General features: G+C 61.7%; 52 protein-coding genes and 5 pseudogenes (1 of these 57 cut by a window edge). 25 read left to right on the top strand and 32 right to left on the bottom strand.

Annotated features, from left to right (window positions below):
* Positions 1-1,020: pseudogene (locus tag AX756_RS20700) on the bottom strand (IS256 family transposase) (it extends 242 nt beyond the left edge of the window).
* Positions 1,021-1,416: 396 nt separating this feature from the next.
* Between AX756_RS20700 and AX756_RS20695 the strand changes: the two are divergent.
* A pseudogene (locus tag AX756_RS20695) lies at positions 1,417-1,632 on the top strand (IS6 family transposase); the annotation flags it as partial.
* An 870-nt stretch (positions 1,633-2,502) separates the two neighbouring features.
* On the opposite strand, the gene AX756_RS20690 reads toward AX756_RS20695, so the two are convergent.
* The 6 genes from AX756_RS20690 to AX756_RS20665 form a co-directional block, all read right to left on the bottom strand.
* Positions 2,503-3,756 carry a carbohydrate porin gene (locus AX756_RS20690; RefSeq protein ID WP_068316513.1) on the bottom strand — a complete coding sequence of 418 codons (1,254 nt, stop codon included), beginning with the start codon at positions 3,754-3,756 and terminating at the stop codon, positions 2,503-2,505.
* A gap of 41 nt (positions 3,757-3,797) precedes the next feature.
* Positions 3,798-4,163 carry a DoxX family protein gene (locus AX756_RS20685; RefSeq protein ID WP_068316511.1) on the bottom strand — a complete coding sequence of 122 codons (366 nt, stop codon included), beginning with the start codon at positions 4,161-4,163 and terminating at the stop codon, positions 3,798-3,800.
* Between the two features lie 79 nt (positions 4,164-4,242).
* On the bottom strand, positions 4,243-4,644 hold the full coding sequence (locus AX756_RS20680; protein WP_068316503.1) for a GYD domain-containing protein: 402 nt from the start codon (positions 4,642-4,644) through the stop codon (positions 4,243-4,245).
* Between the two features lie 170 nt (positions 4,645-4,814).
* On the bottom strand, positions 4,815-7,178 hold the full coding sequence (locus AX756_RS20675) for a zinc-dependent metalloprotease (protein WP_068316502.1): 2,364 nt from the start codon (positions 7,176-7,178) through the stop codon (positions 4,815-4,817).
* 5 nt (positions 7,179-7,183) lie between these two features.
* A complete protein-coding gene (locus tag AX756_RS20670) occupies positions 7,184-8,527 on the bottom strand; it encodes a metal-dependent hydrolase family protein (protein WP_082739230.1) in 1,344 nt (447 codons plus the stop codon).
* A gap of 74 nt (positions 8,528-8,601) precedes the next feature.
* Positions 8,602-10,002 carry a metal-dependent hydrolase family protein gene (locus tag AX756_RS20665; RefSeq protein WP_068316501.1) on the bottom strand — a complete coding sequence of 467 codons (1,401 nt, stop codon included), beginning with the start codon at positions 10,000-10,002 and terminating at the stop codon, positions 8,602-8,604.
* Between the two features lie 191 nt (positions 10,003-10,193).
* On the opposite strand from AX756_RS20665, the gene AX756_RS20660 reads away from it, so the two are divergent.
* Positions 10,194-11,210 carry an AraC family transcriptional regulator gene (locus AX756_RS20660; protein WP_068316498.1) on the top strand — a complete coding sequence of 339 codons (1,017 nt, stop codon included), beginning with the start codon at positions 10,194-10,196 and terminating at the stop codon, positions 11,208-11,210.
* 52 nt (positions 11,211-11,262) lie between these two features.
* Positions 11,263-11,565 (top strand): annotated as a pseudogene (locus tag AX756_RS26460) (IS6 family transposase); the annotation flags it as partial.
* 71 nt (positions 11,566-11,636) lie between these two features.
* On the opposite strand, the gene rhaD reads toward AX756_RS26460, so the two are convergent.
* The 8 genes from rhaD to AX756_RS20620 all read right to left on the bottom strand — a co-directional run bounded on the left by rhaD (position 11,637) and on the right by AX756_RS20620 (position 19,177).
* On the bottom strand, positions 11,637-12,482 hold the full coding sequence (gene rhaD, locus AX756_RS20655) for a rhamnulose-1-phosphate aldolase (RefSeq protein ID WP_068316497.1): 846 nt from the start codon (positions 12,480-12,482) through the stop codon (positions 11,637-11,639).
* Between the two features lie 29 nt (positions 12,483-12,511).
* Positions 12,512-12,940, bottom strand: a complete 429-nt coding sequence (locus tag AX756_RS20650; protein WP_068316496.1) for a hypothetical protein — start codon at positions 12,938-12,940, stop codon at positions 12,512-12,514.
* Between the two features lie 4 nt (positions 12,941-12,944).
* Complete coding sequence (locus tag AX756_RS20645; RefSeq protein ID WP_068316494.1) at positions 12,945-13,628, bottom strand: class II aldolase/adducin family protein; 684 nt, start codon at positions 13,626-13,628, stop codon at positions 12,945-12,947.
* A gap of 15 nt (positions 13,629-13,643) precedes the next feature.
* Complete coding sequence (locus AX756_RS20640; RefSeq protein WP_068316492.1) at positions 13,644-14,762, bottom strand: Tm-1-like ATP-binding domain-containing protein; 1,119 nt, start codon at positions 14,760-14,762, stop codon at positions 13,644-13,646.
* A gap of 4 nt (positions 14,763-14,766) precedes the next feature.
* Positions 14,767-15,708, bottom strand: a complete 942-nt coding sequence (locus AX756_RS20635; RefSeq protein WP_068316488.1) for a carbohydrate ABC transporter permease — start codon at positions 15,706-15,708, stop codon at positions 14,767-14,769.
* 3 nt (positions 15,709-15,711) lie between these two features.
* Positions 15,712-16,623, bottom strand: coding sequence for a carbohydrate ABC transporter permease (locus tag AX756_RS20630; RefSeq protein WP_231701124.1), 912 nt, complete (start codon positions 16,621-16,623; stop codon positions 15,712-15,714).
* A 104-nt stretch (positions 16,624-16,727) separates the two neighbouring features.
* Complete coding sequence (locus AX756_RS20625; RefSeq protein WP_068316485.1) at positions 16,728-18,053, bottom strand: extracellular solute-binding protein; 1,326 nt, start codon at positions 18,051-18,053, stop codon at positions 16,728-16,730.
* Positions 18,054-18,088: 35 nt separating this feature from the next.
* Positions 18,089-19,177, bottom strand: coding sequence for an ABC transporter ATP-binding protein (locus AX756_RS20620; protein ID WP_068316482.1), 1,089 nt, complete (start codon positions 19,175-19,177; stop codon positions 18,089-18,091).
* A 30-nt stretch (positions 19,178-19,207) separates the two neighbouring features.
* On the opposite strand from AX756_RS20620, the gene AX756_RS20615 reads away from it, so the two are divergent.
* The 6 genes from AX756_RS20615 to AX756_RS20590 are packed head-to-tail and all read left to right on the top strand — an operon-like array spanning position 19,208 to position 25,103.
* Positions 19,208-20,002, top strand: a complete 795-nt coding sequence (locus AX756_RS20615) for a GntR family transcriptional regulator (RefSeq protein WP_231701123.1) — start codon at positions 19,208-19,210, stop codon at positions 20,000-20,002.
* A gap of 54 nt (positions 20,003-20,056) precedes the next feature.
* Positions 20,057-21,028 carry an N-acyl homoserine lactonase family protein gene (locus AX756_RS20610; RefSeq protein ID WP_231701122.1) on the top strand — a complete coding sequence of 324 codons (972 nt, stop codon included), beginning with the start codon at positions 20,057-20,059 and terminating at the stop codon, positions 21,026-21,028.
* Positions 21,029-21,043: 15 nt separating this feature from the next.
* Positions 21,044-21,382 carry an HAD family hydrolase gene (locus AX756_RS20605; RefSeq protein WP_068316477.1) on the top strand — a complete coding sequence of 113 codons (339 nt, stop codon included), beginning with the start codon at positions 21,044-21,046 and terminating at the stop codon, positions 21,380-21,382.
* Between the two features lie 53 nt (positions 21,383-21,435).
* Positions 21,436-22,401 (top strand): class II aldolase/adducin family protein, encoded by a 966-nt coding sequence (locus AX756_RS20600; RefSeq protein ID WP_068316475.1) that lies wholly within the window; start codon positions 21,436-21,438, stop codon positions 22,399-22,401.
* A 4-nt stretch (positions 22,402-22,405) separates the two neighbouring features.
* Complete coding sequence (locus AX756_RS20595) at positions 22,406-23,671, top strand: FGGY-family carbohydrate kinase (protein WP_068316546.1); 1,266 nt, start codon at positions 22,406-22,408, stop codon at positions 23,669-23,671.
* Positions 23,672-23,690: 19 nt separating this feature from the next.
* Positions 23,691-25,103: a phosphohexomutase domain-containing protein gene (locus AX756_RS20590; protein ID WP_068316472.1), complete on the top strand. Its 1,413-nt coding sequence runs from the start codon at positions 23,691-23,693 to the stop codon at positions 25,101-25,103.
* 260 nt (positions 25,104-25,363) lie between these two features.
* Here the strand turns inward: AX756_RS20590 and AX756_RS20585 are convergent, their stop codons facing one another.
* Positions 25,364-25,951, bottom strand: a complete 588-nt coding sequence (locus AX756_RS20585) for a DUF995 domain-containing protein (RefSeq protein ID WP_068316469.1) — start codon at positions 25,949-25,951, stop codon at positions 25,364-25,366.
* Between the two features lie 257 nt (positions 25,952-26,208).
* Between AX756_RS20585 and AX756_RS20580 the strand changes: the two genes are divergently transcribed.
* The 4 genes from AX756_RS20580 to AX756_RS20565 are packed head-to-tail and all read left to right on the top strand — an operon-like array spanning position 26,209 to position 30,949.
* Positions 26,209-27,177, top strand: a complete 969-nt coding sequence (locus tag AX756_RS20580; protein ID WP_068316466.1) for a UDP-glucuronic acid decarboxylase family protein — start codon at positions 26,209-26,211, stop codon at positions 27,175-27,177.
* Positions 27,178-27,182: 5 nt separating this feature from the next.
* Positions 27,183-28,181: a UDP-glucose 4-epimerase GalE gene (gene galE / locus AX756_RS20575; RefSeq protein ID WP_068316463.1), complete on the top strand. Its 999-nt coding sequence runs from the start codon at positions 27,183-27,185 to the stop codon at positions 28,179-28,181.
* The gene (locus AX756_RS20570; RefSeq protein ID WP_068316461.1) at positions 28,174-30,039 is read left to right on the top strand and encodes a glycosyltransferase family 2 protein; all 1,866 of its coding nucleotides are present in this window, start codon (positions 28,174-28,176) and stop codon (positions 30,037-30,039) included. Before galE ends, AX756_RS20570 begins: the two co-directional genes overlap by 8 nt.
* Before the next feature lie 40 nt (positions 30,040-30,079).
* A complete protein-coding gene (locus AX756_RS20565) occupies positions 30,080-30,949 on the top strand; it encodes a glycoside hydrolase family 26 protein (RefSeq protein ID WP_156461595.1) in 870 nt (289 codons plus the stop codon).
* A 68-nt stretch (positions 30,950-31,017) separates the two neighbouring features.
* Here AX756_RS20565 and AX756_RS20560 read toward each other — a convergent pair whose 3' ends face one another.
* Complete coding sequence (locus AX756_RS20560; RefSeq protein WP_068316457.1) at positions 31,018-31,269, bottom strand: hypothetical protein; 252 nt, start codon at positions 31,267-31,269, stop codon at positions 31,018-31,020.
* 402 nt (positions 31,270-31,671) lie between these two features.
* Between AX756_RS20560 and AX756_RS20555 the strand changes: the two genes are divergently transcribed.
* Both AX756_RS20555 and AX756_RS20550 read left to right on the top strand, forming a co-directional pair.
* Positions 31,672-31,953, top strand: a complete 282-nt coding sequence (locus tag AX756_RS20555; RefSeq protein ID WP_068316455.1) for a hypothetical protein — start codon at positions 31,672-31,674, stop codon at positions 31,951-31,953.
* Between the two features lie 7 nt (positions 31,954-31,960).
* Entirely contained in the window at positions 31,961-32,809 is an 849-nt protein-coding gene (locus AX756_RS20550) for a glycosyl hydrolase (protein ID WP_068316453.1), read from the top strand.
* 48 nt (positions 32,810-32,857) lie between these two features.
* On the opposite strand, the gene AX756_RS20545 is transcribed toward AX756_RS20550, so the two are convergent.
* Both AX756_RS20545 and AX756_RS20540 read right to left on the bottom strand, forming a co-directional pair.
* Positions 32,858-34,225, bottom strand: a complete 1,368-nt coding sequence (locus AX756_RS20545) for an arylsulfotransferase family protein (protein ID WP_068316441.1) — start codon at positions 34,223-34,225, stop codon at positions 32,858-32,860.
* Positions 34,226-34,505: 280 nt separating this feature from the next.
* Complete coding sequence (locus AX756_RS20540; protein WP_231701121.1) at positions 34,506-34,745, bottom strand: hypothetical protein; 240 nt, start codon at positions 34,743-34,745, stop codon at positions 34,506-34,508.
* Positions 34,746-35,214: 469 nt separating this feature from the next.
* On the opposite strand from AX756_RS20540, the gene AX756_RS20535 reads away from it, so the two are divergent.
* The 4 genes from AX756_RS20535 (at position 35,215) to AX756_RS20515 (ending at position 42,667) form a co-directional block, all read left to right on the top strand.
* Complete coding sequence (locus tag AX756_RS20535) at positions 35,215-36,099, top strand: LysR family transcriptional regulator (RefSeq protein WP_068316439.1); 885 nt, start codon at positions 35,215-35,217, stop codon at positions 36,097-36,099.
* Positions 36,100-36,708: 609 nt separating this feature from the next.
* Entirely contained in the window at positions 36,709-37,953 is a 1,245-nt protein-coding gene (locus AX756_RS20525) for a multidrug effflux MFS transporter (protein ID WP_082739228.1), read from the top strand.
* 234 nt (positions 37,954-38,187) lie between these two features.
* A complete protein-coding gene (locus AX756_RS20520; RefSeq protein WP_068316431.1) occupies positions 38,188-39,528 on the top strand; it encodes an efflux RND transporter periplasmic adaptor subunit in 1,341 nt (446 codons plus the stop codon).
* Position 39,529: 1 nt separating this feature from the next.
* Positions 39,530-42,667 carry an efflux RND transporter permease subunit gene (locus tag AX756_RS20515; RefSeq protein ID WP_068316427.1) on the top strand — a complete coding sequence of 1,046 codons (3,138 nt, stop codon included), beginning with the start codon at positions 39,530-39,532 and terminating at the stop codon, positions 42,665-42,667.
* Positions 42,668-42,788: 121 nt separating this feature from the next.
* Here the strand turns inward: AX756_RS20515 and bhcC are convergent, their stop codons facing one another.
* Both bhcC and bhcA read right to left on the bottom strand, forming a co-directional pair.
* Positions 42,789-43,952, bottom strand: coding sequence for a 3-hydroxy-D-aspartate aldolase BhcC (gene bhcC, locus AX756_RS20510; protein WP_068316424.1), 1,164 nt, complete (start codon positions 43,950-43,952; stop codon positions 42,789-42,791).
* Positions 43,953-44,013: 61 nt separating this feature from the next.
* Entirely contained in the window at positions 44,014-45,195 is a 1,182-nt protein-coding gene (gene bhcA, locus AX756_RS20505; protein ID WP_068316421.1) for an L-aspartate--glyoxylate aminotransferase BhcA, read from the bottom strand.
* A gap of 15 nt (positions 45,196-45,210) precedes the next feature.
* Between bhcA and AX756_RS20500 the strand changes: the two genes are divergently transcribed.
* Genes AX756_RS20500 through AX756_RS20490 form a run of 3 tightly spaced genes read left to right on the top strand, consistent with a single transcriptional unit; the run spans position 45,211 to position 46,862 of the window.
* Positions 45,211-45,651 carry a hypothetical protein gene (locus AX756_RS20500; protein ID WP_068316418.1) on the top strand — a complete coding sequence of 147 codons (441 nt, stop codon included), beginning with the start codon at positions 45,211-45,213 and terminating at the stop codon, positions 45,649-45,651.
* 40 nt (positions 45,652-45,691) lie between these two features.
* Positions 45,692-46,165: a host attachment family protein gene (locus AX756_RS20495; protein ID WP_068316414.1), complete on the top strand. Its 474-nt coding sequence runs from the start codon at positions 45,692-45,694 to the stop codon at positions 46,163-46,165.
* Between the two features lie 34 nt (positions 46,166-46,199).
* Positions 46,200-46,862, top strand: a complete 663-nt coding sequence (locus AX756_RS20490; protein WP_068316411.1) for a phosphoribosyltransferase — start codon at positions 46,200-46,202, stop codon at positions 46,860-46,862.
* 511 nt (positions 46,863-47,373) lie between these two features.
* Here AX756_RS20490 and AX756_RS20480 read toward each other — a convergent pair.
* From AX756_RS20480 to AX756_RS20465, 4 genes are all read right to left on the bottom strand, one after another.
* Positions 47,374-48,654, bottom strand: coding sequence for a TRAP transporter large permease (locus AX756_RS20480; RefSeq protein WP_068316405.1), 1,281 nt, complete (start codon positions 48,652-48,654; stop codon positions 47,374-47,376).
* Positions 48,651-49,214, bottom strand: a complete 564-nt coding sequence (locus AX756_RS20475) for a TRAP transporter small permease (RefSeq protein ID WP_068316401.1) — start codon at positions 49,212-49,214, stop codon at positions 48,651-48,653. The genes AX756_RS20480 and AX756_RS20475 overlap by 4 nt, the downstream gene beginning before the upstream one ends.
* A gap of 57 nt (positions 49,215-49,271) precedes the next feature.
* Positions 49,272-50,255, bottom strand: coding sequence for a TRAP transporter substrate-binding protein (locus AX756_RS20470; RefSeq protein WP_068316398.1), 984 nt, complete (start codon positions 50,253-50,255; stop codon positions 49,272-49,274).
* Positions 50,256-50,409: 154 nt separating this feature from the next.
* Complete coding sequence (locus tag AX756_RS20465) at positions 50,410-51,129, bottom strand: GntR family transcriptional regulator (RefSeq protein ID WP_068316396.1); 720 nt, start codon at positions 51,127-51,129, stop codon at positions 50,410-50,412.
* Positions 51,130-51,479: 350 nt separating this feature from the next.
* Between AX756_RS20465 and AX756_RS20460 the strand changes: the two genes are divergently transcribed.
* Positions 51,480-52,565, top strand: a complete 1,086-nt coding sequence (locus AX756_RS20460) for a 4-hydroxythreonine-4-phosphate dehydrogenase PdxA (RefSeq protein WP_068316394.1) — start codon at positions 51,480-51,482, stop codon at positions 52,563-52,565.
* Positions 52,566-52,625: 60 nt separating this feature from the next.
* Here the strand turns inward: AX756_RS20460 and AX756_RS20455 are convergent, their stop codons facing one another.
* Complete coding sequence (locus AX756_RS20455; protein WP_068316388.1) at positions 52,626-52,823, bottom strand: hypothetical protein; 198 nt, start codon at positions 52,821-52,823, stop codon at positions 52,626-52,628.
* 3 nt (positions 52,824-52,826) lie between these two features.
* Here AX756_RS20455 and AX756_RS20450 point away from each other — a divergent pair, with 3 nt between their 5' ends.
* Positions 52,827-53,114: an ethanolamine ammonia-lyase light chain EutC gene (locus tag AX756_RS20450; RefSeq protein ID WP_331457779.1), complete on the top strand. Its 288-nt coding sequence runs from the start codon at positions 52,827-52,829 to the stop codon at positions 53,112-53,114.
* Between the two features lie 84 nt (positions 53,115-53,198).
* Here the strand turns inward: AX756_RS20450 and AX756_RS20445 are convergent, their stop codons facing one another.
* The 6 genes and pseudogenes from AX756_RS20445 to AX756_RS20430 all read right to left on the bottom strand — a co-directional run.
* Entirely contained in the window at positions 53,199-53,951 is a 753-nt protein-coding gene (locus AX756_RS20445; protein ID WP_068316382.1) for an SDR family NAD(P)-dependent oxidoreductase, read from the bottom strand.
* A gap of 19 nt (positions 53,952-53,970) precedes the next feature.
* Positions 53,971-54,720: pseudogene (locus tag AX756_RS20440) on the bottom strand (SDR family NAD(P)-dependent oxidoreductase).
* Entirely contained in the window at positions 54,713-54,886 is a 174-nt protein-coding gene (locus tag AX756_RS26455; protein WP_231701120.1) for a hypothetical protein, read from the bottom strand. Before AX756_RS26455 ends, AX756_RS20440 begins: the two are co-directional and overlap by 8 nt.
* A gap of 72 nt (positions 54,887-54,958) precedes the next feature.
* Positions 54,959-55,459, bottom strand: coding sequence for an FGGY-family carbohydrate kinase (locus AX756_RS26450; protein ID WP_231701119.1), 501 nt, complete (start codon positions 55,457-55,459; stop codon positions 54,959-54,961).
* A 5-nt stretch (positions 55,460-55,464) separates the two neighbouring features.
* The gene (locus AX756_RS26445) at positions 55,465-56,052 is read right to left on the bottom strand and encodes an FGGY family carbohydrate kinase (RefSeq protein WP_231701118.1); all 588 of its coding nucleotides are present in this window, start codon (positions 56,050-56,052) and stop codon (positions 55,465-55,467) included.
* 274 nt (positions 56,053-56,326) lie between these two features.
* Positions 56,327-56,722: pseudogene (locus AX756_RS20430) on the bottom strand (2-oxo acid dehydrogenase subunit E2); the annotation flags it as partial.
* On the opposite strand from AX756_RS20430, the gene AX756_RS20425 reads away from it, so the two are divergent.
* Entirely contained in the window at positions 56,694-57,182 is a 489-nt protein-coding gene (locus AX756_RS20425) for a sugar-binding domain-containing protein (RefSeq protein ID WP_068316372.1), read from the top strand. The pseudogene AX756_RS20430 and the gene AX756_RS20425 overlap by 29 nt on opposite strands.
* Positions 57,183-57,232: the final 50 nt, after the last annotated feature.

Here is a 57,232-nt window from a genome sequence, read left to right as displayed (position 1 = left end):
GCTGGCGAGGGAATGCCATGTAGGCCAACACGTCGTGCTCGCGCGCGCCATTATCCTCGGACCAATGGCGGACAATGGCTTGCTCCATGAGATCCGCAAGTTTCGGCCATCTTGAGCGGAGCTGATCGGCGACGCGGCGCCAGGTTTCTCCTGCGGATGTGCGGTCTGGCTGGTCGAAAGCCTAGCGGAACGAGCCATTGGAGGCGCCATTGGTTCGAGCCCAATGGCGAGTGCGGCGACCACCGTGCGCTGGCCGCGCGAGGCATGGGCGAGAGCGTTGCGCATCCAATGAACACGGCACCGCTGCCAAGTTGCCTCGAAGACCCGCTCGATGGCCGCCCTGAGGCCGCTGTGGGCGTCGCTGATGACCAGCTTGGTGCCGTCAAGACCACGGGCCTTGAGGCCACGAAGGAAGTCCATCCAGAAGGTCTCCCCCTCCGAGGGACCCAGTTCCAGGCCAATGATCTCGCGTCGCCCATCCGTGTTGGCTGCGACGGAGACGATCCGACCGCCCTGTCGGACTTTGAGATAGGTGGCGTCCAGCCAGACATAGGGCCATTCGCCGGTGAGTGGGCGGTTGAGAAACTCGTTCACCCGCTCATCAATGTCTTTGCACAGCTTCGACACGGTGCTCTTGGAGATGCCGGAAAGGCCCATGGCCTGCGCCAGTTCGTCGACACGTCGGGTTGAGACGCCGCCGATCCACGCTTCCTGGATCACGGCCACGAGCGCCTTCTCGGACGTCTTGCGCGGCTCCAGAAAGCCGGGAAAGTAGCTGCCCTGTCGCAGCTTCGGCACCTTGAGATTGAGCGTGCCCATACGGGTATCGAGAGCGCGCTCTCGATACCCGTTTCGCCAGGTTGTGCGCTGATCGACCCGTTCGTGCTTGCCAGCTCCGATCAGGCCCTCGACATCGGCCTCCATGATCAGCTGAAGAACGGCCTCGGCGACGGACCTGAGAAAGTCGCCGCCATCCTGCTTTGCCAGGAGCTCAGAAAGGTCCATGTTGGTCTTGGTCATCGGGGTCTCCGTGTGGTTCGTGGTTGAAGCGTCGAAACTTCACCCGACCATACTCCTCCGTGGCCACCCGGGATTACACCGTCGAAGGCGCAGAAATTACACCACGTGCGAGGACACTAACTGAATTTGGCTCTTGGATCGCGCTTGTCTGCGGTTCGGCGCAACGCCCACCAGCCAGTCGGTCCGGGGCGGTGTAATGTGAGTATGGCTGCGTTTGCGCAAGGGTTGATTTGAGCAGATGGCGATCTTTGCTGGGTGCGGCCGTGTAGGTAACTCCCTTGACAAACAACGCTCATGCGGTGCCGGCAGTCTTGTTTGCGACGGCCACGGTTGCGAGCCGCGTTGGCTTCTATTCCAGCATGGATCGAACCCAGGCACCTGTTCGTGTGTTGGTGGTTTCCGCTCTCGCTTCGCAACGTTGAGGACCTGCTGCACGAGCGCGGGATCGACATCAACCACGAAGCTGTTCGTCTCTGGGGGCAGCGGTTCGGCCCGATGTTCGCCTCCAAGATCCGTAAGAAACGCGCCGAGCGGTTGCGTTCTGGGCCGCAATGGCAATCGCTCCTCGACGAGATGTTCGTGAAGATCAACGGTGAGCGCCACTACCCCTGGCACGGATCCGCAAATCGCTGACCACGCGCATCACCGCCATGACCGCAGGACCGATCGGCGAGCAGGTCAACGTCGAAGATATGAAAGATGACGGCGATACGAAGGGCGACGATGCATAGAAGAAAACGATAGAATCGATATCAATAGGTTAACAATTGGAGCTAAACTGTTTTAAAATCGACGGCTCGTCCGAGACAAGCGTTGCACCATTGAATGGGTCCTCGGTGCAACCGCGAACATGCGGTGGTGAGGCATGGAGTGCCGTTTAGACCAGGCAAGCCGCAAGGGCTGCGGTTTCCCAAAACGCTCACATCTGCCAAGCCCCGAACGCACCGCTGTCAGGCGAGATCGAGAGGGGCAGGCGAGCCAGAACCTGTATCGCGCAGAGATCACCGACGGCGAAGAGTGGGCGCTCCCTCTGCTGCGACGGTAAAATGCCGAACGCGCCAGATCGAAGAAAGACGGAACCTGCTCTTTCAAGCCGCCGAAATCGCCAGTCACGCCGCCGCCTGCAGGGCAGCGTCAAGCGTTTCAGCCCCTTTGCGCAAAAAGGTACGAAGAAATCAATTTCGTGTCAGGGAGTTGCGTGGTTCGGCGGGCGTGCTCATCGGCCATCCGAACTGCTCGACCGAACGTACGCGAACGGCCCTGAGCGGACTCCTGGGTGACTCACCGGGAAGGGCGACTTTCGAGGTCACAGCAAACCAGAACGTTGAGCTACATACGCTGAAGACGCAGTCTTCTGTTCATAAAGCCGCAGACTACGGCATCCAGGCAGGCCTCATCGCGGCCTGAAGACCTGCCTCTCCGTCGACAGGAACTGGCGAGCTTTTCCGGAAACGGCAACGCCCCGGCGGTTGGAATGGTGGATCAAAGATTGATCCGCAGCCTAAGTCCAAACACGGTTGGGTCCTGATCGTTGAACCCCGGGTTGATCATGTGCTGGACATCCGCCGTCAGGGCGACATTGTCCGACAGGTCCAACCGGTAGAAGGCTTCCATCGTGGTCTGGGTGTCGAGCGTTTCATCCACCGGGTCCGCAACGGTCGCGCCAAACCCGAAGAGGTCGTCATAGAGGCCCGGCCGCCACATAAACCCGGCATTGGCCGCGCGCCGGGCAATTGGTGCGTCGCCTTCCGACCAGCCGAGGCGCCCGTAGATCATGAGTTCCTCGTTGATCGTATGGTTGGCGGACAGGATCGCCCCGTAGCTCTCCGGCACGCCTGTCTCTGTGCGTTCGTCGACGTGAAAGACGCCGAGGTGCACGTTGGTCAAAAAGCGTTTCGAGCGTTCGGGTGTCCATCCGATCTCGGCGTATTTGTAGAACTCGGAGCCGCCGGGGAACCACTCGACGTCCGTTAGCGAGCCGTTCGCGTCCGACAGAACGCCAAGGGCATAGATCTGATCGGTCAGGTAGCCGCCGCCTGCGATTCCGAAACCGGGGTCGGGTATCGGAAGGACCGGGCTGAACAGGATCGAGAAGTTGGAAAAGGTGGTGCGCGGGTTCACGTAGCCGAGGATGTCCGAGTAGTCTCCCGGATCGATCCGTCCCGCGACGAAACCGGCCTTCCCGCCGGCGAGCGTCTGGGACCAGTAGGCGACGGAGAGGGTCGTGTCGGTGTCACTGAAAGTCGTTGCGGTGACGCCCGCATAGCCGATCTCTCCGGCAAGCCCTCCAGGCGCGATGTCTGTGCCAAGCAGGTGGCGGTTCTCCAGGGTGAAGACCAGTTGCCCGGGATTCTCGCCGCCTCGGTTGAGCAGCGTCCACTGGCCCAGAATGCGTGCCTGGCCCAAGGCCGCCTCGTCGATATCGGTCAAGCCCTCGGTCGCGGACTGATAATAGGCCTGGTAGTCGAAAGAGAGGTTCAGGCCGGTGCGTTCGGCAAAGCTCTGCCGTGACGCTTCCAAGGGGTCCAATGCGGCATCCAGCCCCGGCCAGCGAGAGGCCTGCAACCGCCGAACCCGGTCTTGTTCCAGTTGGGCCTGCGTGGAGGCCGGGCCGCCGAGAGAAGCCGTTGCGGCCGCCTCAAGCGGTGCCAGGGATCCGCTATCCTGCGCGATGGCTCCGGTTGAGACACAGAAGCCAGCAAAGATGACCGTACCGAGGAGCCTTGCCTGTCCCATATAAATTCTCTCTTTTTGCTTTTGGTTTTTCTTCGACCTGCTCATGCAAGTGTCGCCAGAACCACATCCCGACCCGACCAGAGAACGAAGGCCGACAACGTGGCGGTGATCATGGCAGGCACACCGTCTTTCCACCTGTCCCAGATCAGGTGGCAGCCGATTGCGCCGAGCGATGTGCCCAGAAGGGCCGCAGCCCCGAGCGGCCCGAGCAAGCTGCCTTGAAACCAGATCGCCACGGCCCCGAACAGCTCGACGACCCCGACAAGCGCCATGATCTGACGGTTCAGCCCGTATTTGACGAACATCGCCAGTTGCGTCTCGAAGATGAACTTCTGCCAGCCAAGGATCTTGATCGAACTGGCAAACAGGAAAAACGCGGACAGCAGGCCAATGGCGATCAACTGCATGGACTGCTCTTGCCGGCATGAACAGCGTAAAAGGTCATCTGGTTGTCCTCCGGTGTTTCGGTCCGCGCCCGGATCGCGGCTATTTCAAATCGTCCTGTGCCTTGATCTCCGGCACCCGCGCGAGGGCTTCGGCCATGTCGGCGCTGCTCATCAACTCGATCATCTGGTACTCCTCCAGCAACCCGTCGCCGAGGCGGCTGACATAGAAGGCCTGGATGAAGGTCGCGTCGTCCGGCAGAGCGACGGTGATGTAGTTCTTCCCGTTCCCCAGCCCCCAGTAGTAGCTCAGAAGCTCGCCACCGAGCGCCTCGATCCCGCCTTTCACCGAGGCCGCGCGGTCCCCGGGATTGGCGATCTGCATCTCCCAGGCGGCGCTGTTGGATGCGCCGATGAACAGGAAGGTGCGCATGTCGTTCGTGTCCTGCGCCGCCGCAACTGTCGCAGAGGCGCAGAGGGATGTCGAAAGGAGGAACCTGTTCATCGTGTCGCCGTTTCTTGTTGGTTCATTCAAGAGACTCTGTTGGGCAAGTCGGGTGATGGCCGAGGCTCCCCATTTCCCGGATGGGCAGATCCCACAGTTTCCGTTGCGAATTGTTCCTCGCCGCCATCTGCATCGCGGCCACCGTCATATTCTGTTTGGGAGTCATGACCTTAGTTCGCCGGCGCTTTTGGTCGCGGCAAGGCTGAAGAAGCTGTTTCGCCGGATATCTCATGTTCCGTTAGTTTGCTCGCCACCAATCTGCGAACCTCGGGGCTTGCACTTTCACTTGCAGAAAGAGCGATCAAAGCTGTCGTAGCTTCGTCTGCCGCAATTGCCTGCAAGAGAGCCAGTGCATCATCCTCGGGCGGTGCTACTGCAATGAGGGAGGCGACGAGCACGTCTATGGTTTCAGCCAGACTCAGTTGTGTTTCATCAAGCGTATGCTGGATCATGAGACGTTGGGCCCGGTCGGGAGCGAACAAGGGACCGACCACAGATGCGACCAATGATCGAGCCGCCGATAGCGTGTCTATCGACTTGCCCGACCTGCCCATGATTTCGTCTGTGCTGGGTGGGCTCCGCTCTGGTTGCGGGCCTATCAATGCTACAAGTTCAGGCGACATGGCCAAGGCTTTGGGCTGCAAGGCGGCCATTAGCCGGTCAAGCACTGCGCGCTGCGTCTCGGCATCAACGTAGGTAAATGGCACGCCATCTTCGCCGCGAGCCGTGAATTCCTCATGGAAACCACCAACGTTCTTGATGCCGCGATCCAATGCGGAGCGATGATAGAAATAGGCAAACTGGACGTTGTCTCGGAGCCGTCCGTAGTAGTCGCCCTCATTCACCGACATCTCACCGAAGCTCGCCAAGAGGATGTCTCGTTGCGCAATGTGGGCATCAAGCTGCTCCACCGGGTCCGCGAAGTCATCATACTCATTCCAGCGTGCGTCAGCCTCCGTCGTCAGGATCAGGCCTTGCGCCTTAATGTCCTCGATTATTTCGGAAAGCCCCGCTGTTTCCTCTGCCTCGGCAAACGGAGTGTAGAGGTATCGGATCATGGCAAGGTCATAAGGCCCGATCCCGCGTGTGTGCCAGTCCGCAAAGCTGAGTTTGCCGACATCTGTAATGTCAAAGCGCGGCGCCATGACATAGTCCATAATGGAGGATTGATTGACGACCGACGCGCTCATGTTGTGACCAAACCCGAGACCATGCCCGATTTCGTGAAGCGACAACATGCGAATGCGGTAAGCTGCATAGTCTTCTTGTGACGGTGTAATCTCACCCGGATTGTCCGGGTCGATTGCGCTGCGCATCATCGCCCACATGTTTGCGTGATAGCGTGGTCGATGAGAATCGATCCGTACCTTGAAGGACAGGATTTCACCAGTTTCCGGATCGAGGAAGGTTTCGCCCTGCGACACCGACCGCTTCAGGTCCTCCGACCAGAACACGTAATTCGTGCGAATATCGAGCGGGTCGACGCTCTCATCTGCGACTGCGACACGAATGGCATTGCTGTATCCGGCCACTTCGAAGGCGCTGCCCCATTCAAGCGCGGCCTCTTTGATCGCGCTCATGTATGGCTCGGGGATACGTGGATCGAGGTAGACCATGATCGGATCGATGGGGTCACTCAATTCGGCCGACGGATCGCTCTTCTCCAGTCGAAAGCGATTTACCAGATGGACACGACGTGGTTCGGAAACCGCCGCAGCAGTATCAAAGTAGGCGATACCGATTGTGCCGTAATTCACGCTGATCGCACCAAAGTTTCCCGAGGCGATCAATGGATGCCCAACGCGCGGGCGCATCCCGTCAGGGGGGCGCACGAAGACGTGACGCACACGAATTGACATGGACTTGGCGTCCGGGATGGCTCTGTTCAAATCTGCATTCGGCGCCGGATTTGCAAAGGTGAGAACCGTTTGAACTTCTGTGTGGTCAACCTGAGCTTCGGAATTCGTTAAGTCCACGAAACTGCGCGCCGGATCGAGAGCGACTGTCTGCCCACCGCCGATCTTTGCTTGCAGTGCATGCCCGCCCGTATCCAAGGCAGCAAGCGGCGCAGTATCAACGAGAAGACACTCTTCTGTGGCATGAACAATGGGCAGCATCGCCAGTATCGAAGTGGATAGCTGTTCTTCCAGCAACTGGCCAAAGAGCGGGTCATTCCTGTTGTCCCGGAACCGCCGGTTGCGCAGTTCCAATGCCACCTGTTGTCCCACGCGCTCGAATCTGACACGCCCGGCTTTGTACCCCCAGAAATCTTCGTCCAATCCCAAAGACCCCCCGCCTGCGACGGACCCTGCGAGGAAAACATCCATCGCAGCAGGTGAACTTGCGCCGTAAGGAAAGTACAGCGCCTCCGAGGAGAGGTCTCGGATTTCCAGCAGAACGCGCCCTGTATCATTGTCTGTGTGAAGCGGCAAAAATGCGTCCGACGCGCCAATTGAACAACTCAACTGGACGTCTGCTGACGCAGTTTGTGTTGCAAGGCCAAAGAGAGACAGCAGAAGAGCATAGCGCATCATCTTGATTACTCCCCAAGCGTGTTCTTGTAGATCACGCCGTCCTTCATGATCAGGTCGAAATTGTTCTCGTAGTCGGTCATGATCATCGCATCCTCGACCGGGTTTCCATCGACCAACAGAATGTCGGCATAGGCGCCCTCTGCGATCACGCCGAGTGGCCCTTCGGGATAGGGGTTCAGCTTGCCAGACAATGCGAGCAACTCGCCGGCCTTGGAGGTCGCCTGCAAGAGCACTTCATAGGAGGACCATTCCTCCAGGCGATACTTGAACTCGTCGTTCTGCTTCGTAAGCGCCGCAGGATCACCGATGATGTCGGTTGAAAAGACGACCTTTTCGATCCCGAACTCCTTCAGGAGCTTCATCTGGTTTCGAGCCCCGGCCTGCACCTCAAGGAATTTCGGGGCGGAGAGCGGGCCGAGAACCTTGATGACGGTCTCCTCGTCCAGACCCAGAAGGGAGTAATATGGCACGACCCAGACATCCGCGTCCTTGATCGCCTGCGCGGACACCTCGGTCATCAATTGCGCATGGTCGATGCTCAGGACGCCGGCTTCGATGGACCGCAGAATGCTCTCGTCATTGTAGACATGGACCAGAACGTAGGTGCCATAATCCGCTGCCGCCTTGACCGCCGCTTCCAGCTCTTCAGGCAGGTACTGCACGGTGTGAAGTGGGTCCACACTGGAGGAGACGCCCCCACCGGCCATCACCTTGATCTGCGACGCGCCCAGCCGTAGCGCTTCCCGCGTCGCGCGCAGGACTTCCGGGACTCCATCGGCCAGGAACTCGAGATGCTGGTTGAAGAAGGAGGGCGAGGCGCCTTGGAAATTCGGGTGGGGTTCCGTGTAGTGCCTGTGCTCGCCATGCCCGGAGGTCTGCGAGATCACCGGGCCGGACGGATAGATGCGCGGACCCACGGCCTTGCCCCGGTCGATGGCTTTCTGAAGCCCCATCGCCGGACCACCCGCATCGCGTACGGAGGTGAAGCCGCGCAATAGCATCTTTTCCGCCTCGACCGTGGACGTCGCGCCCCAGTACATCCAGTCGAAATTGTCCCTGAGATCCGCAATCGGCTCGGTGATCGCCATGTGAACATGGGCGTCGATCAGACCCGGCATGTGCGTGCGTCCGCCGCCATCGATGATCCGGGCGTTGGCGACCGCGAGGGGCTCGGCCGAGACCTCGACGATCAGGTTGTCCTGCACCAGGACGTTTGCGTTTTCGATGCGCTGTTCGTTCACGCCGTCGAAGACATGGACATTGGTAAAGAGGATCGGGAAGCTCTCGTCCTGGGCAAGCGCGAGAGAGCTGCCGGCCAGCCACAAGGCGGCTGCGAGTGCGTGTTTCATTTTGGCTCCATTGGTGAGTGAAGTGGATCAGGTCGGAGCGCGGGACGGACGAGGGAGACCGCCCCGCGTCCGCCTCAGTTCAGCGTGTTCTTGTAGATCACGCCGTCCTTCATGATGACGCGCATTGTTGCGATCTCCTCGCGGTCCGGCGCGGTAATCCATTCGGGGTTCGCTCCGATCACGGTAATGTCTTCGAGCGGGTTTCCGTCAACGACCAGGATATCGGCATAAGCGCCTTCCTCGATCACACCGAGCTTGCCCGGGTAAGGGTTCTGCTTGCCGCTGAGGGCCATCAACTCGCCGGCGGTCGAGGTCATGGCCCGTAGCGCCCGCAGGTTTCCAAGGTAGTCGGTCAACACCCACTTCTCGAAGTCGATCCCGCGGCGCAGATCGTGCCCAAGGGTGAACACCAGATCGGTCTGGAAGACCATCTTGAGATCGGGGTTGTCGTTCACCACCGTCTTGAAATTGGAAGCCCCTGCAAGAAATTGCTTCGTCTTCACAAGGACGGGCGAGCCTTCCACCGAATATGCAGGATGCTGGAGGATCCCCTCCGTCGATCCGGCGAGATTGGAGACGATGAACGCTCCCTTTTCGATGGCGAGCTTGGCGGTCTCGTCGGTCATGAACTGCCCGTGTTCAATCGATTTGACCCCATACTCCAGCGCCCGCTTGATGTCGGAATCGTTGTAGACATGGGTCATGACATAGGTGTCCCACGCCGCCGCCGCGTCGACTGCCGCGCGGATCTCCGCCTCGGTCATCTGCGAAGAGTGAAGTGGATCTTTCACCGATGACACGCCTCCAGAGACCATGATCTTGATCTGGGACGCGCCAAGGGACAGGTTCTTGCGCACGGCTGCCGTTACCTCGTCCGCGCCATCGGCATTGATCGAAAAGCCCAGCCGATAAAGATTATTTTCGGTCTGATCGAACTGGCCGTAGGTGACAAAATCTTGGTGACCGGATGTCTGCCCGATCCAGGCCCCTGACGGGTAAATTCTCGGCCCCTCCAAGTAACCTTCATCGATCGCTTGTTTCAGGCCTGGTCCGACGGCGCCGCCACCGGCCTCACGCACGGTCGTGAAACCGTTATGGAGGTGTTCCTTGGCCGCATAGGTCCCCATTGCACCGAGATACTGCCAATGCATCTGTTCAGCAGCCCCGACACCGCCATTCACGGCGAAAAAGAAATGGGTGTGACCATCGATCAGCCCGGGCATCAGCGTGCGCCCGCCACCATCGATCATGGTTGCGTTTGGCGCATCAATGGACTCGGTCGAGACTTCCTTGATCAGGTTGCCTTCGACCAGAACGCTGGCGTTTTCGATCCGCGCCTCGTTCACGCCGTCAAAGACATGAACGTTGGTGAACAGGGTCTGCGGCAGCGCATCGTCCTGTGCGATCGCTATGGTAGAGAACGATGCTGCGGCAAACGCGGCCGGCAGCAACGCCTTCAGGTTGAGTGATGTCATTCAATGTCCTCCCAAGGGTCGGTCTTCCTGCGGACCGGTCGTCCCACTATGCACATGTGCCCCGAGATTCTTTTGACCCGCTGATCCCGCAGTGCGTTTTTCGGACCTGATCCGGTCAATTTCAGTCAATTTCCACTTGGCCATCGGGTGCTGCGCCTCATAGCGTGGCGGAAAGCGAAAGGGTGACGCGGATGCCGCAAGGAGAGCAGAAAGACGGTTTGTCCCTCGTGCGCGCCACGGTTCTCGGCCCCGTCGTGGCGATGATGCGGCGGTTCGATGCGGACCCCGTCTTCGCGCTTGGGTTGCATGGCTTGAGCGAAGAGCAGGTCCTGAACCCGGCCGCCTTCATTCCGCATGACACGGTTTATGCGGCGCTGGCCTCCATCGCCGATGTCACCCGGCCGGATATCTGTGCCCTGGCAGGGCAACAGACAGACCTGTTAAAATTCCTGCCCCGTGGGGCGCTCCTCGGCCAGTCGGTGACCCTTGGTGATTTCTTCACCCGGTTCACACAGATCGTGTCGAAGGAAAGCAACGCGGTGTCCTTCCGGCTCCTGATCGAGGAGGATCATGCTTACTTCACCACCAGGCGCAATTTCGAACCCGAGGTGTCGCCGGGCCATTCGGACGCCTTTCTCGTCGGGATCTGGATCTCCCTGCTGCACCGCGTTCTCGACTTCAGATGGGATCCTGCACAGGTTGTTCTGCGGCTCTGCGACCCGGCCCTGCTGCCCGCGCAGTTTCATGGCGTGCGTGGGATCAAGTGTAGCAACAGGGGGTTCTCGATCCGTTTTCCGGCGGTCTGGTTGTCGTTTCCAATCAACCCCGAACTCCTCGCGAACCACGACAATGATATCGAAGAACCGGTTCAGGTCGATGTGCCGCTGGACTATCTCGAAGGCTTCGAAATCCTCGTGCGATCAAGGCTGTCCGATCCGGCACTGACGGTGAGCGAGGCCGCCCGGATGTGCAGCATCACCACCAAGGTGCTTAACAAGCGCTTGTCCTCCTACGGGACAACGGCGTCCAAGGTGATCAACCGGCTTCGGATGGAACGGGCCTCGGAGTTGCTCACCAAGTCCGATCATTCGATCAAGGAAATTGCCCAATTGGTCGGCTTGTCCGAAACCTCGGCGCTCACCCGAGCCTTCACTCGGAATTTCGGCATGTCCCCGAAAGATTGGCGCAAGAAAGGGTCTTCGGGGTGATGTCAAAGGGAGCTGGCTTGCGACCGGGCAGGGGGGTGAGTGGCGTCCTCGGATGTCGAAAAGCGACCCGTTCAAATACTTGAAGACCAGCCGTGAAATCACTCGCCTCGCGGTGATGATTTACGTGCGGTTCCCCCTCCCGTTGCGGAACGTCGAGGATCTTGTGCACGAACGCGGCATCGATGTCGGTCATGAAGCCGTCCGCTTATGGTGGCATCGGTTTGGCCCGATGGTTGCTTCGAAGGCCCGCCAGAAACGCGCCGGGCGATTGCGCTCTTGGCCGCAATGGCGATGGCATCTGGGCGAGATATTCGGGAAGAGCCAGTTCCTCCTGATCAATCCGGATCACTCTGGCACACAAGTGTCGTCGGGAGGGGCGACCCAACCCGTCATCAAAGCCAACTCCGATCGATTGTTCCGATGCAGTTATGAAAGTAACCTTGGAAAGTTCGGGGCAACAACCAGACCGGGCCCCAGCTTGTCTGCAAGCTCCTTTAACATGGACATGTCCATCTTGGCGGCTGTGCCACCCGCAGACAGGATCTTGCGATAGATGCCGCTGGCCTTCTCGACGGTTTCCACCAGGGCAAACGCGGCTTCCGGGTCCGCTTCGGAAACGAATATCCCGTGATGCGCCCAGGAAATGACCCGGCTTTCCTCCAACGCCTTGGCGGAGGCATCAGCGATCTCGGTGCTGCCTGGAAGCATGGGGGGCACCACGCGGATTCCGTCGGGAAAAACAAGGAAGCATTCGGGCATCATCTGCCAGAGCGCTAGCGTCAGCGTGTCGGAATCAAGCTTCAGGAGGAAGCTGAGTGCGATGAATTCGGGGACGTGGCAATGCAACACGACCCTTTCGCGCCCGCCGGAGCGCTCCCTTCTGACGACATGAGCCGCGAGATGGGTTGCCAGCTCGGATGTAGGCCTGCCGCCAGCGGAATACCCCCAGAGTGTCCGGCAGACGTGCCCCCCTTCCACGATCCGGACGATCCCGAAGACCTCGTCGGAATGGCTCCGCGCCCGACGGAAGAACTGGCCCGAACCGGTCACCAGGAAATACTCGCCATCCAGTTCCGGCTGCGGATGTTGCAGCTCCATGTCCGATTGCGCTGCTTGGGACAACAGTCGCCGCAAATCGCCATCGAACTCCTCCGGAGAGAGCCGCCAGCTGAAATTGCCGCCATTCGCCTCGTTCCATCCCATCTCCCAGCAGAGCCGGAGAATGGGGGCAGCGGCTTCGACAATACCGTTGATCTGGGAAAACTCCGTCATTGCGGGACCTTTCTTGTGTTGGCCCCGGATCAGGCTGCCAGCCGATCCGCGCCACTGTCGATATGGGGTGCACAGAAGGCCACGCTCTCGGTGACGTCGGCGACCTCGTACCAGCAATCAATGGAGATACAGGTCCGTTCCTCGCGCCGCGCGGCGTCGTCGAAATCGCGATGGGTAGAAAACACGAATTGCGTGCCGACGGGGTGGCCGAAATGGTTCAAGCGGCCATAGCGGCCGGTCATGCCGCTGGTCGCGCGAACGCCCGTCGCCCGGCACGCACGATCCATCTCCCGCGTCAGCCCGCGCGTGAGAGCCGCCGGCCAGCTCGGGTTGATGAATTCATGTGCAAGCTGAAGATCGCGCAATCGGACCCCGCGGGCCACGGATACGATCAGGTCCGTTGGTTTGGAAAAGCTCAACACCAGACGGTTGGTGTTGAGCGAGAGCGTGAGCGGCATTGCCTCAGCCCTTTGCCATCGCGGCCTTTTCATCCTTGGCGGTGCCATAGTCCGGCGAGGGCGGGGTTTCGAGGCCGAGGGAGCGCACCAACGTGTCCCGCACGAAGGCGATATGGGCGGTTTCCTCGATGATCTCGGCGAGATATTGAGCGGCCATCAGCGTCTTGCCGGTGCCGATGGCGCCATGGTTGGCAAGCACGGCTGCGCGGATCTTCGGATCGTCAAAAACCGGGCCAATCATGGCGGCGGTCTGCGGCCCGAGATTTTCGGTGAGCGGCACGAGCGGCATGCGACCGATCTTTTCCACCGTTTGCACCGTCAGGCAGGGCACTTCCAGCCCGGCACTGGCATACCCGGTGGCCCAGGGGCTGTGGCAATGAACGATGGCAGAGATATCGGCGCGGCGGCGGTAGATCTCGAGGTGGAACTCGAGATCCTTGGAGGGTTTCATCTCGACCTCGGAGGGCAATACCGTGCCATCCAGCAGCACGACCTGCAGGTTTTCACGGGTGCATTCATTGAAGCCGACGCCAGAGGGCTTGATGACAATGGCCTCGCGCGAGTCGAGGCAGACCGAGAGGTTGCCGCCGGCATTGGTCTGGATCCCGACCTCGAAGCTGCGCCGGGCCGTAGCGATGAGTTCGTCTTTCTTGGCGAGGATGTCGGCTTGGTCGAGCTTGTCGGACATGGGACGTCTTTCTGTCTAGAGATGCGGAAGGAGACGCGAGACGGCCTCGTCGGCGGTCTCGTGGTCTGCGATGTGATGGGGGAGACGGGTCACGGTATAGGCCCGCGCCTCCGCCTCGAAGATCTCGGCGGCCTGTTCGCGCAAAGCCAGGCTTTCGATGGCGCCGCCGGGGCGGTCCTCGCTGGAAAAGCCCCCCATCGGCACGAGCACTTCGCAATGCGCGGTCGATTGGTTCAGGTCCGCGGCGAGCGAACGGGCGGCCGTGTCCATCTCCGCTTCGGTAAGCTGAACATGGGTGAAATAGCTCGATTGGCGGTAATGCGGGCGCGCCTTGTATTCCTCAGGCATCTGATCGCGGATGCCGCCATCGAGGAAGTTGAGCGTGCCCGGCAGCACGATCCGCGGCAGCGCGGCCGCACAGGTATAACGCGTCGGCATCGGCACATGGGCGCCGGCGACATGCATGCGCACGATCTCGTTCACCGTCATGTCGATCACGCCGCACAGCGCACCTTGAGAAGCAAAACGGGCCAGCGCGGCACCGCCAAAACCGTTGGAATGGAAGGTGGCAGTCTCCTGTCCAGCCTTTACAAGTCGCTCAAGGATCTTTTCGCCCGCTTGTTGGGTGACGCCGAGGAGCGAGACCGCGACGGCCTTTTTCGGCACGCCATGTACCGGCAGCGGGCTGGCAACGGCGGCGACCATGGCGGCCGTCCGGGTGAAAATGCGCCGGAGCGGCGCGTTCATGCCCTGAATGTCGCAAAGCGTCGGGATGAGCGTCACGTCGTTATCGGCAAGTGCTGCGCGCGGGTCAAAGGGCAGCGTGGTGATCATGAACTTGGGCAGGCCCAGCGGCAGGGCACGCATCGCACGCAATGCCATTTCGCTGCCTGTACCGCCGCCAATGGCCAGCACCGCACCGGGATCGGCGGCGACGATACCGGCGGAGGCCTGCTCGACCTTCTTCGCCATCCGCCGCAGCTTCTCCTCGCCCGGCAACACTTCACCGCCGGAAGCAAGAGAGAGATCGAAGGGAGCGACTGCGAGCCCATGCCCGGCGAGCATCAGCGAGAGCGCATGCAACTCCTCGGGTTTGGTCTCGAAGGTGCCAAGGAGCGCAACCGATCCGCTCATAGACTTACCCTTTCACGGCGCCGGCGGTCATGCCGGTGATGATCTGACGCGAGGCAAAGAGCGTGAAGATGATCGGCGGAATTGCCAGCAACATGCCGGTGGCCATGATCACACCCCACTCGATGTTGAACTCGCTGGTATTGTTCACGATCAGGATCGGAACCGTCATGGTATCACGGTCGGCCAGCGCGGAGGCCAGCAGGTACTCGTTCCACGCAATCCGGAAAGTGAAGATCGCGGCAGCGGCAAGGCCCGGCTTGATCAGCGGCAGCACCACTAGGAAGAACACCTGGAACGGACCCGCGCCATCGACGCGCGCGGCTTCCTCCAGAGAGCGCGGCACCTGGACGATGAAGCTCTGCAGGATCCAGATCACGAAGGGCAGGTTCATCGCGACATAGATCAGGATGATGCCCGAATGCGTCCCTGCAAGGCAGACATCTCCACGCCCGCCAAACGTGTCACGGATCCAACCGCCAACCATGGTGGCGTTGTCGATGCAGAAGGAGTTGTTCCACAACCCGAAGACCGGCACCAGCAGAACGGCGGGCGGCACCATGCGCACGGCGAGCGTGGCGAACGAGATCGGCTCGCGCCCCATGAAGCGGAAACGGACCAGCGCATAAGCCGCCATGCAGCCGATGATCAGGGTCAGCGCGGTGGAGATCAGCGCAATGATCAGCGAGTTCCCGAAGGCCGCGCCGAAGCGAATGGCGCAATAGTCGATATGGTCCGGCTCGTACCAGAGGATATCGCAGAGCGCGGTCTCGTAGTTCTGGATCGTTGGCATGAAGAGCAAGCCACCGGTGCCGGAAATGATGTCCACGTCCAGTTTGAAGGAGCTCACGAAGAGCAGCACCACGGGGCCGATCGACATGAGGATAAGCGCGACGAGAAGGGCGTAGAAGGCAGGGTTCTGCTTGTCGTACGGGCTATTGGCGGCCATGTGTCAGCCCTCCTCTTGCTTGACGGTGTTGAGCCGTTGCGCGCGGGCTTCCTGCCAGCGGGTGAAAGCGAACATGCCGAGCGTGAGCACCATCAGCAGGAGTAGCAGATAGTTGGACATCGCCGCCGCTTCGCCGAGTTCACGGAATTCCTGAGCCGTGCGAGAGATGCGGAGCGCAAGGATTTCCGTCGACAGGCCCGGGCCGCCTTCCGTCATGACCAGGATCACTTCGAGAACCTTGAAGGCATCGATCAGGCGCAGCAGGCAGGTAACGATAAGGACCGGCGCCATGAGCGGCAGCTTGATGTGAATGATCTGTTGCCAGCCGGTGGCGCCGTCGATACGCGCCGCTTCCAGCGCGGAACGCGGCAGAGATTGCAGTGCAGCCAGAGACAGGATGAAGATGAAGGGTGTCCATTGCCAGATATCGGCAATGATGACGGACATGAGAGCGTGATCGCCCAGCCAATCGACGCGCGGCAGGCCAAGATGGGTCAGCCAGCGGTTAAAGACCCCGTCCGTCGGATGATACATGAAGCGCCAGACCAGACCGACAACGACCGGCGCGATCATCATCGGCAGGATGAAGAGTGTGCGCAGCACCGACATCCCGCGGATATTGCGGTCCAGCAGCAGCGCAAGGCCGACACCGATGAACATCTCGGCGACGACGACCGTTCCAGCAAAAGTCAGCGTGACAGAGACACTTTCGAGAAACGCCTCATCTCCCAGGAGTTTCGTGTAATTCGCCAGCCCGATGAATTCCGTCTCCGACAGAACCTGGCTCGGATCCCAGGAGCGAAAGCTGCCGAAAATCATGTACATCAGCGGATAGAACAGCGCGATTGCCATGATAATGGCCGCAGGGGCCATGAAGAGATAGGGTGTCAGTCGGTTGAAACTCTGGCCGTTCACGTGACTACTCCTGGCAGGCTGAATGTCCCGGGAGGGACCGGGCCACGTGAAGCAGCCCGGCTCGTTCTTGCGGCCCCGGGGAGGACGGGGCCGCGGGCGCTACATCACTTCTGCCAGATGTAGTAGCCCTCTTCTTCCATCAGCGCGCGGGACCGCTCGGCAACGCCGTCCAGGGCTTCCTGCGGATCGAGATCCTCGGTCAGCACTTTCGACATGGTCGTGCCGATATCGGCGTTGATCTTGCCCCAGACGGGGATGATCGGGCGCCAGTCGGGATCGGCAAATTCAAGCGCTTCGCCGAAGACCTTCGCATAGGGGTACTTGGCCTGGACTTCCGGATCGGCATAGGTCGAGAAGCGAGACGGGTTGCCGCCGGCCATCGCCACGAGCTTGTCGCCATGCTTGGAGGTCAGCCATTGCGCCAGAAGGAAGGCGGCTTCCTTGTTGAGCGCATTTGCGGGGATGCCGATGCCGAAACCACCGGTTTGCGAGCCGCGGCGTACGCCCTCGGGATGCATTGCATAGCCGGACTTGCCGACGACCTTGGATTTCTCCGGGTCTTCGAAGTTCGGCGCGAAGGCGATGGAGTCCATGAACATGGCCGACTGACCATTGGCGTAGGAATTGGCGGCTTCCGCCGGACCGAAGGCGCTCGATCCCTCGGGGCCGCAATCCACGATGGTCTTCAGTGCGTTGGCCGCTGCAACACCGGCCTCGTTGTTGATGGTCGGGTTCCACTCGTCGTCAAAGACACGACCGCCAAGCGGCGCAAGGTGCAGCAGGAAAGCGTGGCTGGCCTGGTGGCCGGAAGCCGCGCGGGAAGCCATGCCGCCCATGCCGGGCTCAAGCTCGGGGATCTTGCAGACCACGTCGAGCAGTTCGTCGTAATTCTCAGGCACCTTCAGCCCGTGCTTGTCGAAGATGTCCTGGCGGTAGATGAGAACCGACGTTTCGGAGCCCTGCGGCAGGCCGAAAAGCGAACCGGTCGGACCGGGCAGGTAGCCCTTCTTGCCGCCGGCAACGCCGATATTCTGAACATAGGCGTCGATCAGGTCTTCGGCTTCATAGGTCGGGTCGGCCAGTTTCGGGTTCATGAAATACTTGGCCAGGTTTTCAAGCTGGTCAGCGTAGACATAGTCGGCCTTGGAGAACACCACATAGGTGATCAGGTCATAGGCGCCTTCTTCCTGGGTCAGTTCCAGCGTTTGGCGCTCGCGCATCTTGAGGTAGGGGAGCATGTCCACTTCGACCTCGATACCCGTTTCCTTGGTGAATTCGGGCAGCACCTTCATCACCGCGTTGTAGTGCGGATGTGAGGGGAAGTTCACCACGAGCGTCGTGCCTGCATATTCCTCGTAAGGATTAGCCAGAACGGTCGTAGCGGTCAGCACCATGGTCGCGGTTACGGTGATTCCAAGTGTCTTCAGCATAGGGTCCTCCTCCCAAATTGCCTATTTCATAGCGCTCAGAGCGCTTTCTCAGTTGTCTTGTCGAACAAATGAATCCCTTCCGGGCGCACTGCGAAACGCAGGGTTTCGCCAAGCGCGATTGGGGTCTCGGACTTGACCTCGACGGTCACAGTCGCTTCGCCGCAATTGCAGATCAGCACCGATTGTGCGCCGATATATTCCGAGATCGAAACCCGCAGATCCATTGCAGTGGAGTCGGGGGCGGCGGCGTCATAGTTGAGATCGGACGGACGAATGCCCATTGTCAGATCGCCATGCCCCTTGCGGCGGGCCCGTTCGGCCAGCTCCGCAGGCAACGCAATACGGAAGCCGTCGCCGCGGGCATGGAAGGCAGCGCCGTCCTCCTCCAGCGTTACATCCATGAAATTCATCGGCGGCGAGCCAAGGAAACCGGCCACGAACTTGTTCGCCGGGCGTTTGAAGAGTTCTTCGGGTGAACCCTGCTGCCGGATGAAGCCGTCATGCATAACGACGATCCGGTCGGCCAAGGTCATCGCCTCGACCTGATCATGCGTCACGTAGACCATGTTCTTCTTCACGCGTTGACGCATCAGCGCGAGTTCTGCCCGCATCTGGCCGCGCAACTTGGCGTCCAGGTTCGAAAGCGGCTCATCGAACAGGAACGTGCCGGCGTCGCGCGTCAGCGCGCGCCCCATCGCCACCCGCTGCCGCTGACCCCCTGAAAGTTCACCCGGCTTGCGGTTCAGATAATCGGTCAGGCCGAGGATCTTGGCGACTTCTCGCACCTTGGCGTCGATCTCATCCTTCGGGCATTTCTGCAGTTTGAGCGCAAAGGACATGTTCCGCGCCACATTCATATGGGGGTAGAGCGCGTAGTCCTGGAACACCATCGCAAGGTCGCGATCCTTGGGTTCGAGGTGGCTGATCGGACGGTCGTCCATATAGATCTCGCCTTCGCTGACAGTATCAAGCCCGGCAAGCATGCGTAGCGTCGTCGATTTCCCGCAACCCGACGGCCCGACAAGAACAGTGAATTCGTTCTCTTCCATGACCAGGTCGATATTGTGCAGCACCTCCAGGACGCCGTACCGCTTCACAAGTCCATCCAGTCGAATCTTGGGCATGTTGTCCCCTCTAGAAGCTGGTGAGAGAGTATGCATACAAACATAAATGTAAATATACAAAATTGCCACGAGGGGAAAAAGCTCCTAGATTGCGCCTGTGGGCGAACAGGAGTCGCGCCACCAAGGCAAAGAACAACAAAGGAGCGTCTCATGGCACGGGGTAGTGACACGGGCCCGAACGGCCCAAAGGTCTCGGCTGTTCAAAAGGTTGTGGTGGCCCTGACAGATGATATTGCCGCCGGCGTTCTCAGTCCGGGCGAGCGCGTCGACGAGGTGCGCCTGGCCGAACAGCTTGGTGTTTCCAGAACGCCGGTTCGCGAAGCTCTGAACCAGCTCGTCGCACAGAGAATTCTTGTGGCGGGTGAAAAGCGCGGTGTTCGCGTGGCTCAGTATTCACGCGAAGAGCTGTCGCAAATATTTGAAGTTATGTATGAAATTGAAGTGATGTGCGCTCGCATGGCCTCGCAGAGGCTGACATTGCTGTCGCGGTCGGAGATCGAGCTTGCGCAGGCCAAGTGCATCCGCATCGCCGAGGCGGGCGACCGGGTTGAGTACATGCATGCCAATGAGGACCTGCATCACGCGATCTACCGTGCGACCGGAAATGCGTTCATGGAAGAACTTGCGTCCGAGTTTCGCCGTCGCACCGGCCCGTTCCGGGCCAAGAAGTTTGGCTCCGAGAAAGACCTGATCGCCTCCGCCAAGAGCCACGAGTCACTTCTGGCGAGCATTTTCTCTGCCGATTCCAAGGTGGCCTCCGACGGCATGCGAGAACACATGGCCGCGAGCTTTCTGCAGGCTCTGGAGGCTTTCAAGCATAACTGACCGAACAGGGAGTGGATCTTTGGTTTCAGTTTGCATGCAAACAGAAAAGTTTGTATGTCAAAGGTGAGGAAATCGATTCTGGAGGCCGCCATGGGCGTGAACGAAACCAAGATCTATCCGATCAACACAGGCTGGCTCGAGGGAGACCTCGGCACCTATATTTTCTGGAAGGGGCCGGCGGGCAAGAAGATCTGGAACCCGGTCTATTGCCACTATGTCGATACCGGTGAACACAAGATCCTGATCGATACCGGTTTGTGCGATGAGCCGCGCGCGACCAAGTATCACCACAAGTGCCAAAAACGTGGCTGCCTTCAGGTCCATGAGCATCTGGAACAGAAGCTTGGTGTGCATCCCGACGAGATCGACGCCATCGTCTTCACGCACCTGCACTGGGACCACACCCAGAATATGAAGGAGTTCAAGAACGCCCGCTATATCGCGCCCAAGGCCGAGATCGAAATGGCGTTCAACCCGCTGCCTCTTTACTACCGCACCTATGAGAGTGGCTACCTGGGCATCGAGCCGCCCTATACCGGCTGTGTTTTCGAGGCCGTGGACCAGGAATGCGAGGTGCTGCCGGGCATCACCATGTTCCATACGCCGGGCCACTCGGTCGGCCATATGGCGGTGAGCGTGGCCACCTCTGCGGGCGACATCGTTGTCGCGGGCGACGCGATCTTCCAGGAGCGCAACCTTGAGCCGAATGCGGAGGAGGGCTGGCGCTACTGGGTGCCCGCGCGCTTCGTCAACAGCTGGGAAGGCTGGAAATCGGTCGAGGAGATCGACAAGCGCGCCGATTACGTGCTGCCTTGCCATGACAAGAACGCCAATGCACGCTCGGATGTCTTCCCCTATGAGGGCATGCCGCTGCGCAAGCGCCGGCAGTTCATTCCGGGCTTCCAGTTCTATTTCGGCGACATGCCTCCGGGTGCGGCCGAAAAGGCGGCACCGGCGATGAAGCCCGAAGAGGTCAAGGACTACCTCGCCTCGCTCTGGCCGCCGACCCCGGACGATCCGTCCTGATCGGCTGATCCGGAAATGGTCGTCGCCATCGACACGCTGAAGGATGCCCTCGCAGGGATCGAGGCGGTCGTGGTTGACCAATGGGGCGTGCTGCATGACGGCAGCGCGCCCTGTCCATATGCAATCAAGGCCCTTTCCGGGATCGATCGGCGGCTGGCGATCCAGTCGATTTCCGGCAAGCCGAATCTTTCCGTATTCCGCGCCGTTGAAGCGGCACTTGGGCTTGCGCCCGAAAACTTCCAGTGGTGGGCGATATGCTCGAACATGACGGCGCAGCGTCTTCATGCGCGCCGGGCTCCATGCCGAAGCTCTCAGAACCACCGACGCCGAAGTCGGCGTGATGAAACTCGCTAGTTCCGAGGGCAGGCCACTGCCCGACGTCACACTGAAATATCTGAGGTGAGGCTATGAAAGACCTTCTGACCGACAATTTCCGCGCTTTCTCGGCCAAGATCGGCGCCGACCCGCTCTGCATCCAGGGCCCCGGCGGCAATACCTCGATCAAGGATGACGAGGTGATGTGGATCAAGGCGTCCGGCTTCGAGCTGGCCGATGCCGTGACGTCGGAGATTTTCGTCGCCGTGGATCGCAATGCGGCCGATGCCGAAGCGCATGGCGCGGGCGACGGAACCTGCAAGGCAACCGTGCTGGATCCGGAAGTCGAGCTGCGTCCCTCTATCGAGACCACGTTCCACGCCGCACTCAACTGGCGTGTCTGCGCCCACACCCATTCGGTGGCGGCGCTCAGCCATGTCATCTCGCCCGACGGTCGCAAGGTGGCGAAACGGCAGTTGGAAGATTTGAACCCGGTCTTTGTGCCCTATGCGAAGCCCGGCCTGCCGCTGACGACTGAAATCCTGAAACGCGCCAAGCCCGAAAGCCGGCTGTTCCTGCTGGAAAACCACGGCCTCATCGTTTGTGGCGAGACGACTGCGGAGACCGACAACCTCATGCAACGTGTCGAGGGACGGCTTTTCCGTGCACCGGCCCATGTCGTCGGTGGCGCGCCTGCGGGGGCGGCAATGGAAGGTTTCGACTGGGCCAAAACAGAAAACTGGATGGCGCGGCACGAAACTGTCTGCAATTGGATTACCGAAGGATCCTACTACCCGGACCATGTCGTCTTCCTCGGCGCGGGCCTGCCCACGGCGGATAAAGATGATGAACCGCCCGTGGTCGTCATCCCCGGCGAAGGCATCCAGATCCGCAAGTCCGCCACCTCCGTGCAGCGCGCGATGCTCACTTGCCTGTCCGACATCTTCCGGCGTTTGCCAAAAGAGTGGGAGCCGGAAGCCATCGGCCACGCGGCCGAAGCCGAATTGCTGAACTGGGACGCCGAGAAGTACCGGCAGTGGCTGGCAGCGAAAGGCTGATGTGATGCTGTCATTGGGCATTGATATCGGCACCTCCGGGGTTCGTACCGCGATCGTGTCTCCGGAGGGCGCGCTGCTCTCCATGGCAACCGTGGAGCACCTGCCACAGCCGGATCCCGCGCGGATCGACGCGGAGAAGTGGTGGGAAGCGGTACGCGCCTGCATTGAGGCGCAGATGGAAAAGCTGCGGACAGACGGGCAGGACCCGGCAGGGATCGGCCATGCCTGCGTCGATGGCACCTCGGGCACCATGCTGCTGACCGATGCCGATCTTGTCCCGGTCAGCCGTGCGCTGATGTACAACTCCAAGGGCTTTGACGCAGAGGCCGAACGCATTGCCGCGCTTGCGCCTGATCCGCATATCGCCCGTGGCTCGGGCTCCGCGCTCGGGCGCGCGATGCGGCTGGTCAGCGAAGCGCCGGGTGCGCGCCACCTGCTGCACCAGGCCGATTTCATTGCCGCGCGGCTTACCGGCATCGGCGGGCAGAGCGACGTGATGAACGCGCTCAAGACCGGGGTGGAGCCGGATACCGGCGAATGGCCGGACTGGATTGTCTCCCTGCTGCCCGAAGGCCTGTTGCCCGAAGCGCATCCGCTCGGAACGCCGCTTGGAACGCTTCGTGGCGATCTCGCCCGCGAATTGGGCCTGCCCGCCAACGTGCAGGTCCATGCGGGCACCACGGACAGCATTGCCGCCTTTCTCGCCGCCGCGCCGCTGGAGGCCGGTGTTGCGGTGACCTCGCTTGGCTCCACTCTGGCCATCAAGGCGCTCAGCCGGGCCCGGATCGACGATCCGGCGCGCGGGCTCTATTCCCACCGGGTCGGCAATGTCTGGCTCGTTGGCGGCGCCTCCAATACCGGTGGCCGGGTGCTGCGGCACTTCTTCTCCGATGCCGAGCTTGCCGCGCTGAGCGAGAAGATCGACGCCGCGCAGGCGTCCGATCTGGATTATTACCCGCTGATTGAGCCCGGCGAGCGCTTCCCGCTGAACGATCCCGAGCTTCAGCCGCGGCTTGAGCCACGCCCTGCCGACGACGCAGCCTTCCTGCATGGCATATTCGAAGGCATCGCCCGGATCGAGGCGCAGTGCTACGCGGCGATTTCAGACGCGGACGGAGAGCGCCCGACGCGCGTGCTGTCCGCCGGAGGCGGCGCACAAAATCCCGTCTTCACGGCGATCCGCGCCCGCCATCTGGGCCTCACCCCGGAAAACGCCGCAGAGACCGAAGCCGCGATTGGTGCGGCCCGTATCCCGCTGATGACTGCCTGACCAGAACAGGAGACCCGACATGGCACCGATGAATACCGAAGCCTTCAAGGATTGCGATATCCGCGGCACCTATCCCGATCAGGTCAACGAGGACATCTTTGCCCGCGTCGGGCGCGAATACGCCCGGCTTCTCGCCGATGGGCCGAATGCCGATGGCGACACGCTGGTCATCGGCGGTGATGGGCGCATCTCGACGCCCGACCTGCTTGCCGCCACCATTCGCGGGCTCTCCACCGCGCCGATTGGCATCGTCGAGCTTGGCGCCAGGGTCCCGACACCGGCGATCTACTGGGCCAAGCACCATTTTGGTGCTCAGGCCTCGGCCATTTGCACCGCCTCGCATAACCCACCGCAATGGAACGGGCTGAAGGTGATGAATGGTGAGTTGCCGCCCACCCCGAACGACATCAACTTCCTGGCCGACAAGGCCTCGGAAAGCGCTGAGGTTGCCGCGAACGGCCTGGCTCGCATCCGCAAGGTGGAGAACATCGTTGGTGCCTATATGGACGCGATGATGGCAACCTTCGCAGGGCAGTCGCTGGAAGGGCTAAAGGTTGTTGTCGATCCCGGCAATGGTTGCATGTCTGGCGTTGCCTCAAGGGTCCTTGCCGATCTCGGCGCCGAGGTCACGGCGCTGCATGACCGGATCGACGGCAATTTCTCCGAACGCAATCCCGACTGCGCCATCCCCGAAAGCCTCGCCACACTGGTCAGGACCGTGCTCGACACCGGTGCCGATTTCGGCGTCGGGTTCGATGGTGACGGTGACCGGATCGCGATTGTCGATGACAAGGGTCGAATCCTCGGATCGGAACGTTTGGCCATCGTGCTCTTCAAGGGCGCGATCCCCTGCGGTGAAGGTGACAACGTTATCCTGGACATCAAGTGCTCAATGCATCTGGAACGGGCGATCGCGGCTCTCGGCGGGACACCACGCCGATGCAAGAGCGGACATGCCTACATGAAGCGCATGGTGCTGGAACATGACGCCATTGCCGGCGTAGAGCTTTCCGGCCACGTTTTTCTTGGCGAGATTCACGGCCGCGACGACCCGCTTCACACCGCGATCCGCCTGGCCGGATGGTTGGTCGCGCAGGATCGAAAACTGTCCGCTTTTGTTGACAAGCTTCCGGCAATGTTCATGACCGAGGATATACGGATTGCCATGGACGCCGCGGCGATCGACGCGTTGTTGGCAAGCTGCGCCGCCGGGCTCGAAGGTGCCGAAGTGCAGAAGATCGACGGTGTCAGACTGGTCTGGCCATCCGGCTGGTTGCTTGTTCGCCGCTCCATTACCGAGCCGAAGGTCACGATCCGGCTGGAAGGTGAGGGTGCCGAAGATCTTCGCCGCATTGGACGGCTTTTTGGGGAGAGTTTTCCGCAACTTGAAAAGGATGTCGCGGCGGCCTTGGGCAAATTTGAAAACACTTGAACCAGGTTTGTGAACGGTGATGTCAGAGGAGCCTTGCTTGCGGCGGGCGAGGGGGTTGGTTGGCCCCCTCAGACGAAAAGAACGTTACCTGTTCAGATAGTTATGGAAGAACCACGAGCCCATCCGCTTGGCGGTGATGTGTTCGCCGGCGTTCACGCATCGATGTTCGACCATATCAACTCGGAGCGGCGCAAGAGACAACGACCGCTTCCTTGCAGAGATGCGTTCGAATTCGTCTCACACCAGCGCGGCCAGTGAACTTACTGCTGCACACGCGCGATCGGCGCTGCGGTGTCCGCGTAGCTTCTGGCGATCAGGTTGCCGTATTCGAACGACTCGAAAGAGAACGGATACCACGGGCCGTTCAACCCTTTCGTCGTAGACCACATCATTCCCTTCGCATCCCTGCGAAACCGCGTGCAAATCTTCTTGGAGCCAGAATTGGCAACATCGAAATCCTGGTTCCAATACCAACTGCCCTCATAGCAGACGCGGCTGGCGGTGGTGACATACCATGTCCCGGACCCAACACTGTTCTCCGAAATGTTGACCGCGCGCCAAGTTCCGTCCGGGTCCCAGTATTTCCCTGAGCCACGCCCCCAGTCCTCGGTGTGGTTGGCGAATAGCCTGAACAGTTCCTCCGGAGTGGGAGCCGCGGCGTCCGGCGGGATCGGCGACCCCGGGAAACCATCACTACGAACGACCGTGGGGAAGACCAGGGCCGCCAGGATGAATGAGGCCAGCAAAAGCTTCGTCGCGGAATAAACATCCGCGCCGGTCACGGCACTCACTCCTGCACCGCCTGGATCACGAATTTGGTTTTGACGGCTATCTTGAATATCCAGCATTTTTTGCCTCTCAATACCCGGCTGCCTTCGGCGCGATACCAACTGCTTGGTAAGTATATCAAACTCTCGGATTGCGTGCCTTGTCGTAAATCAATGAAAAAAAGCGCAAAAAAGGTTAACAAATGGAGTTAGGCACCGGAGTCGGGGCAAGCCGGAGGGGAGGGTGGCCCAAGAGATTGTTGGCCTGATGTCTGTGTGTTCAGATTGCAGGAAGCGTCTTTTGGCCGGCGGCCCGACGCGCTCCAAGGTAAAATGATATGGATGACAGATCTGTCCTCATTGCCGGCGGCGCCGGTTTCCTGGGTTCACATTTGTGCAAGCACTATCTTGATCGGGGTGCGCGCGTGATCTGCGTCGACAACCTGTCGAGCGGACGCATGCGGAATATCGAACATCTGCTGGACATCACGGCGTTCCGCTTCGTGCTCCATGACATAACAGATCCTTTGGATCTCGGCGAAAAGATCGACTTCATCATCAACATGGCCGCGCCGGCCTCACCGCCCAGATACCAGGCGGACCCTATCGCGACTTTCGATACGATCGTGATCGGTTCGGAAAACCTGCTCAAGCTGGCTCGAAAAACCGGGGCCCGGATCCTTCAGGCCTCCACCTCGGAGGTTTACGGCGACCCGGAGATCATTCCCCAGACCGAAGAATATTGCGGCAAGGTCCAGACCATGGGTCCGCGCGCCTGCTATGATGAAAGCAAACGTGCCGCCGAAACGCTGTTTTACGATTTTCACCATACTCTCGGGGTGGATATCCGCGTCGCGCGTATCTTCAACACCTACGGACCCAACATGGATCCGGAGGATGGGCGCGTCGTGTCGAATTTCATCGTTCAGGCGCTGTCTGGCAGCGGGCTGACGGTCTATGGTGACGGGCACCAGACGCGATCGTTCTGCTATGTGGATGACATGATCACCGGTCTGACCGCGCTGATGCATTCGAAGGTAGATATTTTCGACCCGGTCAATCTTGGCAACCCTGGCGAGTTCTCCATCCTCGAACTGGCAAAGATCGTTCTCGAAGAAACACAAAGTAACTCGACCATCGAGTTCCGGGATCTGCCAAAGGACGATCCGGAATACCGGCGCCCCGACATCTCCAAGGCCAGGCGGCTCTTGGACTGGTCGCCCGATGTTCCTTTGCGTGAGGGGCTGCGCCAGACGATCATCTATTTAGCGGCTGAGCTGGGGCGCAACGCTCGGCCGACCGAGTAAAGGCCATGTCCGCTGTTCCTCTTATCGTGCTTGGCGGGGCCGGGTTCATCGGCAGCCATTGCTGCAAGCATCTCGCGGCGCGGGGCTATCTGCCTGTATCGGTCGACAACCTCAGCACCGGCCATGCGGATGCGGTGAAATGGGGGCCGCTGGAACGTGTCGATGTTCGCGATGCGGCTGCCTTGGCGGCGGTCATCCGCAAATACGGCGCGCGCACTGTCCTGCATTTCGCGGCTTTCGCGGTGGTGTCGGAGTCGATACGCGCGCCCGACAGCTATTACGACAACAATGTCGGCGGCATGATCGGGGTTCTGGCGGCGATGAAAGCTGCAGATGCCAATCTGTTGGTGTTCTCCTCAAGCTGTGCCACCTACGGCATCCCACCCAAGGTGCCCATCGATGAAGCCGTAACGCAGTCTCCGATCAACCCCTATGGGTGGACCAAGCTGATCGGCGAACAGATGATTTACGCCCAGGCTGCCGCCTACGGCCTGAACTTCACTATCCTGCGCTATTTCAATGCCGCCGGGGCCGACCCCGAGGGCGAATTGGCCGAGCGGCACGACCCCGAGACGCGTCTGATCCCGCTTGCGCTGATGGCGGCCTCGGGGATGGGTCCGCCGCTGCGGATCTTCGGCACCGATTTCGACACGCCCGATGGAACCGCCATACGCGACTATATCCACGTGACCGACCTGGCAAAGGCGCATTACCTGGCCCTCCGCCACCTAGAGACTGGCGGCGATAATCTGGTGCTGAACCTTGGGACTGCCCATGGCCTGTCGGTGCACGAAATCTGCGGTGCCGTCGAACGCATCACCGGCGTTCCGGTCCCGCTGGTCGAGGCCCCGCGCCGGGCGGGCGATCCGCCGGTCCTGATCGCGGATGCCTCCGAAGCCCGGCGGCGGCTCGGTTTCCACCCGAGGCTCTCCGGCGTCGAAACCATCTTGCGCCACGCGGCACCGCATTACGGCCACAAGATCGGCACGACAGAAGATGACTGAAACCACGGGCCAAATACCAACGAGCGCCCTCCGCGCCGGAAGATCTTCCCCCTTCCAGCGCCGCCTTCTGACTGGCCGCAAGAAGGCCAAGTACGACGTGCTTGTCCTGTTGTGGGCATTGGCGACGCTCTGGTTCTGGCAGTGGTGGCTTGACCCACGCCACATCCCGCCAGACGGCATACGTTATCAGGTCGCGACGCTCGCTTTTTTCTGGATGGTCTTCATGCAGGCGTTTTTCGTGCTGATCTTTCGCCGCGCGATCGTGCCCGCCGGCGACCCGCCCGCCCCGGGGTATGTCCGGGTTGCGATGATCACGACAAAGACACCGTCCGAGCCGTTTCCGCTGGTTCGTCAGACCCTGGAGGCGATGCTGGCGCAGACCTACCCGCATGACACATGGCTGGCCGACGAGGATCCGCAGCCCGAAACCATCGAATGGTGCGCGGCTCACGGGGTGCAGATATCCACGCGCAAGGGCCGGTCGGACTTTCACCGTAGCGAATGGCCGCGTCGAACCCGGTGCAAGGAAGGCAACCTTGCCTTCTTTTATGACCATTATGGCTATGACCGCTACGACTTCGTCTCGCAGCTCGATGCCGACCACGTGCCCCAGCCGACATATCTCGAAGAGATGATGCGCGGCTTTGCCGATCCCAGGGTCGGCTATGTCAGCGCCCCGTCGATCTGCGCCCGCAATGCTCCGCAGAGCTGGGCCGCGCGCGCTCGAATGGATACCGAAGCAGCGTTCCACGGCATATTCCAGGCCGGCTATGCGGCCGTACTGGCGCCGATGTGCATCGGGTCGCACTACGCTGTGCGGACCCGGGCGCTGCGTGAAGTGGGCGGGCTCGGCCCCGAACTGGCCGAAGACCATTCGACGACGATGCTGTTGAACTCGGGCGGCTGGCGCGGTGTGCATGCTCTGGAGGCAATTGCCATCGGCGACGGGCCGGCGCAAACCGGCGATCTGTGCACGCAGGAGTTCCAGTGGTCGCGCAGCCTTTTGTCGATCCTGCTGCGTTACACCGCCCGTTACCTCAAGCCGCTACCTCCGCGGCTGAAGTTCCAGTTCGTCTTCTGCCAGCTCTGGTATCCGCTATTTGCGCTGTTCATGCTGGTGCTTTACCTGCTGCCCATCGCGGCTGTCCTGTTCGACATGCGGTATGCAGACGTCACATACCCCGCCTTCCTGGCCCATGCGATCTGGCCGGCGGTGGCGGTGACGCTGATGGCCTATGCGCTGCGGTCCGACGGCTTTCTCCGCCCCCTCAACGCCAAGGTTCTGGGATGGGAGAAGGCCCTGTTCCTGGCTCTGCAATGGCCCTGGGTGCTTTGGGGGTGCGTAATGGCCGTGCGTGACAGGCTCACCGGCGATTTTGTCGATTTTCGCATCACGCCCAAGGGCGGTGCGGTCGAGGCCAGGCTGCCCTTGCGGGTTGTCATGCCCTATGTCGTCCTGGCGCTTGGCTGCATCCTTCCGGTTCTGCTGGTCGACGACCTGCAAACGGCGATGGGGTTCTACTTCCTGACACTTCTGAATGGCACGATCTACACGATCATCGTCATCTTCATCGTCTTCTACCATCTTCGCGAAAACCGCATTCCCCTTTGGCAGGGCCTGCGTGCCGAGCCTGTGCAGATGCTTTCGGCACCGCTGCTGGCCTGTCTGGCCATCGTGGCGCTGGTTTATCGCGGGCCGCAAAGCGTGCTGGCGCTCAGTATCGGTTTGGTCGACGCCGAGATCGTCCGTTACGAGTACGTGGTTTCGGGCGCCGGAATGGGGGGCACCGACAACGTTAAATTCCAGTTCAACCCGAATGCCTGGAAAGTGCTTTTGGGTCTAGATGAGGAGAAATAAGATGACCTGGACAACGACGCGAGGATTGCTGGCGGCCGTGATGGCGGGCGCTCTTCTCTGGCCTTCTGGTGCCGTGGCGGCACCGCCGGGCGATCTGCCATTCGGTGCCTACGATCCCTACGGGGCCTTTGGCGATGACCCCGATGTGCAGATCGAACACCTGTTCCTGCCTTGGCAGGATGTCTACTTGCCCTCGCTGCTGGAGGCCGACGCATATGCCGCCGAGCGCGGACGCTCGGTCCTGGTAACGATCGAGCCCTGGACCTGGACGCGCGATGAACGCAACCGGCCCGAGGTGCTGATCGCCGGTATCAACAGTGGTGCCTTCGACACCAACATGAGCACGATCTGCAGTATTCTTGGCGGATTCCAAAGTGCCGTCACCGTCCGCTGGGCCCATGAGATGGAGGACTACTCCGGACAGTTCATCTGGGCCGGTTGGCAGCCCGAAACCTATATCGCCGCCTACCGGCGCATGGTCGATGTCTGCCGCTCGGTCGCGCCCGACATCGATTTCATGTGGTCACCGCTCGGTCTGGAAACGGACAAGACGCTTTACCCGTTCGAGGAGTACTTCCCCGGCGAGGACTATGTCGATGTTATCGGCCTGTCCGTCTTCGGCCTGCAGAAATGGGAAAAGGACAAGCTTGGCGCGGAACGCAGCTTCCGGGAGGTCCTCGATCCGCGATACGAGCGCGCCGTCAAATTCGGCCTGCCCATCGTGGTCGCCGAACTCGGCTTTTCCGGGGATGCGGATTATGTGAACAAGTGGCTTGAGGACGTCCGCCAAAGCCTGGAGGGCCTCAGCGAGCTTGTCGCCGTGGTCTATTTCAACCAGAAGGAAGTCTACCCATGGCCCGATGGCTATGGCCTTCCGGACTGGCGGTTCGGACAGAATATCGTCGAATGACGGCAAGCTGCCCGAGGCATCGGCAGGAAAATGCCGATGCCCCGGCATCCGCGCATCCGCGCAGAAAATCAGCCGCAGACAAATACTTGAGTCCAATTGATCTGCGGCTTCGCCTGCGCTCTCGCCAGCGATTTGCCGGGTAGCGCCCATTCGATGCCTGCAACGGCTCGGAACGAACTTCCCGTCGTGCTATGAAAGCGCCGCGGCATGAGATGGAACAGGCTCGTTTCTGCCGTTGAAAACAAAGGGGCAGGGCGATCGATCACATCGCCCCCTCCATTGAGATCGAGCAGAAAAAGGACTCCAACCAAAAATGACATTGGGGACAGCTTTCCTCCCGTCGGGAGCCAATCGAATTGCGCTTGGCCTTGCCGCCTTGCTTGTGGCATCGACCGCCGCGCAGGCCGCAACACGTGACAACTTCGCCTCGAAAGAGACGCCAGTCGTTTCCTCACATTCGAGCGAGCTCGCTCTGAACCTGTTGGCCGCGCCAGGCAACGGCACGCCAATGGTGAAGACCGCCACGATGGGGTCGGGGAGCTGGGTCTGTTCTCCTGCGGGATTCGGACAACGCTCCAGGTGCCAGGAAAACTGACACCGGCTTTCACCGGACCGACCTTCCAATCGCCATATTTCAGCCCGCCCCGTGACGCGTTGTCGTGATCTCGTTGGCATACAGGCACGCAGACAATGACGGTCTGCCCAATGAAACGAGGTTAACCATGTCTCGCACAGGTTCCTTTCCGCTCCGCCGTATCCGGCATCTTGTTCTCTCCACCTCGGCAGCGCTGCTGATTGCAGGCGCGGGGCATGCGGCCGACACCGCCGTCACGCCCTCCGCCCAGACCGGCGTTGCAGTGACGCGTGCCGCGACAGCCACTCTCAACCTGCTGTCCGCGCCCAGCAGGGGTACACCCAAGGTGCCCGTCGTTTCGATGGGGCGCGGCAGCTGGATTTGTTCACCGGCAGGTTTTGGCCGTCGCTCGCGCTGCTACCGGAACTGACGCGACGATGGTCCGCCTGCTTCTCATCCTGACCGGGCTTCTCCTCATGGTCCAAACCGCAAGCGCACAGCAGGCCGGCGTCGGCGCGTGGGAGAACAAGAGCTACACGACCCTGCGCTGGATCGAAAAGACACGCGGTCTGGAGTGGTATTACAACTGGCGCGCCGACGAGATTCACCAAAAGGGTAGCCAGCGCCGTCGGGTCGAATTCGTGCCCATGATCCACAGCGCCAGGAACGTGCGTGACCCGATCGAGTCACGCCTGGCTCCCAAGGCGCTGCTTGGCTTCAACGAACCCGACGGGCGCGGAGGCAAGCATCAGGCTGGGATGAGCGTGGACGAGGCCATTGCGCTCTGGCCTCACCTGGAAGCGCGCGGATTGCGACTCGGCAGCCCGGCGACGACGCGCGGGGGCACCCTTGGCCGAAACTCGTGGCAGCGCCGTTTCATGACCGAGGTCGAACGGCGCGGCCTGCGCGTGGACTTCATGGCGGTGCACTATTACTCGACCGATGGCGATGTGGATACGTTCCGCAACTGGTTGACCGCGGTTTACAAGGAATACCGGCGACCGATCTGGGTGACCGAATTCGCCGTCATCGACTGGTCACGTCCAACGCGGACAAGCTACAATGCCAACGCGGCCTTTGCCTATGAGGCGATCCGGATGATGGAAGCCTTGCCCTTCGTCGAACGCCACGCATGGTTCGCGGCGAACCCCTATCCGTGGCGGGGCACCGTGCCGGCGATCAACCTCGTCGACAACAACATGCGCCCAACGCCGCTGGGCGAGGCGTTCGCCGATATCCTTGCCGGCCGCGCCCCCGAAGAGATCGCAAGCCTTTCGGCTGACTGACCCTCGCTCGCCTGCCCAGAAGCCTTCCCCGAACGCTCCCGCTGGATCTCAGGGATCGGGTTTGCAGTCATGCGTGTTGATCGCGGCAATGGCGCGCTGGCCCAGATCCTCGGGGATGTAGCGGCTCCACCCCATGTGAAAGCCCAGACCCTCGGAATTGTTGTTGATGAAGCTGGCGACGAGCTCGCCGTCGGGCGCGAACAGCAACAACCGCCCGGCATTCTCTTCTTCAAGCATCATGTGGCCAGTGGGCAGGAAATCGAACAGACCCTCGGTTTCCGTCCTGACCGAGTATTTCTCCATCGCAGCGCGAAACGGGCTGGTCACCGTATCCGTCTCGAAGTCGTAGAACAGCACTTCCGAGACATTGCGCACGCGACGCCCCCTGCCGGTGTTGACGGCGCTGTTGTTGAAAACCGCTATGGTGTGATCGTCGATGATATCGACATCGTGCTGATCCAGCCACGGGCCTTCCTTCATCCACACAATCTTGTTGGTGGAGGGGCGATAGAGGAGGATCGTCGAGTAACGGCGGATGCTGACGAAGACATCGCCCTTTTTCCAATAGGGCCCGTCTTCGAGAACCGGTTGCGCATCGTTCAGATGCAGCGGGTTGTTGTAATGGAAACCCGCGCCGAAGATCCGGTGGAACAGGCCGTTTTCATAGAAGGCCTTCACGATGGATTTCTCGTACAGCACCTCGCCATCGGCCGTCATATGGGTAATCGCGTCTTCAATGAACCACTCCGTCACCCCCGGAATATCGGATTGCGCGGGGTCCGTGGCGATCCAGAAGCCGCCCTCGCCATCAGGCTCTGTCGAGTGGTGGTAATAGATATCGTCCTTCATCCAGACCTTGTCGCCACAGGCCGATATCCTGAACAGCGGCGCATACTGATCCTTGACGATCAGATCGCCGTTCTCAAGCAAGAGCGGGTGGATCGCGCGCCAGGCTGCGCGACGCCATGCGGTGTAGTCCATCCAGATCCAGTCGCGTCGCGCATCCGCCAGCAGCTCATTGGCATCCGGCCACCAACGATGGACCACCGACAGGTCTGTCAGGTCGTATAGCTCGAGCACGTGCCGACGTTTGTCCCCGTCATGGCGGCTGATCAGGATATAGCCGGGAAGATCGCCGGGATAGCTTTCGCCTTCGACCTGCCAGCCGCCGGTACCCGGGAAGCGATTGGGCGATTGCGACAGCATCCGCTCGTCTTCATGGAGCACCTCTTCGATCGTCCAGGGGGCCTTGGCGACCAGGACCGCCGTCTCTCCGAGGCTGCCGAAACGCGCTTTGCCATTTGTGGTGTCATAAACGATTGCCCCGAACATGACGGCCCCGATTGCCGCCGCTACCAGCAACAGTCCGACGACCCACAGCTCGATCTTGCGGAAGGCAAACCGTTCCAATCGCATTCTATGCATGCTCCTCCCGACGGCGGACTTCAGCCGCGCCGCCGACACTCAATTGCTACCATCGTGATTATGACTGTCAACAGAAGCGGATTGGAGTGCGTGACGTTCGATCTTTCCGGCGAAAATGGCGACAACGCCAACACGTCCCGCGTTGAACAACAGCGGCAAGGATCAGTGCAACCGCAACGGCCCATCCCGCCCCGAAACGCCACGGAAAACCGAACGCGGAAAGGACCAGGCAGGGTCCGCAGCCGCGAACATGCCAGGGCGATTGTCCCGACTACTCGGATTTCGATCCCTGTTCATCCTCGGAGGAGGTGTGCCGCGCACGCTTGATCATGCGCTTGATTGGGAACCAGAGAAATCCCACGATCAAGAGGATGATCCCGGCGGCAAGTGCAAGGGCGACCGCGATCGCACCCAGACCGGCCCCCGGCCCGATATAAGCCAGCGCAGGCTTCGGCAGGAACGCCGCCAGGAAAGCTGCAACCGGGATCGACAGGCGAAGGAAATGAGTCATGTTCCTTGCTCCATTCACCATGGATTTGCCGGGGTCCGGATCCTATCCGCCCGCCCCGGTCAGGGTCTATGTTAAGCAGCGGGCTAACCGGCGTCCACCACCCTCGGTCACAGGGAGTAGGATGGCTTGCCCAAGGGCTGCCGGTCTGTTCAGACGCCCCGGCTGGTGATGTCGGTGCAATGTGGATCGCGTCCGGGCAGGGGGTTGGGCACCCAATGCTATCCGCGCCATTTCCCGCAAAGCCGCTGGTCGCCTTCTCGGGGATTCCGCCCTGCGGGACTGATCCAAACAGGCTGTGGTCCTATCGGCATCTTCCACCGACAGGGCGCATCGCCAAGGTCGTTTCGGACGAAACCTAAACTCACACGTCATACGCCAACATGACACCGAGTGCGCATAATTGTCACAACGATGCATTGATGGCGCATTCATGCGACATTAGGCTCGGCCCGGACAATGGGAGTCGACCATGGACAAGTGGGGCGAGATTCGAACGGCATATCACGTGGCAAAGCTGGGAACGGTCAGCGCGGCGGCCGAGACCCTTGGCGTGCACCGCGCGACCGTGAATCGTCATATCGACGCCCTGGAGGCCCATCTTGGCGCCAAGCTCTTTCAGCGCCATGGTCGCGGCTATGTGTTGACCGAGACCGGTCGGGAACTCCTCACCGTCATGGGACGGGCCGACGAGATGGTGGCGGATTTCACCGGTCGCACCCGGGCGCGTGACGCCGAGTTGACCGGTGAAATCATCATCACCACGGTGCCACCTCTGGCCGGGCGGCTCATGGCTCCCATCATTCGGTTCCGCGAACAGAACCCTAAAACGCGTGTCACTTTGTTGGCGGAAGAAGAGCTGCTCAAGCTGGAATACGGGGAGGCGCATATCGCCCTTCGTGGGGGACCAAGACCGGACCAGGACGACTATGTCATCCAGGATTTCGATCGGGTAGGTTTTGGCCTCTACGCCCATGAGCGATACGTTCGGCGCCGCGGTCTCCCGCGCGATGCGGAGGATCTCGCCACGCATGATTTCATCGGTATTCCGAACCGCAGGGGCGACTCCGTGGTCGAAGCCTGGCTGTCCCGGATCGCGCCCGAGGAACGGGTTGTCCTGCGGACATCCGATGTGCGGACCACGCAGGACGCGGTTCTGTCGGGCGCGGCGATCGGCTTCCTGCCAGCACATCTGGCGCGGCAATACCCGGGCTTGCATCAGGTTCTGCCGCCACGGCCGGAATGGTTCATCCAACTCTGGCTGGTCACCCATGTCGACCTGCACCGGACAGACAAGGTTCAGGCCATGCTGAAATGCATCAAGGATGCCCCGCCCACGGGCTCTGGCTTGGCTTGAGAACGGCCAGACAGCACTCCCTGACGCGCAGGAAGTTCCTCCGGCGATGGCGCAGCTTTCGCCGATCTCGGCACCTGTCGGACAGACCGTCAAATTCTTGTCGCGCGCGGTGTCGGCTCAGCCCAGAACGGGTGGCACGGAAATAGGGTATCTCACAGTACGATTGGTCGCATTCATGCGCAGTCACCGCGCATACCGGCACCTGTTTGCGCGGAAGAGACCGGGATATGGCACCTCCAATGGCGGGCAAGCCTTCCTCTCCGACCTGCTGACACACTGACCCTATCGAGATGGCCCATGACTCCGAACCTCAGGACTCCCTTGGCGTTTCGCGCGTTCGTCATTGCCATTGGTGTTGTCGCGAAACTCGGTCTTCCCGACGCCTCCGACGCGGAGGTGCCTGCCGATTGCCGCGAAAGTCCCGCTTACACATGCATCACGGACCTCAACGAACAGGGCAGGCAGGCGGTGCCCATTTGACCCGGAGGGCAGTGGGGCAGTCTCCCCCTGCCTCTGCCATGTCGCCCCTTCTCGCTGGCAATCCCGATCCCCTTCACATGGATACCGGCCTTCCAACCCGACAAGACAAACCCAAGTGACATACGCGCAATGACAGATCTTCAGGCCGCCGCACCCTATCAGCCGGCGGCAACCGATCACAAACCGGCGCTGCCGCTGACCGAATTCGTCGCGCTGATGGCGGTGTTGATGGCGACCGTCGCCTTCTCCACCGACGCCATGCTGCCGGCCTTCCCGGAGATATCTGCCGAGCTTTCACCCAGCTCGCCCAACCGGGCGCAATTGATCGTCGCCTTCTTCCTGCTGGGGCTGGGCGTCGGCACCATTTTCACCGGGCCGATGTCGGATGCCTGGGGGCGCAAGCCGGTGATCCTTGGCGGTGCCGTGGTCTATATCGCCGGGGCCATGATATGCTGGCAAGCCGGGTCGCTTGAAATCATGCTGGGCGGACGGATCCTTCAGGGGGTCGGTGGCGCGGCGGGGCGGACAGTCTGCATGGCCATCGTGCGCGACCTGTATTCGGGGCGTCGGATGTCGCAGATCAGCTCTCTGATCATGATGATCTTCTCCATTGTCCCGGCCATGGCGCCCACCTTCGGCGCACAGGTGATCGACCTGGCCGGCTGGCGGGCGATCTTTGTCGCCTTCGCCTTCGTTTCAACCATCGGCGCCACCTGGTTCTGGCTGCGCCAGCCCGAGACATTGCCGACGGCCAGGCGGACACCGCTTCGGCCCGGCAGCCTCATGGTGAATACGCGCTACGTCCTGTCTATGCGGGTGGTGATCGTGGCAATCATCGTTCAGGTGCTGACTTACGGAACGCTTTTCTCGATGATCTCGTCGGTCCTGCAGATCTTCGACATCACCTATGGGCGCGGAGAGCATTTCCACTTCTGGTTTGCAGGGGTTGCCCTGCTGGCGGCCAGCTCGGGCTTCCTCAATGCCAAGCTTGTCAACCACCTGGGCATGCGCTTCATGATCAACGCGATGCTGGTGGCGCAGATCACGCTCTCCTCGCTGGCCGCGCTCCTTCTGTGGGGCGTCGGGCTCACGGGGACCGCCGGTTTCGTCGTGTTCCTGGTCTTCACCCTGGGGATCCTTTTCCAGAACGGGTTGATCGCCGGCAACGCGACGGCGCTGGCGATGGAACCGGTGGGCCATCTTGCGGGGCTGGCAGCCTCGGCCATGGGCGCGATCAGCACCATTCTCGCCGTGCTGATCGCGATCCCGGTTGGACAGGCCTTTGATGGCACGCCCGTACCGTTGATCCTGTGTTCCCTCACCTGCGCCGGTCTCAGTTTCGGGACCATGCGCTTCCTGCCGCAAAGGGATTGACGCACGAAGCCGCAAGCCTGTTGACGCCCCTATCCGGGGCGCGCCGCACTTCCTGCGGCCAGATCCCTTTCCTGTCGTGTTGTGGGGGCGCTATCTTTTTTCCGCATTGCAGCGACGGAAATCATCGCGCGGCCCGTGGAAGCGAAACGGCCGCGCCTTTGCAGTCTCGTTCGCCGCCAGACGGCAAAGGGCTCTCGATGCTTCCAACTGTACAAACAAAACCGGACCTGTTTCATGAATCTTCGACCTTTGATGATCCTGCCTCCACTCGTGATTGCCGTGCTCGGTTTCAACTGGATGACACGAGAACAGCCCGAGGATGTCATCCGTCAGGAGGAATTCCGGCTCGCGGTGCGCGTGATGGAGATACTGCCGCAACCCGTCTCGGCCAGTGTCACCGGCTATGGTCGGGTCGAGCCGGTTCGGGACTGGTCGGCGGTCTCGGAGGTCCAGGGGAGGATCGAGACGATCCCTGGCGACCTGGCCGCCGGCAGCATCGTCGAGGCGGGCGATGTGCTGTTTGAAATCGACGTGACGGATTACGAGCTTGCCCGCCAGAAGGCGCAGGCCAATATCACCGCGGTCGAGGCCCAGTTGCACGAAATCGAACGGCAGGAAGAAAACACCCGCAAGACGCTGGAGTTGCAGGAACGGACGAAGGCCGTTGCGCAGGACGAGTACGACCGCGTCGCCTCGTTGGTCGAACGCGGCGCCTCCACACAGGCCGCGCTCGACACCGCGCAGAAAACCCTGCTGGCGCAGTCGAATTCGGTGCTCGCGCTGGAGAACACGCTGGCGCTCTATCCCGCCCAGCGGGAAAGCCTGGAAGCGACACGTGCCGTGCGCAACTCCGAGCTGCGCGAAGCCGAGCGGTCGATCGAGAAGGCGACGATCTCCGCACCATTCCGCGGCCGGGTCTCGGAAATTGGCGTCGAGGCCGGGCAGTTCGTCCGCACCGGCGACACATTGCTAGTGCTGGACGACACCTCCGCCGCCGAAGTGACCGCCGAGGTCCAGCCGACAACCTTTGCGCCGATCTTCATGGCGACACGCGGCAAGGTCGACCTTCCCGAGGAAGGCATCGACACCTCCGGGGCCATGGCAATCCTGAAAGAGGCCGGAATATCGGCCGAGGTGCGTGTGTCGCTCGGAAACCGGGTGATGTCCTGGCCGGCGGAACTGGCACGCATGCGCGGCACGCTCGACACGGACACCGCGACGATGGGCGTTGTCGTCCGGGTCGAGGATCCGACTTTCGGGCAGCCAGAGCTGCAACGCGCGCGGCTCGAATCCGGTGCCTTCGTATCGGTCATCTTCACCTCGCAACCGATCGAGAACACCATCCGCGTTCCGCGGAGCGCATTGCGCTATGGCGATGACGGCGCGGCTTTTGTCTACCTGGCGGATGCGCAGGACCGGCTTGCCAAATCCGCAGTCGAGGTCGGCCCGTCCATCGGCGAGGACGCCATCATCCTGAGCGGGTTGGAGGGCGGCGAGCGGCTGGTGTTGAGCGAACCTTCGCCCCCGGTGATCGGCATGGCGTTGGATCCTGTCATGCCCACGGCGGAGCAGTAACATGATCGCCTGGTTCGTCCGTCACCCCGTCGCGTCCAATCTGCTGATGGCGCTGATCTGCATTCTCGGCCTCTCAACCGTCAGCAATATCGAACGAGAGACCTTTCCCGACACCACCGCCTCCACCGTTCTGGTGTCCATCTCCTATCCCGGCGCCTCTGCCGTCGATGTGGACGAGGATATCTGTACCCGGCTGGAGGACGCGATTTCCGGCACTGACGGATTGGCGGAGCTCGACTGTCTCTCCGTCGACGGGCGCGCCGTGGCAACCGCCGAGCTGGAGACCGGCGGCGATAACATACAGTTCTACAACGATGTCTCATCGGCTGTTTCGGGTGTGAACGATTTCCCGGCCGACGCGGAGACTCCGTCCATCGAGCGTGGCGGGCGCACCGAGATGATCGCCCGGATCGCTGTCTCCGGCATCGACGGCAAGAAGGGTCTTCTGGAATACACCGACGACCTCGCAAACAGGCTGCAGGGCGTGGACGGCGTATCCGAAGCGATCGTGTCGGGGCTTGCCGACCGGGAATTGCGCGTGACCTTCGACGACGAGGAGTTGCGCCGTTACGGCCTGTCGAGCCAGGGCGTAGTGGATGCGATCAACGCCCGTTCGCTCCAACAACCGCTGGGCGAGGTGGAAACAACCGAGAAGAGCCTCGTGCTGCGCTATTCGGACGTGCGCCGCACCGTGGCGGATCTCGAAGACCTAATCGTTTTGCAGAACGAAAGCGGCGGCATCGTGCGGCTGAAGGATCTCGCGACCGTTCGGATCGTCGATAGCGACAAGAACACGCAAAGCTTCATCGACGGCGCGCAGACGGCGACCATCCAGATAATGAAGGCCACGGATGGCGATTCCATCCGTATCTTCGAACGTGTCGAGGCGATCCTGGAAGAGGAGCGCGCGACCTGGGCAGAGCCGTTCCAGATCACCGTCACCAACAACCTGACCGAGATCGTCGAGGAACGTCTTTCCCTCATCGTCACCAATATCGTCATGGGATTGGTGCTGGTCTTTGCCGTGATGTGGATGTTCTTCACGCTCAAGGAGGCGCTCTGGATATCGGCCGCCTTGCCGGTGTCCTTCCTCGGCGGGCTGTTCTTGATGAACGCCCTTGGCGTGACCATCAACATGATCACACTCATCGCGTTGTTGATGGCCGTCGGGCTGATCATGGACGATTCCATCGTCATCGCCGAGAATATCGACAAGTGGCGGAGCCGCGTCGGTGGCAAGGAGGCGGCCTGGCGTGGGACGCAGGAAATCCTGCCGGGCGTGCTGTCCTCCTTTCTGACCACGGCTTGCGTCTTCGGCCCGTTGATGTTCATCGACGGGGATCTGGGTGAGGTGCTCAAATACATCCCGATGGTGCTACTGCTGACCCTCGGATTGTCCTTGCTTGAAGGGTTCCTGATCCTGCCGCATCACCTGAGCCAGATCGGGAAGGGGACTCCGGCCGCGCACAAGGAACGCCCCGCCGCACGGGTGCTGGAGCGGTTCAAGGAGGGCGTGGTCATTCCCGCCGCTGGGGCGCTGGCGCGGGTCCGCTACCTGACCATCGGCACCGTGCTGGGGGCGCTCGTGCTCTCGATCGGGCTGGTCGCGTCCGGTCAGATCAAGGTCGTCGGGTTTCCGCAGGTGGAAGGCGACACGATCGAAGCAAAGATCGCGCTCACCTCCGGGATTGCCCGAAAACGGACGGTGGCCAATGTCGAGCAGATCCTCGCAGCCCTTGAACGGGTCGATGCGCGCTACACGCCCGGCACCGAAGGGGCCGCGCCGCTGGTCGAGCGCGTTCTCGTGAGCTACGGCACCAACTCGAACGTCAACGACAATGGCTCCAACACCGCGACGGTGACGGTCGACCTGCTGGAGGCCGAAAAGCGCAATGTGAGTGCGAGCGAGGTCCTGCGGGTCTGGCGCGCGGAATCTGGCGCGCTGCCGGACCTGCATCAGGTGAGCTTTGCCCAAAACGAGATGGGTCCGGGGGGCAACGATATCGATATCGACATCTCGGGGCGCGATCTCGGCGACGTCGAGGCGGCGGCGTCCGAGGTCCTCGCACGGCTGTTGGAGCGGATCGACGTCAAGGAGGCCTATTCCGATTTCTACGGGGGGCGCCAGGAGGTGAAACTCACGCTGAACGAATACGGCTATTCCGTGGGGCTGACACCGCAATCGCTCTCGGCGCAGCTTCGCCAGGCGTTCCAGGGCTCGGAGACCGATACATTCCACACCGGAGCCTCCAATGTGAACGTGCAGGTGCAGCTGGGTGACACGGTCGCGAACCTCACCGAGCTGGAGGAATTCCCGATCATCGTCGGCGATGGCAAGCAGGCCGCGCTCATCACCGTGGCCGATATGGACCTCGCCGCTTCCTACCCGACGATCACCCGCAAGGACGGGCGCGTGGTTGCCAATATCCTCGGCCAGATCGACCGCAAGGCCACCACCTCCACCGCCATTTCGACCTTCGTTCTGGACGAGGTCGCGCCGGAACTGGAGCGGCTATACCCCGGCACCACGGTCTCCATTGGCGGGGCCACCGAGGAACAAAAGAAATCGCAATCCTCGGTCGGCTCGAAGTTGTTGCTGGGGCTCATCGGCGTCTACATGGTGCTTGCCTTCCAGTTCCGCAGCTACACGCTGCCCATCGTGGTGATGCTGTCGATCCCCTTCGCGCTGATCGGCACGATCCTTGGTCACTGGGCCATGGGGTTGGATCTGTCGATGCCGAGCATGATCGGTTTCGCGTCGCTTGCGGGTATCGTGGTCAACAACGCCATCCTGTTCCTGACCTTCTTCCAGACCCACCTGCGAGGGGACGACCACGTTGCGGCCGCCCTCGACGCCGTCCGTGCCCGCTTCCGGCCGATCCTGCTGTCGACCGGAACGACGGTGGCCGGGCTTCTTCCGCTTATCGCGAACAGCTCGGTCCATGTGCAAACCATGGTGCCGCTGGTTGTCTCGGTTGCGGCCGGTCTGACGGCCTCGATGATCCTGGTGACGCTGGTGCTGCCATCGCTGCTCAGCATCTATTTCGACATCTTCCCGGTGCAGAAATGGGTGGAGAAATTCGACGATGGGGAGAGCGGAGACATCCCGGCGCAAAAGGGCCCGCTTGTAGAAACGTGAAGCATCGGCCACAGGGCGGGAGCGAAGCCGCCTTTTGAACATCTACGAAGGGCTCGATCCCGCCCTTCGCCCCGCCCGCGACGAAGGATGGGCGGGGCAGGCGCTCTGTCGCGAACAGGCGTCAGTAGAGCTTTCCGCGCGCTGATACGGGCCAGAGTGTTTCAACCTTGCCGTTGCGGACCCCGACATACCAGTCGTGCAAATTGGCGGTGGGATCGCAATGGCCTGGAACCAGCCGGAGCTTGTCGCCGACCTTCAGCGCGCCTTTCGGATCCGTGATCACGCCATGTTCGTCGCTGCACTTGATGTATTTCACATCGTCACGCCCGTAGATGACCGGCAAGCCGCTATCGACCGATTGCGCCTTGAGACCTGCATCGCAAACCGCCATGTCTGCCTTGGCGTGGCTCATCACCTGGGTGAGGATGAAGAACGCGTTTTCCCATTGCACGCGATCGATGCGCTGGCCGTTTTCGTCCAGAACGCTGCCGTAATCGGCATCCATGAAGGCATAAGAGCCGCATTGAAGCTCGGTGTAGACGCCTGAGTTTGACTCGAACTCAAAGGTTCCGGTGCCGCCTCCTGTGACCAGCAACGGCGCCAGCCCCTCTGCCTTCAGCGCCGCCACGGCGTCTTTGACCATAGAGATGGCGACATCCAGCTTCGCCTTGCGGTCTTCATGGCGGCGAAGATGTTGCGCCGCGCCCTGGTAGGCCTGCAGGCCGCTGAATTTCAGCTGCGGGGCCGCGTCGATGGAACGAGCCAAGGCCAGCACGTCCTGCGTCGTGCTCACCCCACAGCGCTCGGCGCCGCAATCGATCTCCACGAGCACCTCCAGTTCGGTGCCATGTTTCTCCGCGGCAGAGGCCAGTTCCGCGACGTTGTCGATATCGTCCACGCACACGATGATACGGCCCCCCGTTTTCGGCAGGCGCGCCAACCGATCGATCTTGACGGGATCGCGGACCTGGTTCGACACCAGCACGTCCTTGATGCCCGCGCGCGCAAAGACCTCCGCCTCGGATACCTTCTGACAACAGATGCCGACCGCGCCGCCGAGAAGTTCCTGCAGTCGGGCCACGTCGACGGATTTGTGCATCTTGCCATGCGCCCGGTGCTGCATGCCGTGCGCGCGGCAATATTCGCCCATCTTTCGGATGTTGCGCTCCAATGCATCGAGGTCGAGAACCAGACAGGGCGTCTGGATGTCCGCCTCGTCCATACCCGGCCGCGCGGGAACGTCGAAGCCGACGTCAAGCTCGTCACAGGGGATTGATGCGGTCATTGGACGGTCTCCGTTCTTTGTCGCCGGGGCAAGGTGCCGTGGACCGTGATACCCTCGGCGATCAGACACCTGAAGAGGGTCGGTGCGTTCGGTAGTATTCCTGTGCCGCGGCCACACCGCTGCCCAGCGGGACAGCGAGCCCGAGATCCGCCATGCACATCTCTGCCGTGGCAATTCCGGACAGGGCCATAACATCGGTCATGCTGCCAAGGTGGCCGATGCGGAAGACGCGGCCCGCAACCTCGCCAAGCCCGACCCCGAAGGCCACCCCATAGGCGTCGGCCGCATGGGTCACGATACCGGTCGCGTTGAAGCCCTCGGGGGTGCAGATGGCGGTCACGGTGTCGGAATAGAGCTCCGGCGATCGCGCACAGAGATCGAGGTTCCAGGCCTTCGCGGCGGCACGGACCCCTTCGGCAATCCGGCGATGGCGGGAGAAGACGTTTTCCAGCCCCTCGTCCAGCAGCATTCGGCAGGACTCGTTCAACCCGTTCAGCAAGCCGAAGGCCGGGGTGTAGGGGTAGGCGTTTTTATTATAGCTGTCGCGCATGGAGCTTATATCGAAAAACGCGCGGGGCAGGCCGGCCGAGCGGCTGGCCGCCATCGCTTTCGGGCTGAATCCGACGATGGCGAGGCCCGCAGGCAACATGAACCCCTTTTGCGAACTGGTCACCGCCACGTCCACGCCCCACGCGTCAAAGCGGAAATCCATCGAGGCAATGGAACTGACGCCGTCGACAAGCAGCATCGCAGGGTGATCTGCCGCGTCCAGAGCCCGGCGAACGGCCGCGATGTCGGACGTCACCCCGGTCGCGGTTTCATTATGCGTGGCCAGAACGGCCTTGATCTCGTGGTGGATATCGGCTGCCAGGATTTCCTCGTAGCGATCCGTTGGTAGCCCGCCGCTCCAAGGCGCGTTAACAACCTGCACGTCGAGTCCAAGGCGCTGACTCATGTCGATCCAGCGCTGCGAAAACATGCCATGCCGCGTGGCCAGAACCTTTTGTCCGTCCGAGAGCGTGTTGGTCAGTGCCGTCTCCCAGCCTCCGGTGCCCGTAGAGGGAAAGATGAAAACCTCCGCGATGTCGCTTTGCAGAACCTTCCGCACGCCATCGCGGGCAGGGCGCAATATCTGACCGAACAGCGATGAGCGGTGATCGATCGTTGGCATGTCGCAGGCCTTGCGAAGGCGCTCGGGAATGTTGGTGGGCCCCGGGATGAAAACGGGATTCTGGAACTGCATGGGGGCTCCTTTCAGTTGCTCTATCGTGCCGCCCCGACCCATTCCGCATCGAGGGCGCAGTGTCTTGTCTTTCGGATCGGGCCTGTCCGGCGTGATATCTTCACGGATGGTTGGCGAAACCAAGCGGGGGCGCGCTTTGTCATCCATGAGAATACTGGCAATGCTGTGTTCTCGAAACGAAAATTCAGGATTGCCCGGCCGAGGGACGTGCGCGAGATGGGGCTGGAGCGGCAGTTCGGATCGATGACCAGCATCACGCGCGCCGATGGCGAGGTTATCTTGATCATCGCCGGAAAAGCTGACGTTTGCAACGCAGTGGAGGCGCTTCCTCCCGCAGATGCCAACGTCGCGTTCGACCGGTTCCGCCGCGAGCAGTGGACGGGCGCAGACGTCCATTTTTCGTGTAGATCGGACACCCCACGCCGATTTGGCCAAAGCCACCGGATGGTGGTATAATTGGCGCATGGAAACGTGATGCAAGACAGGGAGGCGGACAATGCCGAGTCTGCAGCGCTTACCCAAGAGTGCAACGATCCTTGTGTGTGACGCCCGAAAGGCGCTGTTTCTTCAAAATCATGGAACGGCGATTCATCCGTCGCTCAAGCTCCGCAAAACGATGGAAACCGAAGCGACGGGTGACGAGCGGGACCTCAAGGGAAATCCTCCCGGCAGGAGGCCCGACAGCCATGGCGGCGCCAGCCCGCGCGGACCGAAAAGCGCGATGGAGCAGCCGGATTTCGCACGGCTGGACGAGGAGGCGTTTGCCACCCGGATCGTGGAGGAATGCGCACGGCAGTTCGAGGCCGATGGCAGCGATGCGCTGGTGGTTGCCGCACCGTCCCGGATGTTGGGCGCCCTGCGCGATGCCATGGCCCCGAAGCTTCGCGACAGGTTGCTGGCGGAGATACCCAAGACCCTGACCGGACATCCGATCGATGAGATCGCCGACCATCTGGTCGCGACATGGTAGACCGTTTGCAACGGTTTGCGCCGGACGCCGGGCAATGAGACCTGCACTGTTTCGGGATCGAGCCGGAGCAGGGCGCGCACTTGGCCAGGCAGTGCGCGAGGCGCTTGGCAAGCTCCCGGGGCAGGCCGATCCGGTCATTCTGGCCCTTCCACGTGGCGGTGTCCCTATCGGCGCGGAAGTCGCTCGGATATGCGGGGCGCCGCTGGATCTGTTGATGGTCCGCAAGCTCGGGATGCCAGGACATGCGGAACTGGCCGTCGGTGCCGTGGTCGATGGCGACGATCCGCAGATGGTCGTCAACCCGGAGGTCCTTCGAATGGCCGGCATGACCCGGGAGGAGTTGGTCCCGATCCGGGACAGGGAATTGGCCGAGATCGACCGACGGCGGCAAATCTACCTGCCCGGGCGGCCGCCGATACCGTTGGAAGGCCGCGATGCCATCGTCGTGGATGACGGCATTGCCACGGGAGCGACCGTGCGTGCGGCCTTGAAGGGCCTGGGGCAACGGCGGGCGCGCCGGATCGTGCTGGCCGTTCCCGTCGCGCCGGCGGACACGGTGGAAGAACTCCGCACCCGCGTCGGCCTGTTGATCTGCCTTGAGACGCCGAGCCCCTTCTGGTCGGTTGGAGCCCACTATCAGGTATTCGATCAGGTCAGTGATGAGGAGGTGGTGGCGTGCCTGAGGGAGCACAGCTGATCGCTCGGCGTTTCAGGTGAAAACAGGTCAGGGTCACGGTCATGACCTGCCAAGCCGGGGCAGGGCGTTCGCGTCCCGCCTCGGGATACCGGGAGGCTCCCCCTTCCGGCCAATCGGGCCCCGTGGGCACACCATCCGTTTTGCCGCGATGGGATGCGCCCGGGTGCCCGCGTTCTTATTCAGTATCATGGTGGGCTTGCCGTGGCCGGGGTCGAACTTGCGGCCCACAGGTTGGAGATGGCCGAGCGGGCTTGGGGGCAAAACAATGGTGGACGCAAAAACCGGCCGGACCTGGACGGAGGAGACCTTCGAGGCATGGACCGCAGTTGCCAACCGCGTCTCCGACGCAGCGGCGCAACCACTGCGACTAACTTGCAATATCGAGGAGGGGGCGGGGACCTGGGCCGAAGAGCGTTGCGAGGTCCGGAAAATGCTCGTCAGACGCCCAGAGTTTTAACAAGGCCGGGCGCCCGACGTGATTTCTTCACGAGATACGACTGGTTGGGCCGTCCTAGTCGAGCAAGCTCGGCAAGATCAGCGACACCTGCGGCACATAGGTCACCAGCAACAGAATGAAGGCGAGTACGCCAACGAATGGCAGGTTGGTGCGCGATGTTTCCCAGATGCCCGACTTGGCGATCGAACAGGAGGTGATGAGCACCGAGGCCACGGGCGGCGTCTGCTGGCCGATGGCAAGGTTCAGCGTCAGCATGATGCCGAAATGCACGGGGTCGATGCCGACCGCGTTCACAAGAGGCATCACGACCGGCACCACAAGGATGATTGCCGCCGCGCCATGCAGGAACATGCCAAGGACCAGCAGCAGCAGGTTGAGAAGCGCGAGCACGACGAGCGGGTTCGTGGTGTATTCGGTGATCTCGGCGGCCAGGGTCTGCGGTACCTGTGCCTGGGTCAGGAACAGCCCGAGCGCGGCAGACGTGGCGACTAGCAGCATGACCACGCCGGTCTGGCTGATGCCTTCGAGCATGGCGCGGCGCAGGTGGACGAGGTCGAGATTGCCATAGATGAAGACGCCGATGACGAAAGAGGCGAAGACGGCAAGCCCGGCGGCTTCGGTGGCCGTCACGATCCCCGTCAGGATGCCACCAAGAATGATCACCGGCAGTGTCAGAGCCCAGAATGCCTCGCGGAAGGTCTTCGCCACATGACGCAGGTCGAAACCTTCGGCCCGTGGCAGATCATAACGAACGGCCAGGATGTAGGTGACGACCATCAGCAGCCCGCCCCCTAGGAAGCCGGGGATAATCCCGGCGACGAAGAGCGTGAGCACAGAGGTCTCGGAGATCGCGCCATAGAGGATCATGGCAATCGAGGGCGGGATGATGATCGCCAGCGAGGCCGAGGACGAGGTGATCGCCGCGGCAAGCGTGCGCGAATAGCCCCGGCGCTTCATCTCCGGGATCAGCACGGTGCCCGTCGCCGCAACGTCGGCCACGGCGGAGCCGGAGATCTCGGCGAAAACCATCGAGACACCGATATTGACCATGCCGAGCCCGCCGCGCACGAACCCGATCAGCGCGGTGATGAAGTTGATGAGTTTGACCGAGATACCGGAGGTATTCATCAGGTTCCCGGCGAGAATGAAGAGCGGGATCGCGATCAGCGGGAAGGAGGTCGCGCCGGTATAGAGCGCGATGGCCATGTCGTAGAATTGCGCCGTCCCCGTGGTCAGCGCGAAGCCGCCGAGCGCGACGATGCCGATGGCCACCGCGATGGGCACGTTGATCATGATCAGGGAGATCAGCACAAAGGTCGTAAGAAGCAGGATCATGACCGGTCTTCCTTGAACGTGTAGGATTTTGCCTCTGCCTCGGCTTCGGCGATGGCCTGATCGATCTCCGCATGTTCGGGATCGACACCCTCGGCGGCATCTCGGATCGCCTGCGGCATGGTCAGCAGGGAGCTGATGATCATCAGCACCGCGGTGATCGGGATGACTGCCTGGATGTAGTCGAGCGAGAGCCAGGGCAGGCTGAGAAGGGCATCATAGGCCGCGACTTCAAGGACGAGATAGCCGTACCAGCCGGTGATGGCGAAATAGACGATGACCAGAAGCTCGCCAAACAGGGCAATCGCGATCGACAGCCGGCCGGGCAGGGCGGTGACGAGACCGGCGAAGCCCATGTGCTGGCGCATCAGCATTGCGTAGGTCGCCCCGAAATAGGTCAGCCAGGCGAGCAGAACGCTGGCAACCTCGTCATACCAGGTGGGCGAGGCGCCGAGATAGCGCATGGCGGTGGAATAGAGCACGGAGAGTGCCAGTATCACCAGCAGAGCAAGCGATATGGTCTCTACGAAGCGCAGCAGCGCCTTTTGGAAGATTGCGATCATGGGTCCTGTCCGGAGATCCGCCGGCCGGGAACAGCCCGGCCGGCAGTGTTGGGTCTGTTACTTCGCGAGGGCCTGTGCCTGGCTCACCAGCGCATCGCCGCCGGGAACCTTTTCCGCGAATGCCTTGTAGATCGGCGCGGCGGCGGCGATGAAAGCGGCCTTGTCAGCCACGTTCACTTCCACACCGGCGGCCTTGACCTTATCGACCAGCGAGTTGTCGGCCTTCTCGCCTTCTGCCAGCGCCCAGTCCTGAACGGAGGCGGCGACTTCCTCGACAGCGGCCTTCACGTCATCAGGATAGCCGTCCCAGGATTTGACCGAGGTCAGCAGGTAGATCGGCGAATAGACGTGGCCGGTCAGCGAGAGGTATTTCTGGACTTCCTGGAAGTTCGCGCCGGTGATGTTGGTCAGCGGGTTTTCCTGGCCGTCCATCGTGCCGGTCTGCAGTGCGACGAACACCTCGGAGAAGGACATCGGCGTCGGGTTGGCGCCCCATTCCTTGAACATCGCCACGCGCCATTCCGAGGACGGCGTGCGGATCTTCAGGCCATCGAGATCGGCTGGCGTGTTGATCGGGCGGATGTTGTTGGTGATCTGGCGGAAGCCGTTTTCCCAGGTCGAGATCAGCTTCAGACCCTCTTCGGCCGCCTTGGGCGCGAGGATCGGCTGCACGATTTCCTTGTCGATCGCCTTCAGGTGATCCCGGTCCTGAACGAGGAACGGCATGTCGAAAAGCGCGAATTCGGGCGCAACGTTGGTCATGATCGACGAGATCAGCGTGAAGTTGACCGTGCCAAGCCGGATCTTCTGCATCAGTTCCTTGTCGTCGCCGAGCTGGCCGTCCGCGTAGAACTCGACCGTGTGGGCGTCGCCCAGCTTGGCCTGCAGATCGTCGGCGAATTTCTTGGCGCTCTGACCCTGAAGACTGTTCGAGGCCGAGCCGACGGCAACGATATAGGTATCCGCCATCGCGGCCATCGCACCGAGCGACACCGTGCAGGCAAGAATCCCCGTTGTCAGGCGTTTGGTGAACTGGTTCATAAGACCTTCCTCCCTCTTGAATGGACGCAGGCTCCTCTGCCTGCGCATAGATCGGAAAATGCGCTCCGCCGCCGTTCACTCCGGCTTTGGTTCGTGATTCCCGAATTCCTCCTGCACTGCGCGGCGGGCCGACCGTTCTGGGTCGTCCGGACGATCAGTGCTTTTCCTTTGCTCCTTCCTGCGTCGCGGCGAACATGTCAGCCACACGCTCCCAGGCCGCGCCGAGATGTTGACCGATGACGGCCTTGAGCCGGTCAGGATCGCGCGCTTCCAGCGCCTCGATCATCCCTCTGTGTTCTGCCACCGCGCGGGCCCAGTTCTCGGATCCCTCGTGCCCTGCGTACCGGAAGCGCTTCATGCTCGCCTGCAGGGTTTCGTGGACCTGGGACAGGGTCGAATTATCCGCCAGATCGACCAGGCGCGTGTGAATCTCCTGGTTCAGGTTGTAGTAATGCCGCCGGTCGCCCTTTTCATAGGCTGCCTCCATGGCGTCATGCAGGGCACGGATCTCCCCGATTGCCGCATCGGTTGCCTGGGTACAGGCGCTGACGCAGGCAAACTCCTCAAGGTTTCGAATGACGGCTATCGCGTCGCTCACTTCCTTGGCCGAGAACTCCCGCACTACGGCCCCACGGCTGAGAACAAGCTCGACCAACCCTTCGCTGGCGAGGGATCTGAGCGCCTCGCGGAGCGGCGTCCGTGAAACACCGAACTGGGTACAGATCTCGACTTCGTTGATCCGCGCGCCGGGTGCGAGGTCCCCCTCGACGATCATGGTGCGCAAACGTGTCAGGATCTCGCCGTGCAGCGACCGCCGGTCGATCTTGACCGGTTGAACCGCGTTATTCTCGGCCCGAGATGAATCCGCGTTCATTCTTTCCTCCCTGTTACCTAAATTCGTAGTCTGAGGCCTCTTTCCGAGTCAATACTGCGTAATGCATATTGCATACAAAATTTGATCCAAGGTGCCGGATGAGCTAAGACATCGTCAGACAAGTTGAAACGAGGGCCGAATCACGACGGCCAGGGAGGCGTTTGATGGCGTTGTCGAAAAGGCTCCGCATTGCGGGCGGAATGGCCCGTATGGCTGGGCATCATCAGGAAACTGTGTGTATTCACCCGAACTGCCTGGCGATACCCAGACAGCGCTGAGAAACGTGCCGAACATGGCATGGCCGAATTGCCCATGCCGACCATGGAACAGAAAGAACGGAAGATAAGACCATGACGAGCTTCAAGGTTGCAATGGCGATCGGCGATGCCGGGGGAATCGGGCCGGAGCTGGCTGCAAAGGTGATTGCCGATCCGGACTCCAACGCCGGAGACCTCATGGTCCTGGGTGATCGCCGCGTGCTGGAACGCGGTGCGGCGGTTGCCGGCGTGAGCCTCGATTTGCCGGTTCTGTCGCCTGAGCAAGCCGATGCCGGCCTGCCCGAGGGCAGCTTCATGATCGATCTGGGCAACTGCGATCCCACAGTGGTTCCGCAGGGCGAGGCCAGCCAGGCAGGCGGCCTGGCCTCCGTGCAGAACTTCCGCGCCGCGCTGCTGGCCGCGAATGCCGGGTACGCGAATGTGGTCTTTTTCACGCCCTTCAACAAACATGCCATGCGGCTCGGGCAGCCCGATTACGTCGACGAGATCGGCTTTATCGATGCCACGATTCATCCCGCGGAGAGCGGGCGGGAATTCAACGTTCTGGACGAGGTCTGGAACGCCCGGGTGACTTCCCATATTCCGCTGAGAAAGGTGGCCGAGACGATCACGGAGGATCGGGTTTTTGAGAGCCTTGTGCTGACCGACAAGGTGATGCGGGGCGCAGGTTTCGCGCATCCGCGCATCGGTGTCGCGGCGCTGAACCCGCATGCGGGCGACGGGCGCAATTTCGGCACGGAAGATGAGGACATCATCCAGCCCGCCGTCGAACGTGCCAGTGCACTTCAGCTGGCTGTCACCGGCCCGGTCCCGTCGGACACCGTCTTCGTTCGCGCAACAAAGGGCGAGTTCGACGCGGTCATGACGATGTACCATGACCAGGGCCAAATCGCGATGAAGCTCATCGGCTTCGACCGTGGCGTGACGCTGATTGCGAATTACCCGTTCCCGATCGTAACGCCGGCCCATGGCACGGCCTATGACATCGCCGGGCAGGGGATCGCTGATCTCGGCGCGACCCGAAACGCCGTGAATCTCGGGCGCAAGCTGGCGCTGCTCGAACAACGCGGCGACAAGCTCGCGCCAACGGAGTCTCTGGGAGCCTGCGTGGCACGGGCGCTCGATACGAGCGCGGAATGGCGCAGGCTCGGCGCATAGGCCGGGCAAAGCCGCTATCGGGGGCCGAAAACACTCCCGACTGAGTTCAGGGAAGACAGGCTAGCGCCCAGTCAGGGAGGCTGTCCCGTTGCCGGGGGGGCTGCCGTCGCCCATCCAGCACCCCAAGACCTTGCGGAGATCGCCGGCTTTGCAATTGTTGGGCAAGATCTGAACCACGAAGGTGGCCGCGCGCAGGGTCCCAATCGAGTACCGTTCTAGCAGCCCTGCCACCGCCGAAACGATGATGGCGTTGACCATCAGATCATCCGCGCGCGGCTTGTCATCATGCTTGGCGGCGCGCGCCTGGGCCTGACCGTGGCCGACAGTCTGGGTGCCTATCTCACCTGTGCCCCGCATCCGGGACGGCGGAACAGCGAACGCTACTGCATCTCGAACATCCACACCCATGGCGGCCTGGACTATGCCGGGGGCGCGCGGAAGATCGCCGTGCTCAGCCGCCAGGCATTTCGGCTCGGGCCGACGGGAACCGGGTTGAAGGAGAATGCCGACAGCGACGGAATGCTCGCTGATCCGGTGTCCGGAGCGTAACAGAGTGGCGAAAGCTGAGACACAAGGGCATGGCGGTTGCGCCGTCCCAACGGCGCAACCTGTCAGGCTTGCGCGGTGGTCGCCTCAGGTGAAGACGATCCCGCCATCCACGTTGAGCGTCTGACCGGTGACAAAGGCGCTGTCATCCGAACAGAAGAAGGCCGTCGGGCCGGCGACATCTTCGGGCGCGCCGATCCGCGCCATCGCGGTCTTGTCCTGCCAGGCTTCGCGGATTGCGGGATCTTCGAGGTTTACCCGTCCCATCTCGGTCAGGATGATGCCGGGACAGACGCAGTTGACGGTGACGCCGAGCGGGCCGACCTCCTGCGCCAGCACTCGCGAGAAGCCCATGATCGAGGCCTTGGAGGCCGAATAATGGGCTTGCTCCGGCGCGCCGTGCTTGCCACCGATCGAGGCTATATTGACGATACGCCCGTACTCCCGCGCCTTCATCGTCGGCAGGAATGCCTGGATCATCATGAAGGCGCCCTTGGCATTGACGTCGAGAACCTTGTCCCAGACCTCCTCGGGAAGCCGGTCCACGGCACCGGCGATCAGGAAGCCGGCATTGTTCACCAGCGCGTCGATCTTGCCGAAATCGGCGAGATATTTCTGCGCCATCCCCTCGCAGGAGACCTTGAGGCTCACATCGCCGAGGTAAAGCTCGGATTTCCGGCCCATCGCCCGGATCTTGTCGGCGACCGGTGATAACTCGCCTTCCTGCGCGGGAATGTCGTTCAGCCCCACGTCGTAGCCGCGCGCGCCGAGCCCGAGCGCAATGGCCGCGCCAATGCCGCGGCTGGCGCCGGTGACGAATGCGGTTCTGTTCTCTGCCATGATTGTTCCTCCCAGGGGATCAGAGTGCCGTGTAGCCGCCATCGACGGTCAGCACGGTTCCGGTGATGTAACTTGCCGCGTCGGAGGCCAGGAGAACGGCGGCGCCGGCGATCTAGTCGGGATCGGCCAGCCGCCCCATGGGCGTGCGGTCAAGCCAGACATTGTACCATTCCGGTTTCGAGCGGCCCGCAAGCGTCAACTCCGTCGCCGTGTAGCCCGGTGCGACCGCGTTCACCCGCACGCCGCTCCGCGCCCATTCCACGGCCAGCGATTTCGTGACCAGGTTCACGCCTGCCTTGGCGGCGTTATAGGCGGCTTGCGGCTGCGGCCAGACAGGCACCTGCCCGCAGATCGAGGAGGTCGAGATGACCGAGCCCTTGCCGCGCGCGACCATCGCGCGCCCGAAGGCGCGGGCGGTGCGGAAGACGCCGGAGAGATTGACGTCGATCACCCGCTCCCAAGCCGCAATGTCGATCTCTGTCGACGGGCCGTTATGGACGATGCCCGCGTTGTTGATGAGAGTATCCAGCGCCTCCAGCCCGGCCACTGCAGCCTCGACGGCCTTCGCATCGGTGACTTCCAGCGCGATTGCGCTTCCGCCGAGGGCGGCGGCGGTCTTCTCGGCCTCGCGCAGATCCATGTCGGCCACGATCACCGAGGCGCCGGCTGCGGACATTGCCTCGCCAATGGCGCGCCCGATCCCCTTGGCCCCGCCGGTCACCAGCGCGCATTTGCCCTCGAGCGAGAAGCGTTCGATGCCCTTAACCATGGAGGATCTCCTTTGCGGCCGGGTAGACCGCGAGGTATTTCTGATAGATTTCTTCGTATTGCGCGACATTGGCCGGGATCAGGTCGATCGTCCGGCCCGGATGGACCATGACGTCGATCCCCTCGTCGATGGTCGCGAAATGCCCGGCACCATGGGCGGCCAGCACGGCGCAACCGATCGAGGGCGCGTTCGGGCAGGAGGGGAAACGGACCGTCAGGCCGGAGGTATCGGCATGGATCTACATCCATAGATCGGAGGCCGTCGCACCGCCGCCGACGGTCATCTCGGTCGAGGTGTAGCCCGCCGCCTTGAACGCATCGAGGATCGCGCGCGTGCCGAAACCGATGCCTTCCATGATCGCGCGGAAGATATGGTGTTTCTCGTGACTGAGGGTCAGCCCAAGGATCGCACCGCGCGAGAGCGCGTCCGTGTAGGGCGTGCGGTTGCCCTGGAAGTGATCCTGCACGATCAACCCCTCGGAACCGGGCGGCAGGGCGGCGGCCTTGGCGTTCAGCTCGGCATAGTCGAGCCCGCCGGTGAGCCGGCCCAGCCAGTTGATGATCGAGCCGGTCGAGGTCTGCCCGCCTTCGACGATGTAGCGGCCGGGATAGACGATATCGGCATAGCTGCCCCAGACCCCCTGCGCGTTGAGCGGGCCTTCGGTCACGCCGAATTGCAGGTGACTGGAGCCGGTGATGAGCGCAAGCTGGCCGGGTTTCGCGACGCCGAGGCCGATCATCCCGATCAGCGCATCCGCGCCGCCCTGAACGACCCTGACCGATTGCGGCAGGCCAAGCTCGGCGGGGCTTTCGCCGTGAGCGTGCCGATCAGCTCACCCGCCGCAGCCATGCGCGGCGGCCATCTCTCCAGCATTGCTTCCATGCCGAGCGCCTTCACGAGCGTATCCGCCCAGCCGCCGGCATCGTTGCGGTAATGCCAGCGCAGCCCTGCATTATCGAGGCTCGCGGCCCACTCGCCGGTCAGGTGATAGGTGATGTAATCCTGATATTCGCAGATCCGGTAGGCCTTGTCATAGATCTCCGGCTCGTTGCGCTTGATCCAGAGCGATTTGGGGAGCATCCATTCCGCCGAAACCGGCCCGACGCCATTGCCGTTCATGCAGAGCGCGGGATCGCCCGTCGCCAGCACGGCTTCGGCTTCCTTGTCGGCGCGCACATCCATCCAGATCAGGGCCGGGCGCAGCGCGTTGCCGTTCTCGTCGAGCGCCACGACCGAGCAGCAGGTGGTATCATAGCAGATCGCGTCGATCTCCGTCGGGTCGATCCGGCTTCGGCAATCGCGCCCCGCGAGGCGGTGACGAAATTCTTCCACCAATCCGCCGGGTTCTGCTCCGCCCGCGCGCCTGCCGAGAATTTCGTCTCGTAGGCGACTGCAACGCTGCTCAGTTCCTTGCCGGCAAGATCGTAGACACGCGCGCGCAGACTCTCGGTTCCGCCATCTGCCGTCAGTACATTGGCCATTTCTCTTCCTCCTCCCGGGCGGCGCCTCTCCGCGCCCGAATTCCTCCTTGGAAAGGTCCGGGATCGGCTCCACCCGCGATCCCGGGCCGCACATTTTTCAGGTCACGTGCCCTTCCGGGGCAGGCTCAGGCGAGCATGACGAGCGGGTTTTCCAGGTTGTCGAAAATGGCCCCGAGCAGCTCCGCCCCGACCGCACCGTCGATCACCCGGTGATCCACCGACAGGGTCACCGACATGATCGTCGCGACCGTCAATTCGCCATCACCACCGATGGCGGGTTGGCGTTTTCCGGCGCCGACGGCGAGGATCGCGCCATGCGGCGGGTTGATCACCGCGTCGAAACTGACGATGCCGAACATCCCCAGATTGGAGATTGCCAAGCTGCCGCCCTTGTATTCCTCCGGGGCGAGCCTGCGGTCGCGGGCGGCGAGATCCTTCATCTCGGCAGAGAGCGCCGAGAGGGATTTCATCTCCGCGTCCCGCAGCACTGACGTGAACAGGCCGCCCTCGCTGGCACGGGCGGTTGGCGGAGAGGGCTATTTTCTGCCGATCCCCTTCATTGCCGATTCCGTCGAAGACCGGAGCGTCCTCATGGGGCAGAGCGCGGTACTGCGACCGTTCGAACTGGCGCGGCGTGCGGACCTGGCGCTGATCTCGGTCGGCGAACTGACCGAGGAGTCCTCGATTCGCAGCCATGGGATGATCACCGAGAGCGAATTGACTGGGCTGCGCGCGGCGGGGGCCATCGGCGACACGAACGGGATTTTCCTCGATACCGATGGTCGTCCGGTCGATCATGATCTGAACCGCCGCTCGAACGGCGTCGGCGTTGAAGACCTCGCGCGCAGTTGCTGTGTGCTTCTGGCCGGCGGCCCGCAAAAGGCTGCCGCAACCGAGGCCGTGCTGCGCGGTGGGTTCGTCCGCGGGCTGATCATCGATGGTGATCTTGCTATTGCCCTGGCGGAGCGGATCGCGGCCTAGCTGTTTGATCCCAGGTTTTGATGGTGCGATCCGTTCGTTGGAATGGAAGG

Origin of the sequence: Aliiruegeria sabulilitoris (assembly GCF_001558155.1) — a bacterium.
Lineage (GTDB): Bacteria > Pseudomonadota > Alphaproteobacteria > Rhodobacterales > Rhodobacteraceae > Tropicimonas > Tropicimonas sabulilitoris.
This window is presented reverse-complemented; position numbering and strand designations above follow the sequence as displayed.

Coding starts and splice junctions, on each gene's coding strand:
- AX756_RS20490 (WP_068316411.1), top strand. CDS start 46,200: ATGAGACCTGCACTGTTTCGGGATCGAGCCGGAGCAGGGCGCGCACTT.
- AX756_RS20555 (WP_068316455.1), top strand. CDS start 31,672: ATGTCTCGCACAGGTTCCTTTCCGCTCCGCCGTATCCGGCATCTTGTT.
- AX756_RS20635 (WP_068316488.1), bottom strand. CDS start 15,708: ATGGCCGCCAATAGCCCGTACGACAAGCAGAACCCTGCCTTCTACGCC.
- AX756_RS20570 (WP_068316461.1), top strand. CDS start 28,174: ATGACTGAAACCACGGGCCAAATACCAACGAGCGCCCTCCGCGCCGGA.
- AX756_RS20645 (WP_068316494.1), bottom strand. CDS start 13,628: ATGTCCGACAAGCTCGACCAAGCCGACATCCTCGCCAAGAAAGACGAA.
- AX756_RS20605 (WP_068316477.1), top strand. CDS start 21,044: ATGGTCGTCGCCATCGACACGCTGAAGGATGCCCTCGCAGGGATCGAG.
- AX756_RS20495 (WP_068316414.1), top strand. CDS start 45,692: ATGCCGAGTCTGCAGCGCTTACCCAAGAGTGCAACGATCCTTGTGTGT.
- AX756_RS20650 (WP_068316496.1), bottom strand. CDS start 12,940: ATGCCGCTCACGCTCTCGCTCAACACCAACCGTCTGGTGTTGAGCTTT.
- AX756_RS20595 (WP_068316546.1), top strand. CDS start 22,406: ATGCTGTCATTGGGCATTGATATCGGCACCTCCGGGGTTCGTACCGCG.
- AX756_RS20690 (WP_068316513.1), bottom strand. CDS start 3,756: ATGGGACAGGCAAGGCTCCTCGGTACGGTCATCTTTGCTGGCTTCTGT.
- AX756_RS20560 (WP_068316457.1), bottom strand. CDS start 31,269: ATGTCATTTTTGGTTGGAGTCCTTTTTCTGCTCGATCTCAATGGAGGG.
- AX756_RS20520 (WP_068316431.1), top strand. CDS start 38,188: ATGAATCTTCGACCTTTGATGATCCTGCCTCCACTCGTGATTGCCGTG.
- AX756_RS20545 (WP_068316441.1), bottom strand. CDS start 34,225: ATGCGATTGGAACGGTTTGCCTTCCGCAAGATCGAGCTGTGGGTCGTC.
- AX756_RS20460 (WP_068316394.1), top strand. CDS start 51,480: ATGACGAGCTTCAAGGTTGCAATGGCGATCGGCGATGCCGGGGGAATC.
- AX756_RS20610 (WP_231701122.1), top strand. CDS start 20,057: ATGTCAAAGGTGAGGAAATCGATTCTGGAGGCCGCCATGGGCGTGAAC.
- AX756_RS20585 (WP_068316469.1), bottom strand. CDS start 25,951: ATGCTGGATATTCAAGATAGCCGTCAAAACCAAATTCGTGATCCAGGC.
- AX756_RS26450 (WP_231701119.1), bottom strand. CDS start 55,459: ATGATCGGCCTCGGCGTCGCGAAACCCGGCCAGCTTGCGCTCATCACC.
- rhaD (WP_068316497.1), bottom strand. CDS start 12,482: ATGACGGAGTTTTCCCAGATCAACGGTATTGTCGAAGCCGCTGCCCCC.
- AX756_RS20620 (WP_068316482.1), bottom strand. CDS start 19,177: ATGCCCAAGATTCGACTGGATGGACTTGTGAAGCGGTACGGCGTCCTG.
- AX756_RS20565 (WP_156461595.1), top strand. CDS start 30,080: ATGGCGGGCGCTCTTCTCTGGCCTTCTGGTGCCGTGGCGGCACCGCCG.
- AX756_RS20625 (WP_068316485.1), bottom strand. CDS start 18,053: ATGCTGAAGACACTTGGAATCACCGTAACCGCGACCATGGTGCTGACC.
- AX756_RS20600 (WP_068316475.1), top strand. CDS start 21,436: ATGAAAGACCTTCTGACCGACAATTTCCGCGCTTTCTCGGCCAAGATC.
- AX756_RS20665 (WP_068316501.1), bottom strand. CDS start 10,002: ATGACATCACTCAACCTGAAGGCGTTGCTGCCGGCCGCGTTTGCCGCA.
- AX756_RS20455 (WP_068316388.1), bottom strand. CDS start 52,823: ATGGTCAACGCCATCATCGTTTCGGCGGTGGCAGGGCTGCTAGAACGG.
- AX756_RS20515 (WP_068316427.1), top strand. CDS start 39,530: ATGATCGCCTGGTTCGTCCGTCACCCCGTCGCGTCCAATCTGCTGATG.
- AX756_RS20675 (WP_068316502.1), bottom strand. CDS start 7,178: ATGATGCGCTATGCTCTTCTGCTGTCTCTCTTTGGCCTTGCAACACAA.
- AX756_RS20540 (WP_231701121.1), bottom strand. CDS start 34,745: ATGACTCATTTCCTTCGCCTGTCGATCCCGGTTGCAGCTTTCCTGGCG.
- AX756_RS20470 (WP_068316398.1), bottom strand. CDS start 50,255: ATGAACCAGTTCACCAAACGCCTGACAACGGGGATTCTTGCCTGCACG.
- AX756_RS20640 (WP_068316492.1), bottom strand. CDS start 14,762: ATGAGCGGATCGGTTGCGCTCCTTGGCACCTTCGAGACCAAACCCGAG.
- AX756_RS20475 (WP_068316401.1), bottom strand. CDS start 49,214: ATGATCGCAATCTTCCAAAAGGCGCTGCTGCGCTTCGTAGAGACCATA.
- AX756_RS20680 (WP_068316503.1), bottom strand. CDS start 4,644: ATGAACAGGTTCCTCCTTTCGACATCCCTCTGCGCCTCTGCGACAGTT.
- AX756_RS20550 (WP_068316453.1), top strand. CDS start 31,961: ATGGTCCGCCTGCTTCTCATCCTGACCGGGCTTCTCCTCATGGTCCAA.
- AX756_RS20535 (WP_068316439.1), top strand. CDS start 35,215: ATGGACAAGTGGGGCGAGATTCGAACGGCATATCACGTGGCAAAGCTG.
- galE (WP_068316463.1), top strand. CDS start 27,183: ATGTCCGCTGTTCCTCTTATCGTGCTTGGCGGGGCCGGGTTCATCGGC.
- bhcC (WP_068316424.1), bottom strand. CDS start 43,952: ATGACCGCATCAATCCCCTGTGACGAGCTTGACGTCGGCTTCGACGTT.
- AX756_RS20660 (WP_068316498.1), top strand. CDS start 10,194: ATGCCGCAAGGAGAGCAGAAAGACGGTTTGTCCCTCGTGCGCGCCACG.
- AX756_RS20480 (WP_068316405.1), bottom strand. CDS start 48,654: ATGATCCTGCTTCTTACGACCTTTGTGCTGATCTCCCTGATCATGATC.
- AX756_RS20580 (WP_068316466.1), top strand. CDS start 26,209: ATGGATGACAGATCTGTCCTCATTGCCGGCGGCGCCGGTTTCCTGGGT.
- bhcA (WP_068316421.1), bottom strand. CDS start 45,195: ATGCAGTTCCAGAATCCCGTTTTCATCCCGGGGCCCACCAACATTCCC.
- AX756_RS20445 (WP_068316382.1), bottom strand. CDS start 53,951: ATGGCAGAGAACAGAACCGCATTCGTCACCGGCGCCAGCCGCGGCATT.
- AX756_RS20590 (WP_068316472.1), top strand. CDS start 23,691: ATGGCACCGATGAATACCGAAGCCTTCAAGGATTGCGATATCCGCGGC.
- AX756_RS20615 (WP_231701123.1), top strand. CDS start 19,208: ATGCATACAAACATAAATGTAAATATACAAAATTGCCACGAGGGGAAA.
- AX756_RS20525 (WP_082739228.1), top strand. CDS start 36,709: ATGACAGATCTTCAGGCCGCCGCACCCTATCAGCCGGCGGCAACCGAT.
- AX756_RS20685 (WP_068316511.1), bottom strand. CDS start 4,163: ATGCAGTTGATCGCCATTGGCCTGCTGTCCGCGTTTTTCCTGTTTGCC.
- AX756_RS20465 (WP_068316396.1), bottom strand. CDS start 51,129: ATGAACGCGGATTCATCTCGGGCCGAGAATAACGCGGTTCAACCGGTC.
- AX756_RS20670 (WP_082739230.1), bottom strand. CDS start 8,527: ATGAAACACGCACTCGCAGCCGCCTTGTGGCTGGCCGGCAGCTCTCTC.